At 65.9% G+C, this 57671-nt stretch carries 45 protein-coding genes (2 of these 45 cut by a window edge); 26 read left to right on the top strand and 19 right to left on the bottom strand.

What is annotated here, in order from left to right:
• A protein-coding gene (locus VN706_13190; GenBank protein ID HXT16586.1) for a carboxypeptidase regulatory-like domain-containing protein crosses the window boundary here: on the bottom strand, positions 1–2822 show its 5' portion. It extends 793 nt beyond the left edge of the window; only the first 2822 of its 3615 coding nucleotides appear in the window; it begins with the start codon at positions 2820–2822; the stop codon falls past the left edge of the window.
• Between the two features lie 238 nt (positions 2823–3060).
• Between VN706_13190 and VN706_13185 the strand changes: the two genes are divergently transcribed.
• A complete protein-coding gene (locus tag VN706_13185) occupies positions 3061–5496 on the top strand; it encodes an ABC transporter permease (protein HXT16585.1) in 2436 nt (811 codons plus the stop codon).
• A gap of 9 nt (positions 5497–5505) precedes the next feature.
• On the opposite strand, the gene VN706_13180 is transcribed toward VN706_13185, so the two are convergent.
• Complete coding sequence (locus tag VN706_13180) at positions 5506–6222, bottom strand: DUF3891 family protein (protein HXT16584.1); 717 nt, start codon at positions 6220–6222, stop codon at positions 5506–5508.
• A 46-nt stretch (positions 6223–6268) separates the two neighbouring features.
• On the opposite strand from VN706_13180, the gene VN706_13175 reads away from it, so the two are divergent.
• Positions 6269–6637, top strand: coding sequence for a PadR family transcriptional regulator (locus tag VN706_13175; GenBank protein ID HXT16583.1), 369 nt, complete (start codon positions 6269–6271; stop codon positions 6635–6637).
• A 7-nt stretch (positions 6638–6644) separates the two neighbouring features.
• On the top strand, positions 6645–9293 hold the full coding sequence (locus VN706_13170) for an ABC transporter permease (GenBank protein ID HXT16582.1): 2649 nt from the start codon (positions 6645–6647) through the stop codon (positions 9291–9293).
• A gap of 92 nt (positions 9294–9385) precedes the next feature.
• On the opposite strand, the gene VN706_13165 is transcribed toward VN706_13170, so the two are convergent.
• Positions 9386–9766 (bottom strand): hypothetical protein, encoded by a 381-nt coding sequence (locus VN706_13165; protein ID HXT16581.1) that lies wholly within the window; start codon positions 9764–9766, stop codon positions 9386–9388.
• 29 nt (positions 9767–9795) lie between these two features.
• Positions 9796–12066, bottom strand: coding sequence for a glycoside hydrolase family 3 C-terminal domain-containing protein (locus VN706_13160; protein ID HXT16580.1), 2271 nt, complete (start codon positions 12064–12066; stop codon positions 9796–9798).
• A gap of 34 nt (positions 12067–12100) precedes the next feature.
• Between VN706_13160 and VN706_13155 the strand changes: the two genes are divergently transcribed.
• The 3 genes from VN706_13155 to VN706_13145 are packed head-to-tail and all read left to right on the top strand — an operon-like array spanning position 12101 to position 14419.
• Positions 12101–13405, top strand: a complete 1305-nt coding sequence (locus VN706_13155; protein ID HXT16579.1) for a hypothetical protein — start codon at positions 12101–12103, stop codon at positions 13403–13405.
• Positions 13402–14088 (top strand): ABC transporter ATP-binding protein, encoded by a 687-nt coding sequence (locus VN706_13150; GenBank protein ID HXT16578.1) that lies wholly within the window; start codon positions 13402–13404, stop codon positions 14086–14088. The genes VN706_13155 and VN706_13150 overlap by 4 nt, the downstream gene beginning before the upstream one ends.
• 37 nt (positions 14089–14125) lie before the next feature.
• Positions 14126–14419, top strand: a complete 294-nt coding sequence (locus VN706_13145; protein HXT16577.1) for an antibiotic biosynthesis monooxygenase — start codon at positions 14126–14128, stop codon at positions 14417–14419.
• Positions 14420–14509: 90 nt separating this feature from the next.
• Here VN706_13145 and VN706_13140 read toward each other — a convergent pair whose 3' ends face one another.
• Positions 14510–16966: an ABC transporter permease gene (locus VN706_13140; protein ID HXT16576.1), complete on the bottom strand. Its 2457-nt coding sequence runs from the start codon at positions 16964–16966 to the stop codon at positions 14510–14512.
• A gap of 171 nt (positions 16967–17137) precedes the next feature.
• Between VN706_13140 and VN706_13135 the strand changes: the two genes are divergently transcribed.
• Both VN706_13135 and VN706_13130 read left to right on the top strand, forming a co-directional pair.
• Positions 17138–17491, top strand: coding sequence for a PadR family transcriptional regulator (locus VN706_13135; protein HXT16575.1), 354 nt, complete (start codon positions 17138–17140; stop codon positions 17489–17491).
• A gap of 10 nt (positions 17492–17501) precedes the next feature.
• Complete coding sequence (locus VN706_13130; protein HXT16574.1) at positions 17502–20183, top strand: ABC transporter permease; 2682 nt, start codon at positions 17502–17504, stop codon at positions 20181–20183.
• An 8-nt stretch (positions 20184–20191) separates the two neighbouring features.
• Here the strand turns inward: VN706_13130 and VN706_13125 are convergent, their stop codons facing one another.
• From VN706_13125 to VN706_13115, 3 genes are all read right to left on the bottom strand, one after another.
• Positions 20192–22660, bottom strand: coding sequence for an ABC transporter permease (locus tag VN706_13125; GenBank protein HXT16573.1), 2469 nt, complete (start codon positions 22658–22660; stop codon positions 20192–20194).
• Between the two features lie 121 nt (positions 22661–22781).
• A complete protein-coding gene (locus VN706_13120) occupies positions 22782–23099 on the bottom strand; it encodes a MoaD/ThiS family protein (GenBank protein ID HXT16572.1) in 318 nt (105 codons plus the stop codon).
• Entirely contained in the window at positions 23096–24211 is a 1116-nt protein-coding gene (locus VN706_13115) for a sialidase family protein (protein ID HXT16571.1), read from the bottom strand. The genes VN706_13120 and VN706_13115 overlap by 4 nt, the downstream gene beginning before the upstream one ends.
• Positions 24212–24349: 138 nt before the next feature.
• Here VN706_13115 and VN706_13110 point away from each other — a divergent pair, with 138 nt between their 5' ends.
• From VN706_13110 to VN706_13075, 8 genes are all read left to right on the top strand, one after another.
• Positions 24350–25453 carry a hypothetical protein gene (locus VN706_13110; protein ID HXT16570.1) on the top strand — a complete coding sequence of 368 codons (1104 nt, stop codon included), beginning with the start codon at positions 24350–24352 and terminating at the stop codon, positions 25451–25453.
• Between the two features lie 105 nt (positions 25454–25558).
• On the top strand, positions 25559–25906 hold the full coding sequence (locus VN706_13105; GenBank protein ID HXT16569.1) for a PadR family transcriptional regulator: 348 nt from the start codon (positions 25559–25561) through the stop codon (positions 25904–25906).
• A 15-nt stretch (positions 25907–25921) separates the two neighbouring features.
• Positions 25922–28579 carry an ADOP family duplicated permease gene (locus VN706_13100; GenBank protein HXT16568.1) on the top strand — a complete coding sequence of 886 codons (2658 nt, stop codon included), beginning with the start codon at positions 25922–25924 and terminating at the stop codon, positions 28577–28579.
• 76 nt (positions 28580–28655) lie between these two features.
• Positions 28656–30068, top strand: a complete 1413-nt coding sequence (locus tag VN706_13095; GenBank protein HXT16567.1) for a serine hydrolase domain-containing protein — start codon at positions 28656–28658, stop codon at positions 30066–30068.
• On the top strand, positions 30065–30703 hold the full coding sequence (locus VN706_13090; protein HXT16566.1) for a hypothetical protein: 639 nt from the start codon (positions 30065–30067) through the stop codon (positions 30701–30703). Before VN706_13095 ends, VN706_13090 begins: the two co-directional genes overlap by 4 nt.
• Complete coding sequence (locus VN706_13085; protein ID HXT16565.1) at positions 30700–31191, top strand: SET domain-containing protein-lysine N-methyltransferase; 492 nt, start codon at positions 30700–30702, stop codon at positions 31189–31191. Before VN706_13090 ends, VN706_13085 begins: the two co-directional genes overlap by 4 nt.
• Positions 31192–31214: 23 nt before the next feature.
• On the top strand, positions 31215–31700 hold the full coding sequence (locus VN706_13080; GenBank protein ID HXT16564.1) for a hypothetical protein: 486 nt from the start codon (positions 31215–31217) through the stop codon (positions 31698–31700).
• Between the two features lie 82 nt (positions 31701–31782).
• Positions 31783–32433 carry an Ig-like domain-containing protein gene (locus tag VN706_13075; protein ID HXT16563.1) on the top strand — a complete coding sequence of 217 codons (651 nt, stop codon included), beginning with the start codon at positions 31783–31785 and terminating at the stop codon, positions 32431–32433.
• A 105-nt stretch (positions 32434–32538) separates the two neighbouring features.
• Here VN706_13075 and VN706_13070 read toward each other — a convergent pair whose 3' ends face one another.
• Both VN706_13070 and VN706_13065 read right to left on the bottom strand, forming a co-directional pair.
• Positions 32539–33186, bottom strand: a complete 648-nt coding sequence (locus tag VN706_13070) for a dihydrofolate reductase family protein (GenBank protein ID HXT16562.1) — start codon at positions 33184–33186, stop codon at positions 32539–32541.
• Positions 33187–33272: 86 nt separating this feature from the next.
• Positions 33273–34223 carry a hypothetical protein gene (locus tag VN706_13065; protein HXT16561.1) on the bottom strand — a complete coding sequence of 317 codons (951 nt, stop codon included), beginning with the start codon at positions 34221–34223 and terminating at the stop codon, positions 33273–33275.
• 24 nt (positions 34224–34247) lie between these two features.
• On the opposite strand from VN706_13065, the gene VN706_13060 reads away from it, so the two are divergent.
• Entirely contained in the window at positions 34248–35162 is a 915-nt protein-coding gene (locus tag VN706_13060) for a helix-turn-helix transcriptional regulator (protein HXT16560.1), read from the top strand.
• Positions 35163–35190: 28 nt separating this feature from the next.
• Positions 35191–36036, top strand: coding sequence for a GH25 family lysozyme (locus VN706_13055; protein ID HXT16559.1), 846 nt, complete (start codon positions 35191–35193; stop codon positions 36034–36036).
• Between the two features lie 39 nt (positions 36037–36075).
• On the opposite strand, the gene VN706_13050 is transcribed toward VN706_13055, so the two are convergent.
• The gene (locus VN706_13050; GenBank protein HXT16558.1) at positions 36076–36669 is read right to left on the bottom strand and encodes a DUF4337 domain-containing protein; all 594 of its coding nucleotides are present in this window, start codon (positions 36667–36669) and stop codon (positions 36076–36078) included.
• A gap of 147 nt (positions 36670–36816) precedes the next feature.
• Here VN706_13050 and VN706_13045 point away from each other — a divergent pair, with 147 nt between their 5' ends.
• Positions 36817–38031, top strand: coding sequence for an amidohydrolase family protein (locus VN706_13045; protein HXT16557.1), 1215 nt, complete (start codon positions 36817–36819; stop codon positions 38029–38031).
• 175 nt (positions 38032–38206) lie between these two features.
• Here the strand turns inward: VN706_13045 and VN706_13040 are convergent, their stop codons facing one another.
• The 4 genes from VN706_13040 to VN706_13025 form a co-directional block, all read right to left on the bottom strand.
• Positions 38207–39460, bottom strand: coding sequence for a hypothetical protein (locus tag VN706_13040; protein HXT16556.1), 1254 nt, complete (start codon positions 39458–39460; stop codon positions 38207–38209).
• A gap of 323 nt (positions 39461–39783) precedes the next feature.
• A complete protein-coding gene (locus VN706_13035) occupies positions 39784–40395 on the bottom strand; it encodes a C40 family peptidase (protein HXT16555.1) in 612 nt (203 codons plus the stop codon).
• Positions 40396–40708: 313 nt separating this feature from the next.
• Complete coding sequence (locus VN706_13030) at positions 40709–41503, bottom strand: ABC transporter permease (protein HXT16554.1); 795 nt, start codon at positions 41501–41503, stop codon at positions 40709–40711.
• A 5-nt stretch (positions 41504–41508) separates the two neighbouring features.
• Positions 41509–42399, bottom strand: a complete 891-nt coding sequence (locus tag VN706_13025) for an ABC transporter ATP-binding protein (GenBank protein HXT16553.1) — start codon at positions 42397–42399, stop codon at positions 41509–41511.
• Positions 42400–42640: 241 nt separating this feature from the next.
• Here VN706_13025 and VN706_13020 point away from each other — a divergent pair, with 241 nt between their 5' ends.
• Positions 42641–45178, top strand: coding sequence for a DUF5916 domain-containing protein (locus VN706_13020; protein HXT16552.1), 2538 nt, complete (start codon positions 42641–42643; stop codon positions 45176–45178).
• A gap of 73 nt (positions 45179–45251) precedes the next feature.
• Complete coding sequence (locus VN706_13015) at positions 45252–45563, top strand: hypothetical protein (protein HXT16551.1); 312 nt, start codon at positions 45252–45254, stop codon at positions 45561–45563.
• A gap of 154 nt (positions 45564–45717) precedes the next feature.
• Here the strand turns inward: VN706_13015 and VN706_13010 are convergent, their stop codons facing one another.
• Both VN706_13010 and VN706_13005 read right to left on the bottom strand, forming a co-directional pair.
• Entirely contained in the window at positions 45718–46098 is a 381-nt protein-coding gene (locus VN706_13010; protein HXT16550.1) for a hypothetical protein, read from the bottom strand.
• Between the two features lie 123 nt (positions 46099–46221).
• Entirely contained in the window at positions 46222–47061 is an 840-nt protein-coding gene (locus tag VN706_13005; GenBank protein ID HXT16549.1) for an alpha/beta hydrolase, read from the bottom strand.
• A gap of 95 nt (positions 47062–47156) precedes the next feature.
• Here VN706_13005 and VN706_13000 point away from each other — a divergent pair, with 95 nt between their 5' ends.
• Entirely contained in the window at positions 47157–48008 is an 852-nt protein-coding gene (locus VN706_13000) for a hypothetical protein (protein HXT16548.1), read from the top strand.
• A gap of 68 nt (positions 48009–48076) precedes the next feature.
• Positions 48077–48499, top strand: a complete 423-nt coding sequence (locus tag VN706_12995; GenBank protein HXT16547.1) for a hypothetical protein — start codon at positions 48077–48079, stop codon at positions 48497–48499.
• 40 nt (positions 48500–48539) lie between these two features.
• Here VN706_12995 and VN706_12990 read toward each other — a convergent pair whose 3' ends face one another.
• Positions 48540–49463 carry an MBL fold metallo-hydrolase gene (locus tag VN706_12990; protein HXT16546.1) on the bottom strand — a complete coding sequence of 308 codons (924 nt, stop codon included), beginning with the start codon at positions 49461–49463 and terminating at the stop codon, positions 48540–48542.
• 145 nt (positions 49464–49608) lie between these two features.
• Here VN706_12990 and VN706_12985 point away from each other — a divergent pair, with 145 nt between their 5' ends.
• Both VN706_12985 and VN706_12980 read left to right on the top strand, forming a co-directional pair.
• Entirely contained in the window at positions 49609–49959 is a 351-nt protein-coding gene (locus VN706_12985; protein ID HXT16545.1) for a PadR family transcriptional regulator, read from the top strand.
• 45 nt (positions 49960–50004) lie between these two features.
• Complete coding sequence (locus VN706_12980; protein ID HXT16544.1) at positions 50005–52713, top strand: ABC transporter permease; 2709 nt, start codon at positions 50005–50007, stop codon at positions 52711–52713.
• 82 nt (positions 52714–52795) lie between these two features.
• On the opposite strand, the gene VN706_12975 is transcribed toward VN706_12980, so the two are convergent.
• Positions 52796–56488, bottom strand: a complete 3693-nt coding sequence (locus tag VN706_12975) for a hypothetical protein (GenBank protein HXT16543.1) — start codon at positions 56486–56488, stop codon at positions 52796–52798.
• 202 nt (positions 56489–56690) lie between these two features.
• Here VN706_12975 and VN706_12970 point away from each other — a divergent pair, with 202 nt between their 5' ends.
• On the top strand, positions 56691–57671 hold the 5' portion of the coding sequence (locus VN706_12970) for an FHA domain-containing protein (GenBank protein ID HXT16542.1). It continues 189 nt past the right edge of the window; 981 of the gene's 1170 nt are visible here — the first part of the coding sequence; its start codon is at positions 56691–56693; the stop codon falls past the right edge of the window.

Below are 57671 nucleotides of genomic sequence, written 5' to 3'. Positions count from 1 at the left end.
GGACCTACGCAGCTGTTACGCCCGGCGAGCGTGCCGATTTGCGAGCTGAGGCAATCGCGCGCTGATTGGGATCCGTTGGCCATCAGGTCGCGCAGACCCTGCGTCACCGCCGCGTCGGTGCCCGTTCCCGGATTGAAGATGAACGCGCGATCGTTGAACCACCCGTCGCCGTTCACGTCGCCGGCGACGATCGGCGTGTAGCGAAGCCCCGACGCAAATTTCATGGCCGTCGAGACATAGAAGAACTTGTATAGCGGCCGCGCCGCCTGCACGATGAATTGATGCCGCGGCTGCGTGGCAACGGCCGCCCATTCGATCGCGCGGGGATCGGTCGCGGTGCTCTGATCGAAACCGCGCGCCTGCGACCGCGCGTCCGACCACGTGTAGCCGAACGTGACGAGGCCGAACCGGAACGGAATGTTTGGAATGACGTAGGCCACGATCTGCCGCGTATCACCCTTCAAGTCAGATACCCGGTCGCTCACCTGGCTGAATGACGCCGAGCGTCGCGACTCGACCGCCGACGCCACGCCGGTCGTCGGAACGATGCTCGCCGCCGAGACGAACACCGGACGATTCCCTTCGTTGCTCAGCGCGAACTTCTGCGCCCCGGCGAAGTTGAGATCGACCGTCCCCGGTTGAGCGAGATTCAGCGAATACGTCCCGTCGATCGCGAGATAGTTGCCGAGGATGGTGTTCGTCCACCCGAGCGTGGCGCGCCACGAGCGCATGGGTGAGTACGACGGATCGACGAGCACCGCACTGCGCGCCGTGTCGGCAAAGATCGGCGAGCCGCCGGCACAGGTCGAGGGGACCGCCGACGGATCGTTCAGGAACGATTGCCAATCGGGAATCGGCGCCGCCGGACCGGTACACGTGAGACGCTCGGTGCTGCCCGGCAAACCAGTGGTGCCAATGGCGTCGGACAGCAGATTGCTCCGTAAGAAATTTCTAAATTCGCCGATACCACCGCGGATGGCGGGGCCGCCGCGCCCGATCAGCGACCATGGCGAGACATTGATACTGTTGAACGGCGAGTGGGTCTTGTAGTACCAGTTGAAGCCGACGCGCGGACTCAGCGCCACGGAGTTGGGCGATTGGTCATTGCGAATGCCAAACGCGTTCTGGATGGCGGGATTGAACGTCGGGAGACCGGTGAACGCATTGGCATCGATACGCACACCGCCCGTCAGCACGAACGGCTGCGTGACATAGTTGGTCCCGATGGCCGCCGCACCCATCCACTCGCCGCCCGCGCGGTCCGGCGTGTTGAGCGTTCTCGTAAATCCGCTCGGGCGATTCGCCGCGAGGTCCGCGAGCGACGCATAGCTGAACGACCCGAGCCGGTTGCTGCTCAACGATTGATCGAAATGCTCATACCGGGACTGGAAATACAGCGTCGTCGGCAACGACTGATGGTCCCGCAAGAGGAACGTCGTCTGATTGTTCGCTTCCAGGGCGACCACGCGATTGTCCCGCGCGAACGCGCTGTTCCCGCCAAAACTGAGCGAGCCGATCGTCGGCCCGCCGGTCGCCAGCGACGACGCGATGAGCACGTTCCCGCTCGGCAGCTCGAGATACGGTGTTCCCTTCTGCTCGTTGAACGACACGCCGGCCATCGTCTCGCTCACGTAGTCGCCGAACTTGCCGAAATAGCGCGAATACAATCCCTGCACCTGCGCGCCGCCGTTCTGGACCTTGCCCGTCGTGGCAGGCAGCGCCGTCGGCGCGAGATTCGGCGCGCGCGTCTCCTGATAATTCCCGAGCATCACGACGTTCCACTGCGGAAGCGGCGTCTGTCCCGGCGGCGGATTCGGCCGCGCGAAGTCTATCCGTTCCGCGAAATTGCCGTTGAACGTCGTCCGCTGATCGGGAATGCCGCCCCGCGTGAGCGGCACTCGCTCGGAGCCAAGAATCTGCGTGAGGCGCGCGGCCGAGTCGGGCGAGATGCCGGCGTGAAGCAGTGCGTCGGGATCGAGGTCGAGCAACGACGACACGGGCGCACGAATCAGCGACGCCGAGTAGCCCGCGTTGTAGAAGTATCGATCGAGCGAGAGCGGGCCGCTCCGGCTGCCGCCCAGCTGCAGATTGCTGTACTTCTGCCCAAAGCGCTCGGCGATCGGATCGCCAACCTGAAGCGACGGCGCGTCGAGTGTCACACGCGCGCGACTCTGAAGGATGTTGCTGCCGCGGTTGATCGTTGTCTGCGCGAGCGCACCGCTGAAGCCGCCCCGGGTCGGGTCCCAAGGCGATGCAACGAATCGGGTATTGGTGCTGAGATCCCGCGGCAGTGCGTCGCCGGAGAAGGACATGCCGTTGACCGTCTTCATGTTGGCGTCGGCCCCAAGCCCGAATGCCGAGAACCCTCCGCCCGAAAGCCCGGTGTAGCCCGGCGTCATGGCGGCCATCGCATCGAAGTTCCCCTGAAGGTCTGGGGGGAGCGCGTTGGTGACGCCGTCGAAGCTCTTGTTCGATGGATCGGCGCCGAAGCCGACGTCATTGCCCGCCGTTCGCTGCGGCCGCGGCCGCGCTGCCTGCACGCGCACGCCGGCGACTTGCTGTACGTTCGGCGCGAGATGCGCATTCACGACGGTCAGCGAATCAGCGCGCGGAATGGTCACCCGCTGCCGAAACGCGCGGAAGCCGAGCGCCGAAACGTTGAGGATGTATTCGCCGGTGGGATTGGCGATCGCGATGCGAAACGCACCCGCCGAATCGGTCTTGCCGAGAATGGTCTCGGCCGACGGCGCGACGGTGACGATGACGTCGGCGGCGGGAATCGGCTTTCCGCCGCTGTCGCTCGTGACGCGACCCTGGATCACTTGTTGCCGCGCCTGAGCGTGGGCCAGGACCGGGAGTGCAAATAAAATGCAAAGAGCGAAAGCAGCGCGTTTGATCGGCACGCGGTAGCTCCGACGAGAGGGGGGGAGTTCTGACCAGTATAACTCCGCTGACGCGCCGTGAGACACGTCTTGGCGGCAGAAGGTTGCCCGGATTGGTGCGGGTCTTGACACGCAGATGGAGATAAAATATTATCTCCAAGAGATAAAAAATTATCACATGAACAGCCTGGCATTCGCAATCCGCGGCCTCCGCCGCGCCCCCCAGCTCACCGCGGTCGCCGTCATCACCCTGGCGCTCGCGATCGGCAGCACGACCGCGGTGTTCAGCGTCGTCGATGCCGTCGTGCTCCACGGCCTGCCGTACGGCAACGCGGGCCAATTGCGCAGCATCTACGAGCGCAGCGACGACGGCCAGCTTCGCATCCCTTCGTTCCCGACGTTCACCGACTGGCAGACCGCCGCCGCGAGTGTCCGCGACGCCATCGACGGCTTCGCCTTCGTGCGCGGCGACGGAATCTTCATCGGCGACAATCCCGAACGCGTCATCGCGGCCTACGTCACGCCCGGCTTCTTCAAGTTGATGGAGACGCGTCCGCTGCTCGGCAGGGTGTTCGCGACGGACGAAGAGCGACTCGGAGCATCGCGCGTCGCCGTGGTGTCGTACGACTTCTTCGTGCATCGCTTTGGCGGAGATCCGTCGATCATCGGCAAGGCCGTCGCGTTCGATAGCGTCCCGACGACAATCATCGGCGTGATGCCGCGCGGCTTCGCGTTCCCGAACTTCGGCGCCGGCGGATGGCTGCCACCCGCCGCGTGGCAACCCATCGCCGTGTTTCAGGCGACGCACACCGCGCTCACCAAGCGCGAGCTCCACGTCGACAGCCGATCCATCGTCCGCTTGCGCGCGGGCGCCGACTCCGTGCGCGCGACGACCGCCATGCGCACGATCGCGCAGCGGCTCGCCATGGAGTATCCCGCGCAGCAGGCGCACTGGACGTCGGTCGCGATTCGTCCGCTCTCGCAGGAATTGTTCGGCCAACTCTGGTCGACACTCGCCCTCGTTTCGGGCGCGATCGGACTCGTGCTGCTGCTCGCATGCGCGAACGTGACGAACCTCATGCTGATTCGCGCCAGCGTCCGCGGCCAGGACTTCGCGCTGCGCGCCGCACTCGGCGCGGGTCGCTGGCGCCTCGCGCGACAGCCGCTCGTCGAAGCCGGCGTCATCGCGGTCGCGAGCGGAGTGCTCGGCATCGCGCTCGCGTCGGCGCTGGTCTCCTTCGCTCGGCCGTTCGCGGCGCAGCGCCTGCCGTTCGCCGACCATATTGCGCTCGATCCAGCGGCCGTGGCGTTCGCCGTTGGTGTCACCGCGTTGACGATGCTGCTCGTCGGCGCGCTGCCCGCGTTGCATGCAAGCCGCCAGAATCTCGTCGATCGGCTCCGCGGCGGAGGAGCGTCGCGCGGCGGGAGCGCGGACTTTCGCGTGCGCAATACACTTGTCTCACTCCAATTCGCGCTCGCGATCACGCTCCTGATCGGCGCGGGGCTGCTGGTGCAAAGCGTTCGCCGCCTCACCGCCGTTCCACTCGGCTACGATCCCGACGGCGTGATTCGGTTCGCGATCTCGCCCCCGGCGAAGCGATACGCATCGCCCGACGATGCCGCGGCGCTCTATAAGAGAATCATCGAAGCCGTGCGCGCGGTGCCGTCGGTCCGGACCGTCGGCGCGGCGGGTGGCGCGCTGCTCACGACGAAGATCGGTCTGGAAGGGCATCCCGCGTCCGAGAATCCGCCGACGGCGCTCTACCATCCGATTTCCGCGGAATACCTCGGTGCGTTACACATCCCAATCAAGCGCGGCCGCGGTTTTACGGAAGACGACATGCGATCGCCTGTCGGCCTCTTGGTGACGGACACGCTCGCTCGAAAGCTGTGGCCGAATGGCGATGCCGTCGGACAGCGCATCACGATTTACCGACAATCACAGGCGCGCGCGGACATCGGCCAACCGATCACGCTGCCGATCGTCGGCGTCGTCGCGGATTATCACGAGTTTGGCGCGGCCACGGATCCTCAAGCCGAAGTGTTCTTGCCCTACACGCTCGAGGTGTGGCCGTGGATGACCTTCGTCGCCAGGGGGTCGCAAACACCAGCGGTGCTCGCGAGCGTGAAGAGCGCCATCAAATCGGTCGAGCCCGCGATCACCTTCTTCGGCGAGCCGAGCTTCGACGATGCGGGCCGCGCGCCGAAGTTCTCGGATCCGCGCATGTTCGTGACGAGTCTGTTGACGGGTTTCGCCGGCGTCGCGCTGATCCTCGCCGCGATCGGTTTGTACGGCGTCGTCGCCTATGCCGTCGCGCAGCGTACGCGCGAGATCGGCATTCGGCTCGCGATCGGCGCGACGCCGGTGCACATCACACGGTTGCTCGTGCGCCAGGCGTCGTCCTTCGTGCTGTTCGGCATGATCGGCGGACTGGCGGCGGCGTTCATCGTGACGCGGCTGCTCGCCTCGTTGCTGTTCCAGACCGCGCCGACGGACGTCGCGACCTTCATCGTCGTGCCGTGCGTGTTGACGCTGGTCGCGGGTGTAGCGAGTGCGGTTCCCGCGCTGCGCGCCGCCAAGACCGATCCCTCGATCGTGATACGCGCCGAGTAAACCTGTCAATCAGCTCGCGGCGTCGGCGCGTCCATGCGCCGAGCCGCGGAGTATCACCGTCGGCGACGAGCGGATGGCGTCCCAGAGCGCTTCGTCGGATTCGCGAGGTTCGTCGATCAGCTCGCGCGCCGAGATCTCGAAGGCGACCGTGGCGCCGCCAAAGATGTCGGGTGAGATCGCGACGCCGTCGGGCGTGCGCGACACCTGCCAGTCTCCGTACTGGGCGAGATCCGTTGCGTCGGTGCAGAAGTTCAGCGAGATGATGTCAGCGAGACGCACGAACGTGTAGTCCTCGAGGAGCTGCTCGAGCGGCGCTTCGCATTGCCGCAGCAGCGCGTCGCGCCGTTGCTCCATGTCTCTGAAGAAGTCCTTCCACTCCGGATTGCCGCGCTGGCGATAGTACACGGTGGCCGCGTGCTGCGCGACGAGCGCCGCGGCGTACGCGTTGTCGGTGCCGAGCAGCGCGACGCAGCGTGGCCAGACGCCCTGCCTGACGGAGGTGGGCGCGGTGATGAAATCGAGGACGGCGCCGGTGGTTGGATTGATTCGCGGCGATGCGTCTTCGACCGCCCATCCCGTGTCGTGCTCGGCGATCGCCTCGAGGATCGTCGCGCGGCGCGGATGGCCGGCGAGCGCGGCACAGTGCTCCATGATCGTCGCGGCGAGGCGCGCGTGATCGGGCTGCGTGATGAGCTGCAGACGGCCGTTCGAGTGGCGAACGATCATCCGGGAAGATTCACCCTTGACCAACCCGCCGACACTAGTTTACTCTATGCCTCGAGCAATCCACGGTGGATCGATGCCCGAGGCGGAGTCGCGCGACCTGTTTCCCGGCGCGCTCGAGATGATGGTGCTGCGGCTGTTGAAGGTCGAGCCGATGCACGGCTACGCGCTGGTACAGCGCATTCAACAGGCGTCGGGCAACCTGCTCCAGGTCGAGGAGGGATCGCTCTACCCTGCCCTTCAGCGTTTACTCAAGGACGGGTTGGTGAAGGCCGAGTGGGGGGTGTCGGCGACGAATCGTCGCGTGCGGATCTATCGATTGACGCCGGCGGGGGCGAAGCATCTCGTGCGGGCGGTCTCGAGCTTCGAGCGCATGTTCCAGGGCATCAACCTGGTGCTCGCGCTGGGAGAGGGGTGAGCGACGCATGAGCATTCTCGATCGCGTGTTCCGCCGGCGACGCATCTACGACGATCTGCACGAGGAGATTCGTGCGCACCTCGACGAAAAGACCGAGGCGCTCATCGCGGCGGGCTACACGCGCGCGGAGGCGGAGCGCGAGGCGCGGCGCGCGTTCGGGAACGTCACGGCGTTGCAAGAGCGCGGACGTGAAACGTGGCAGTGGCCGACCATTGAGTCATTGTTGATGGACGTGCGCTTCGCGATGCGGCAGCTCGGGCGCGCACCGGCGGTCGCCGCGATCGTCGTCGTGACGCTCGCGCTGGGCGTCGCCGCGACGTCGACGGTGTTCAGCTGGACGCGCGCCGTGCTGCTCGATCCCCTGCCGGGCGCCGCTGACGCATCGCACGTCATGATGCTCGAGTCGACGACGTCGTCGGGCAGCTGGACTCCCGTCTCGTGGCTCGACTACCGCGACTTTCGAAAATACTTGAAGTCATTCGACGGCCTCGCCGCGGCGTATCCAATGTCGCTGACGCTCGGCGACGTGGAGCGACCCGAGCGTGCACCCGGCGAGCTGGTCTCCACGAATTTCTTCGACGTGCTCCGCGTGCGTCCCGCGCTCGGACATTTCTTTTCGTCGGCCAACGGTGACGTCGAGGGCGCGCAACCGCTCGTCATCATCGGCTACGGCTTGTGGCAGCGTCGCTGGCACGGCGACAGCGCCGTCATTGGAAAGGTCGTCGAGATCAATCGGTTTCCGTTCACGATCGCGGGCGTCGCGCCGAAAGCCTTTCGCGGCTCGATGCCCGGTGAAGAGGTCGAGCTCTGGGTTCCGGCGGCGATGGTCGGCCAGATCATGCCGACGATCGGCTCGATGCTGCACGATCGCGATTGGCGGACGTTTCGCGTGCTCGCTCGCGTAGCTCCGCGCTATTCGGCGGCGGCCGCCGGCGACGAAGTGCGGCGCTTCGGCACGTTCATGAGCACCAGGAACGGCGGGCGCAGCGCCGGCATGAGCGCGAACCTTATGCCGCTCTGGCAATCGCACTGGGGCATTCAGGATGCGTTGCGCGCGCCGCTGCTGGTGCTGCTCGGAGCATGCGGGCTCGTGCTGCTCATCGTCTGCGCGAACATGGCGACGCTGCTCGTCGCGCGCGCAACCGGCCGGCGGCGCGAGCTGGCGTTGCGCACCGCACTCGGCGCGCCGAGGCGGCGTCTCGTGCGTCAGCTGCTGACGGAAGCATCGCTGCTGGCATTCACCGGCTCGGGGCTCGGGTTGTTCGGCAGCCTGTGGCTCGCGCGCTCGATGCATTGGCTCGTGCCGTCGTTCGCCGCGCCGACGCTGCTCGATCCGCGCGTCGACGGCGGGGTGGTGTTATTCACCACCGTGCTCGCGAGCGTCGTCACGTTCGTCGCCGGGATCGCGCCGGCGCTGCACGGGTCGCGCGAACGGTTCCGCGACACGTTGCGCGACGGGGATCGCATGTCGCCGGGCGTGTATGCGACGCGGCTGAGAAGCCTGCTCGTCGTCGCCGAAATGGCGTTGGCGATCGTGGCGCTGGTCGGTGCGGGGTTGTTCTACAACAGTGCGCGCCGCACGCGAGCGGTGTCGCCCGGATTCACCACGACTGGCGTCGGCATGGCGTCGGTGAGCCTGACGCTCGCCGGATATGATTCCGCCGCGGCGGACGACTTCCTTCGGCGCGTCTCGGATCGTATCGCGCGCGAGCCGGGCATCACCAGCGTCAGCTACACCGACTACGTACCGCTCAGCCTGAGCTCCGGCTCATGGGAGGATTTGCGGATCGAGGGTTATGCGCCGCAGACCACCGAGAACATGAAAGTCAACCGCGCCGCGATCGGCCCGGGCTATTTCAAAACGCTAAACATCGCACTGCTCAGCGGCCGCGATTTCACGTTCGACGATGACTCGGCGCACACGCCGGTGATGATCGTCAACGAAGCGTTCGTGCGGCATTTCTTCGCCGGACGGGCGGCCGTTGGCGCGCGGGTGCACGGCTGGGGCAAATGGTTCACGATCGTCGGCGTGGCAAAGGACGTGATGCAGTATCGTTTGACGGAGCCCGCGAAGCCGTACTTCTACGTCGCGATTCGGCAGGTCTATCGCCCGGAATATGGGTACACGTTCCTCGCGCGCGGTGCGGCGCCGGTCGATCAGACGGTGCGAGCGATCGCGCGGGCGGTCGCGTCCGTCGACGCGACTGTGCCGGTGTACAATGCGATGCCCCTGTTCGATTATATCGGCGCACCGATGCGGGGCGCCAAGGTGGCCGTTCGCATGCTCGCGTTGATGGCGATGGTGTCGTTGTTGCTGGCGGCGATGGGATTGTACGGCGTGATCTCGTACGCTGTCGCGCAGCGCGCGAAGGAAATCGGCCTGCGTGTGGCGCTCGGCGCGCGGCCGGTGGATGTGTTGCGTGTAGTCAGCGTGCAGGCGGGCGCGCTGTTGGCGATGGGACTGATCATCGGTCTCGCGACAGCCGCGGCGGTTGGGCGGGTGATCGCGGCGCTGTTGTACTCCGTCGGTTCGGCGGATGTGGTGATCTTCGCGGGCTCGGCGGCGGCGATGACGTTGATCGCGATCGCGGCGGTTGGTGTGCCGGCGCGGCGCGCGATGAATGTCGATCCGGCGGTGGTGTTGCGGGCGGATTAGAGGGGCGCTGAGTTTGAAGGGCGCTGAGTTTGAGGGGCGCTGTTGTCATCCCGAGCGCAGGCGCGCAGCGCCGGAGTCGAGGGACCCCCTTCTCAGCGGAGCGCTGCGTACGACTCCTCCGTCGGGACGGGGGTCCCTCGACTTCCCTTTCCCTTCGCTACGCTCAGGGTCAGGGTCGCTCGGGATGACACACGCGCCGCCGTCAGCTCGATCACGATCGTGTTGTCGGGATCGTGCACGTCGTAGAACACGGCGCCGTCTTTCTGATAGAAAGTGCCTGCCGTAAGCACTCCGGGAATTTGCGAACCGGGCAGCCTGACACCATGCCACCAGCCCCGCGCCGGTTCCGGGTCGGCGCGGACGGAGCGCACATGCTCGAGGGGAATATCGAGGCGGCTCTTGAGCGCCCACACCTTGTCCCATCCCTCGACTTCGAACACCACGCGATCGCCTTCGACGGACACGCGAACCATTGCATCCTCCCTATGGGCGTGTGATGCGCTCAGCGCCGCTCGCGAGCCCGGATCTCAATGGTCCGCTGCGACAGAATGTCCCGCGACGAACGACCGACCAGAACATTGTAATTCCCGCTGCTGGTAACCCACGTCTGCCGATCGGAGAGCCAATGCGCCAGCGGATGATTGGCCGCCCGCGGGTCGATGACGATACGTACGCGCCGCGACTCGCCGGGATTCAGCCACACCTTCTCGAAGCCGACCAATCGTTTCGGTGGTTCGCCAAGCGCGGTGGGCAGCGCGACGTAGACCTGCGGCACCTCGGCGCCCCGCCGATCGCCGGTGTTCGTCACGGTGAGCCAAACGTCGATCGGCTGGATTCCGTCCGCCGCGGACGGTGTAATTTCCACTTGTGATATATCAAAAGTAGTATATGACAATCCATATCCGAACGGGAAGAGCGGCTGCATGTTCCGCGCGTCGAACCAGCGGTAGCCGATGTCGAGGCCTTCGGAGTACGCCACCTTCGTCGGCACATCACTCGGCGTCGCGGCCGACACCGGCCGGCCGCTCGCATCGAGGCCAGGCCACCGGTCCGGCGAAATCGCGGGCAGATCAGCCTCTCGCCGCGGGAACGTGACCGGCAACCGGCCCGACGGCGTCGCCTCGCCGAACAACAGATCCGCGACGATGTTGCCGTCTTCTTCGCCCGGAAACCACGCCTCGAGCACGGCCGGCACGCGATCGATCCAGGGCATGACCGTCGACGCATTGTCCTTCAGCACGACGATCGTGCGCGGATTCGCCGCCGCCACCGCGGCAATGAGCGAGTCCTGTCCGTTCGAGAGCATGATGCTCGGGCGATCGCGCCCTTCGTCGGCGATCGTGCCGGCCAGCACCACGGCGATCTCCGCGCCGCGCGCCGCCGCCACGGCCGAGGTGAGATTCGCGTTGTCGTTCGCGACGATGGTGAGCGTCGTCGCCGCGCGCGAGCCAAGCCGCGCGAGTGTATGCCGCATGCCGTCGAGCGGCGCAACCGAGTACAGCGGAATCACGTCGGAGCTGCCGCCGCAACACCCCGCCACCGCCTTCGAGGCGTATTCGGCTTGACCGATCAGCGCAATCGAGCGCACGCGCTGTGGATCGAGCGGCAAAAAGCGTCCAACGTTCTTGAGCAAGACGGCGGACTGCTCGCCGATCGACCGCGCGATAGCGCCGTCGCGCACGGTGTCGATGACTGACTGCACGATCGGCCGGTCGAAGATGCCGAGCGCGAACATTACCGCATAGCGGCGAAGGAGCGCGGTGTCGATGTCCGTTTCCGAGATCTCGCCGCGGTCGAGCGCGGAACGCAAACTGTCCGGCGCCCACCACGGGCCGAAGCGCGAACCGCTCGGCGTGCTGACGTGAATGCCGGGCATCTCGTGGTCGACGCCGGCGCGCATCGCCGCCGCCGTCGCGTGGAGCGCGGTGAAATCAGTCTGCACGTAGCCGGTAAAGCCCCACTGCGTGCGCAGCACGTTCGTGAGATTGTACTCGTCCTGACACGCGTACGACCCGTCGACCATGTTGTACGAGCACATCACCGAGGCCACGCGGCCGTCTTTCACCGCCATCTCGAACGGCAGAAAGTAGAGCTCGTGCAACACGCGATCGTCCACCGTCTCGTTGACCGTGAAGCGATTCGTCTCCTGCTCGTTCGCCACGAAGTGCTTGGCCACGGCGATCACGCCGTGGCGCTGAATGGCCTGAATCTCGGCGGATGCCATCGTGCCGGTGAGATACGGATCCTCGCCGAAGTACTCGAAGTTGCGGCCGGCCTGCGGGACGCGCGCCAGGTTGAGGCCCGGTCCCTCGACGACGTCGAGCGCCAAGTCGCGGGCTTCAGTACCGATCACGTCGCCGAATTGCCGCGCGACACCGCGGTCGAACGACGCGGCGACGGCCATCGCCGACGGCAGCTGTGTCGCGCGCGCGGACTCCCGGCTCCCTTGTGCGCCGCGCGGAAGGTTCGGCGTGTCCAGCGGAACGCAATCGTTCTGCCCAACGCCGACGGGACCATTGGTGATTCTGAATGTTGGAATGAGCAGCCGTGGAATCCCATTCACGTGCCGAGCGCCGTAGCACTGCGGCAACTCCGGCACGACACCCGGGGAGCCGACGAGCTGCTCGAACTTCTCGGGCAGCGTCATGGCGCGAACGAGGCGCACGGCGCGACGCTCGGGCGCCAGTGCAGGATTCATCCACGGCGCGACCTGGCTTTGCGCGATCGGCGGCAGAGCGAGCAGCACGCTCGCGAGCGACACACGCAGCGGCATTGGAGCCGACCCCCGAATCGACATACCTTAATGTATGCCCGAGGCTTCGCTCCCTCGCCACGCGACGAACGGCCCCACGCGTGATCTCGTCGCGTTTCACTGGCGCGCGGGCGCGAGAGTGGCGTTGCGCGCCAATGCGATCGTCGGGGCGACAGTGGTGTTTTTCTACGGCCTCGAAGATGAAGCGCCGACGCGCATCCACGCCGCCATTCTCGAGCTCGTCGCGAGACGCGGCACGTGGAACACACGAGTGACGCTCGCGGCGATTTGTGTCGCGCTCGCCGGCGTCGCGATGCCGCGCATCACACTCGGCGCCACCGGTTGGATGCGAAGCCTCGCGGTCTCGCGGACGACGAGCCGGCGTGCCGCCATCGCCGCTCTCTGCGGCACGCAGGCATTCGCGATTGTCGTCGCGATCCTCGCGCTGCTCGGGGCGCTGTTCGTGTATCACGCCAGGTTGGACGCGGCGAAGGTCGCGAGCCTTCCGTTGATCATCATCTCGGCGGCCGCCGTGGTTCTTCCCGTCGAGAGACGTGCGGGACCCGCGCTGGCGCTGATTGCGCTCGCGCTCGCGGCGATTGGCGCGTGGATACCGAACATCATTGCCGTCGCCGTGCTGGTGAGCTCGGATCGCTTGTCCGGCGGTATCGTGCGACTGCGGCGCAAGCCGGTCCATACCGCACCGCGGTGGAGCATGGCCGCATCACCCATCGCGCAGTGGATTCGGCTGACGACGCGAACGCTTCCCGTCGCCACGCTCATCGCGATCACGTTCGCGCCGGCGATCTTCGTCGCGTTCGGCTATCTGATCGTGTTGCACAATCCTGATCTCGATCGCGAGGCGCAGATGCGCACGGTGCGCATCTGTGGATCGTTGGCGATCGCGGTACTCTCGACCGCGCTGGCGAGTAGCATCGTGCGCACGCGGCCCGCGTGGCCTTGGGTGCGCTCGCTGCCCTGGTCTTCCCGCCAACGCGTCGCAGGCGACGTGACCCTGCTCGGCGTCACCATGGCGCTTGCCGTCGTCGCGCTGGTGCCGCTCGACTGGCGATCGGCGATCGTCGTCGCGCTCTTGTTGCCGCCGATGGCCGCGGCCTCCGCGGCGTCGATTCGCGTCGGCGCGAAGCGGCAGGCGAGCGCGGGAGGAGACATCATGATCGCTGCCGTCGTGTTCGGCACCGCGATCGCGCTCTGGCCCTGGACCGGCGGCCTCTGCCTTGCGACAACGCCGCTGCTCTTCGCGCTCGCCGCGCGACGCGAGCGACGGCTGGTCAGCACGCGATGGGAGGAGTTGCATCACGACGCGACCGGCGATCCGGCCTGGATGTCCGCGACATGATTGCGCTCCGCGACGTCACCTTCGGTTACGACCCCGCGGTCTCGACGCTCGACGTTCCAGCGCTCGACATCGAGCCCGGTTTGACACTGGTCGTCGGCGCGAATGGCTCGGGCAAGAGCACGCTGCTGCGTTTGATCGCGGGCGTCGAAATGCCGCGCACCGGCACGATCACGATCGGATCGTGCGACGTGTGGCGTGACGAAGTCGGTGCGCGCCAACAATTGGCGTACGTGCCGGAAAGTCCGGAGCTCACACCGTACGCGACGGTGCTCGACATGCTGCAGCTCGTCGCGAGTCTGCGACGCGCGCCGCTTGCGTCGGTGGTCACGGCGCTCGACCGCGTCGGACTGTTCGAGCTCGCCGGACGCACCATTCGAGAACTCTCAATGGGCCAGCGGCGGCGCGCGATGCTGGCAACCGCGCTCGTCGGCGAGCCGCGCGTCATCATTCTCGATGAGCCGCTCGAGACGCTCGACGCGCAGATGCGACAGTTCGTCCGCGAATGGGTCGTGGCGCTTCGGACCACGGGCGTCACCGTGCTCCTCGCCACGCACGACCTTTCGGCCTTCACGGGCCTGGCGGACGGAATCGTCGTCGTTCGAGCGGGACACATCGAACGCCACGAGCGCGATGCCGCCGGAATTCTCGCGGCCCTCACCGGATACGTCGGCGGGGCGTCGTAGCCCGGCAGTGTGACAGGCGTATTCAACGGGAGCGGTCATGGAAAAGCTTGGAATTCTCGCGGTACTCGAGGCGAAGGCGGGCAAAGAGCAGGAAGTCGAACAGTTTCTCACCTCGGCGCTGCCGATGGCGCAACGCGAAGCAGGCACGGTGAGCTGGTACGCGCTCAAGCTCGGGCCCAATCGCTTCGGCATCTTCGACACGTTCGCGGATCAGCAGGGCCGCGACGCGCACCTTTCGGGCGACATTGCCAAAGCGCTCTTCGCCCGGGCTGATGAACTGTTTGCAAAGCCGCCGGCGATCGATCAGCCGGAGATTCTCGCGGTGAAGTGAGATCCACCTCATTTGTCATCCCGAGCGGAGGCGCGCAGCGCAGCGACCGAAGGATGACAACGCCACCCTCACTGCCGTCGCGGTGAGTGCTCAGTTCGCGCGCATCGTGATCGCCGGATCGATGGCCGAGGCGCGCTGCACCGGGATCGCACTCGCGAGCGCCGCGACGGCGGCGAGCGCGACGATCGCGCCCGCGAACACGACGGGATCCAACGCGTGCACGCCATACAGAAGTTGCCGAAGTAACGGCGCGAGTAGAACCGAGAGCACGATCCCAAACGCCGCACCAACCGCGGCGAGCCTTGTCGTATGCGCGAGCACGAGCCGGCGAATCGCCGACGGTTGGGCGCCAAGGGCGAGACGAATGCCCAGCTCGCGGCGGCGGCGCGCGACCGCGTAGCTGATGACGCCATAGATACCGATCGCGGCGAGTGTCGCGCCAACGGCCGCGAAGGCAGCAAGCAGCATGAAGTAGAGGCGTGCGTCGCCCGTGGCGCGATCGATCACCGCGGTCATGGTCTGCACGTCGGAGATCGGCGCATTTCGCTCGACCGAGCGCACGGCACCGCGAATCGACGCCGCGGCTCCGGCGGCGTTGCACCCGGTATGCGCGCACCGCAATCGCACCACGAGCGTCATGTAGCGGCTCGCTCCCGTGCCGGCGACGTACGAATTCTGCTGCGAGAACGGAAGGTAGAGCTCTTCTTCCGGCGTCGCGGTCCATTCCTGTCGGACGACGTTGGCGACGACACCGACCACGGTGATCGCGGTCGAGTCATCGATGAAAAATCTCTTCCCCAGCGCATCCTGGCCGGGCCAGTGCTTGCGTGCCATGAACTCATTGATCACGGCTACCTGCGGCGTGCCGGCGCGATCGCCGTCGTTCACGTCGCGACCGCGCAGCAGACGAATGTGCATCGTCGCGAAGTAGCCGGGCATCACCACTCGATAGGTGGCCCGCGGCCAGTCGCCCGGGCGAGGCACCGGACCAATCTCCGTGCGGAAATGCGTGCCCCATGCATCGCCGGCGATGGGGAGATGATTGATGAAGCTCGCCTGCTCTACTCCCGGCACGGCGCGCAAACGCGAAAGCACATTCGCATAGAAGCCCGCGTGTCGCGACGAATCCGCGGCCGCGGTGCCGGTCGTCGCAACCCGCATCGACACCACGCCGCGCGCGTCGAATCCGGGATCGATCGATCGCAGTGCGACGAAGCTTCGAATCATCAGTCCCGCTCCGATCAACAGCACCAGCGCGAGCGCGAATTCAGAGACGACGAGCGTATCGCGCAGCCGCTGTTGCGACGAACCAACGCTCGAGCCGCCCGCGGCATCCCGAATCGTCTCGGCAGGCCGGACCTGAATCGACTTCACCGCCGGCAGAAGGCCGCAGAGGATCGTCGTGATGCTCACGAGCGCGAGCGCGACAAGCAGTACGCGCCAATCGAGACCGACCTTCGCGACACGCGGCACGAACGCGGGCTCGACCGCCGAGAGATAGCGTACGCCGAGCCAGGCGAGACCGATGCCCGCAATACCGCCGGCGACGGCGAGCGCACTGCTCTCGACGAGCAACTGGCGCATGAGGCGGCCGGGCGTCGCGCCCATCGCGAGTCGCACCGCCATCTCACGGCCGCGCGCACTGCCCCGCGCGAGCAGCATGTGGGCAACGTTCGCGCACGCAATCAAGAGAATGAACACCACGGCGCCGAGCAGAAGGAGCAGCGGGTCGCGCACGGTGCCGATCACTTTGTCCCGCAGCGCAACGACGCGAACGTCGCGATTGGTGCCGGGATACTCGCGTTCCAGGCGGCGCGTGATCGCATCGAGATCGGTTTGCGCGCGCGAGAGGCTCACGCCCGTCGCAAGGCGCGCGAAGATGCGAAGACTCTGCCCGTCGCGACTCGTCGCCCGCGCGCCGAATTCGAGCGGCGCCCACAGTTCGGCGCCCGTCGCCCAGAATGGCGCGAAACGAAACGACGGCGGCATCACACCGACGATCGAGTATGTCGCGGCGTTGAGGGACATCGTGCGGCCGACGATGTGGGGATCGCGCGCGAACTGCGTCTGCCACAGGCGATGGCTGATGAGCACGGGCGTATGCTCGGCTCGGAGATCGGCGTCGGTGAACAGCCGGCCCATCATCGGCTGCACGCGGAGGAGGTGCATCAATGAAGGCGTGACGTGGAGGCCGAGGATTTGTTGCGGGTCGTCGCCACCGGTGAGATCGGGCGACCAGAATTCGGCGGCGCCCATTTCACTGAACGCGCGCGACTCCGCTTTCCAGTCGAGATAGTTGGCCGGCGCGACGGGCGAGCGCCCTTCGTGCAGCACGACCGTGAGCCTGCCGGCGTCGGCGTACGGAAGCGGGCGAAGCAGCACGCCGTTCACGACGCTGAGAATGGCGGTCGTGGCGCCGAGTCCCAGGGCGAGCGCGATGACCGCGATGGCCGTGAATCCCGGCGAGTTGCGCATGCCGCGGGCGGCGAGCGAGACGTCTCGGCGGAGATCGTCGGAGAAGGCGGCGAGTCGGGCGGCTGGGTTCATGACCGTTCGACAATGTTCGCCCTGAAAGGGTTGGGTGCCACGGCCGGCCGGCCCGAACCGTTCCCCTGGCGCGTCTAAGGAACCGACACCATCTTCCCTAGACCCGCATAGTAAACCATTTCGCCGGTCCCGCTGTCTGATCCGGCACGCCTTCTCCGATCCCATCATCCCATGTTCGAGAAAGAATCCGGCCTTCTTCAAGGCACCGTCGAGCTCCTCGTGCTCAAGACGCTCTCGTGGGCGCCGATGCACGGCTACGGCATCGCGAGCTGGATCGAGTCCGCCACCAACGACGTGCTGAGCGTCGAGGAAGGCTCGCTCTATCCCGCGCTCTACCGCATGTCGCGCAAGGGATGGATCAAATCGCAGTGGGGCGTCACCGAAAACAACCGCCGCGCCAAGTACTACCACCTCACCGCCGAAGGGCGGCGGCAGTTCCGGGAACAGACGTCGGGTTGGCAGCGCTTCGCCCGCGCGGTCGATCAAGCCATCAACACCAAGACTGTCCCCACCTGGGCGAAGTGAGAGAGAGACGATGAGCCATCACGACCAGTCCGACCCGCATCGCGCCGACCGCGATCTCCAGTTCGTCGCTCCGAAGCCGGAGGCCGAGGTGGACGACGAGCTGGGCTTCCATCTCGAGGAGCGCATTCGCGGCTGCATCGCCAGCGGCATGACGCCCGATCAGGCGCGACGCGCGGCGTTCGAGCGCTTCGGCGACGTCGCGGCGGTGCGCGAGGTCTGCGCGCGCCTGCTCAGCGACGAACGCAAGGCGGAAGCGCGCCGTGACTGGCTCGACGACCTCCGGCAGGATCTTCGGTTCGCCGGCCGTTCAGCCGTTCGCGCCCCGCTCTTCTCATTGCTCGCGGTCGTGACGCTGGCGCTTGGCATCGGCGCCAATGCCGCGGTGTTCGGCGTGGTGAAGTCGGTGCTGCTCGACGCGCTGCCGTACGCGCAGTCGTCGCGGCTCATGCGCATTTTCTGTCCGTTCCGCGACGGCACGTCGCAGCGCGGCGCGCTGAGCGCCGGTACCGTGAGCGACATTCGCGAACGGCAGCATTCGTTCAGCAGTCTCGGCGCGTTTCTGAATGCGCACGACGCCGTGTATGAGACCAATGGAACGCCGCAGATGGTGAAAGCGATGTTCATCGAGCCGCAGCTGCTGCGCACGCTCGGTGTGTCGCCGCTGCGCGGGCCCGGCTTCCGCGACGACGATGCGTTGCACGACACGACGACGGTTGCGATGATCTCGTACGGCGCGTGGCAGCGTCTCTTCGCCGGCGATGCGGCCGTGATCGGCAAGACGATTCGCCTCAACGGCCTTCCGCGCACCATCGTCGGCGTGCTGCCCCGCGACTTCGTGCCGCCCGACGACCAAACCGACTTTTATCAACCACTCGCCGTTTCGCTCTTCATGGGCAATCCGATCACGGTGCGCGGCTCGCACAACTTTGGCTTCATCGGACGATTGAAACCGGGTGTGTCGTACGACGCCGCCGCGCGCGAGATGAGCTCCATCGGTGCCGAGCTCGAGAAACTGTATGCGAAAGACAATCTCGGCATTGGCCTGACCGCCGTTTCGCTGCGCAACGCCATGGTGGGCGACACACGGGGACCGCTCCTCGTGCTGCTCGCGAGCGCAGGGCTCGTGCTGCTCATCACGTGCGCGAATCTCGCCGGAGCGCTTTTGTCACGCACTATCTCGCGCCGCAAGGAATTCGCGGTGCGCGTCGCGCTCGGCGCCGGCCGCGGACGGCTCGTTCGGCAATTGCTCACCGAGAGCGTGCTGCTGGCCGTCGCCGGCGGCGTCGCGGGCCTGGCGCTGGCGATGGCGGGCCTCAGTCTCCTGCGCGGTCTCGCGCTGAACGTCATTCCGTCATACGCGACGCTGTCACTCGACACGGGTGCGATTCTCGTCACCTTCGCACTCGCGCTGCTGACGGGACTCGCCTTTGGCGTCGGCCCCGCGCTGTCGGTGGGGCGCGCCGATCCACAGCGGACGCTTCGCGACGAAACACGCGGCGCCAGTGAAAGCGTTCGTTCGCGGCGCTTGCGCGGCGTGCTCGTCGCCGGACAGATCGCGCTCTGTGTGAGTTTGCTCGCCGCGGCGGGACTCCTCGTACGAAGCCTGGTCGCAATGACAACGGCGCCCATCGGATTCAAACCGGAGAATCTCCTGACACTGACGGTGCAGCCTCCGAACGCGAAATACTCCACGCTCGCCGCGCGCAACCAGCTTTTCGATGCATTGCAACAAAAGGTGAGCGCTCTGCCGGGCGTGAAAGGCGTCGCAGTCGTGTCCGCGCTACCGACGATGGTTCACAACAGCAACGGATTGTTCATTCAGAATTCGCCGTGGGCGCCGAACGAGCCCGTTCCGTTCATGCTCACGGTCGGCGCGTCGGAGAGCTACTTCCGCACGATGGACATTCCGTTGAAGGAAGGACGGCTGTTCGACGCGTCGATCGATCGCGACAGCATGCCACCGGTCATGATCATCAACGAAGCGATGGCGAGGCGGTACTGGCCGAAGGGCGGCGCCGTCGGCGCGCACGTTCACATCGGCCCGCCGAATCCAACCGCGCCGTGGATTACCATCGTCGGCGTCGTCGGCAGCGTGCGAAACGATCCGACGCATCTCTCTCCCGAACCAATGCTCTACCTTCCGTTCCGCCAGTCGTCGTACGGCAACGTCTTCGTGATCCGCACGTCGGGTGATCCGACGGCGCTCACCGCCAGCGTACGCAAGGCGATCGGATCGGTCGATCCGATGATTCCGATCTACAAAGTACAGGCGATGGACGAGGTGCTCGGCGATACGTTTAGAATCCACCGCTTACCCGTGATACTGATGGCGTCGTTCGGCGGTCTCGCGTTGCTGCTGGCGTCAGTCGGCGTCTACGCGATGTTCGCCAACATGGCCGCCGCCCGCGAACGAGAGTTTGGCGTTCGCGTCGCGCTCGGCGCATCGCGCGGCGCGATCGTGCGGCTGGTGCTGCGCCAAGGGGGCGTCTGGATGGCCGCGGGGCTGGCGATCGGCACGATCGGAGTCGTCACCGCGGCGCGAATGCTGCGCGCGCAACTGTTCGGCGTCGGACAGTTCGATCCCGTCGCGATCGGCCTCGCGGTGTTGACGTTGGCGCTTTGCGCGACCATCGCGCTGCTGCTGCCGGTGCGCCGGGCGAGCCGCGTCGATCCTATTACAGTTCTGAGATAGCGGGCCCGCTATTCCGCGCGGAGTGCGTCCAGAGGATCGGCGCGCGCCGCGCGGCGTGCGGGCAACCAGCTCGCGACGAGACCGATGGCCAGGAGCAGGAACGCCGTCACGGCGAGCGTGACCGGATCCGCCGCGCCGACCTCGAAGAGCAATCGCCGCAGGAGGCGGCCGAGGCCGAGGAATGCGGCAAGGCCCGCGCCGATGCCGATCAGCGCGAGCACGGAGCCCTCGTGCAGGATCATGGCGCGAATGGCGCCGGGCGCGGCGCCCAACGCCATCCGTACGCCGAGCTCGCGCGTACGCAGGCTGACCGAGTACGCGATCACGCCGTACAGACCGACAGCACCGAGTATGAGCGTGATGGCGGCGGCCGCGCCAAGGATGGCGAGGACGAACGTCGTTTGCGCCATCGTCCGGGCGAGGACGTCGCTCATCGACTGAAGATCATACACCGGTATGCTCGCGCGCAGCTCGGAGATGGTGCGGCGCACCGACGGCACGAGCGCCGTGGGATCGCCCGCGGTGCGCATGACGATCGACACGAACCGCGGCATGTTGCGCGTGCTGTCCGGCGTCTCAGGCGATGGAATGACGAGCGGCGTGTAGACCTCGCCGACCCCGTCGGCGGTGAGCGACGAATCGCGTACGCTCTCGACGACGCCGACGATCGTGAACCATGGCTGCTCTACGGTCGCACGCACGTGCTGGCCGAGCGCCCTCGCCCCCGTCGGATCGTGCCAGAAGCGCTCGGCGAAGGCGCGGCTGACGACGACGTCCTTCTCCGCGTTCGGATCGGTCGGCGGGCCGAACAACCGCCCCGCAACGAGCGCGATGCGCATGGCCTGGAAGTACCCCGGCGTGGCCTCCGGAAACGGAAACACCGGCGGCAGCGTGGTGCCCTGCATCGGCTGCGACTCGATGTAGACCGGCGTCAGACTTTCGCCGCCGATGAGCGGGAGCTTGGTCGTGAGGCCAACGCTCCGCACGCCCGGCAGCGCGCCAAGGCGATCTATTAAAGATTCATAATAGAGCGCCGCGTCGCGCGCGTGAGGCATGTCGCCCACCGGCAGCGAGATCGTAAAGGCGAGCGTGTTCGCCGGATCGAACCCCGGGCGCACCGAGCGAAGGTGCGCGACGGTGCGCATCAATAGGCCCGAGCCGGCCACGAGCAGCACGGCAAGCGCCATCTGCACCACGACGAGCGTGTGTTGCGCCCGATGTTGTCCGCGACCGGCCGTTCCCGTGCGGCCGCCCTCGCGCAACATCGCCGACACGTTGGCGCCGCGCAGCCGCAGCGCGGGCAGCACGCTGCAAACGAGCGCCACGACGACGGCGAGCAGCGCGGTGAACGCGAACGTCACGCCGCCCATCCGCACTTCGTTCAGACGCGGGAGATTCTGTGCACCGGCGTTGACAAGCAAATGCACGGCAATGAACGCGAGCGCGAGCCCGCCAATCGCGCCCAGGATCGCGAGGATCAAGCCTTCGGTGAGAAAGCCGGCCAGGATATTTCCACGGCTGGCGCCGAGCGCGGAACGAACCGCGATCTCGCGGCCGCGGCCCTGCGCGCGCACGAGCATCAAGTTCGAGACGTTGGCGCACGTGACCACCAGCACGAGTCCGACGGTCGCGAGGACGATCCACAATATGCGCGCGAAGCCGCCGATCGCTTCGTCCTTCATCGTGAGCACCACGGCGCGAGCGCGTGATTGTTTGAGCAGGCCCGCCGTCGGCAGTCCGGGGTAGACATTCGGATACGCCTCGGGCAAGCGCACGAGGAGATCGTTCAGCTCACGCTGCGCGCCGTCGACCGTGGCGTTCGGAGCCAACCTCCCAAGCGCAGCCACGTTGAATCCGCCCGCGTTCGTCGTCGCGGGGTCGAGTTGCAGGGGTAGCCAGAGATCGGTGTTCACTCCCGGAAAGGTGAAGCCGGCCGGCATGACGCCAATGATCGTGAACGCCGCGGCGTCCACGCGAATGGTGCGACCCACGATGTGCGGATCTGCGCCGTATCGGCGGCGCCACAGCGCATCGCCGATCAGCGCGACGTTACCGCCGTTCGGCCGGTCTTCCTCTTCCGTAAACGAGCGCCCGAGCGCGGGCTTGATGCCGAGCATCGGCAGGAGATTCGCCGTGACCCTCGCGCCCGAAACACGCTCGGGCTCAGTCGTGCCCGAGGCGTCGGACAGATTGACGGACGGCCGTTGATAAGCCGCAACCGCGGACAGCGTGTGGCTCGATCGCCGATAGTGGAAATACGTTCCGAGCGATTGCCCCGCCGTCGGAATGCCGATGCCGAGCAGCGTATGTCGCAGCGCGACGAGCCGGCCCGAATCGCGATACGGCAGCGGCCGCAGCAGTACGGCGTCGACGACGGTGAAGATCGCCGACGTGGCGCCGATGCCCAGCGCTAGCGTGCAAACGACGGTCGTCGTGAAGAGTGGGGCGCGACGGAGCGATCTCAGAATGGCGCGCACGTCCAGAAGGCCGAGGCGGCTGGAGCTCCTACCGTTGTCGCGCATACTCGGAGTGTATCATGATTCCCGTTGCGCTGCTGTCTGCTCGCGGTTGACGAGTTGTCGGGATTCCGGTCGTGACTCAGCCGCCGGCGAGCGCTCCGACGACGAGAAATGGTTCACGACCGTCGGCGACCGCGTCGGGCAGCGGCGCGTCCGGCGTTTCGAGCGAGAGATCTTCCTCACACGCATAGAAGCGGACGTAGGCACGCCGCTTCTTGGTATCGTGATCGCGCATGGTGCCGCGCAACATGGGATAGCGCGCCTCGACGGCGTCGAGCAGCGTGCGCTGCGTGACGCGTCCATCGCTTCCAGGCGCCGCTTCGATCTGCAGCTCGCCCGTGACGCGCGCGAGCTGCCGAAGCGGCGCCGGAATCACAACGCGAACGTGCGCGGTCATGCCAGCGTCTGCACCTCGACCGACAAGACCGCCGGCAAATCGTGGACGATGGCCTGCCAGTTGTCGCCGCTGTCGGGTGAGACGTAGACCTGTCCGCCCGTGGTGCCGAAGTAAACGCCGCATTCATCGAGCGAATCGGTCGCCATCGCATCGCGCAGGACGTTCACGTAGCAATTCTCCTGCGGCAGTCCCTTGTCGAGCGCCTCCCATTCTTCGCCGCCCGTCTTGCTGCGATATACGCGCAGCTTGCCCTCGTGCACGTAGTGCTCGGAGTCGCTCTTGATGGGGACGACGTAGATCGTCTCGGGCTCATGCGCGTGCACGTCGATGACGAAGCCGAAATCGGTGGGCAGATTGCCGCTCACCTCGCGCCACTTTTCGCCCGCATCGTCGGTGCGCATCACGTCCCAGTGCTTTTGCATGTACAGCGTGCCGGGCGTCGACTTGTGTTGCGCCAGCCGGTGCACGCAGTGGCCGATCTCCGCCGTCGGGTCAGGAATGTACTGCGAGCGAAGGCCCTGATTGATCGGCTTCCACGTCACGCCGCCGTCGTCGGTCCGGAACGCGCCCGCCGCGGAGATCGCGATGTACATGCGATCGTGATTGGTCGGATCGATGAGAATTGTGTGAAGACACAGGCCGCCCGCGCCGGGCTGCCACTTCGAGCCCGTCGTGTGCTTGCGCAGACCGGAGAGCTCCTCCCAGTTCTGTCCGCCATCCTTCGAACGAAACAGCGCGGCGTCCTCGACGCCGGCGTACACCGTGTCGGCATCGCTGAGCGACGGCTCGAAGTGCCACACGCGCTTGAATTCCCAGGGATGCGGCGTGCCGTCGTACCATTGATGCGTGCCGGGAACGCCGTCGTAGCCGAACTTGTTGTTGACCGGCGTCCACGTCTTGCCGCCATCGTCCGAGCGCTGCACCTGCTGGCCGAACCACGCGTTGCTCTGCGATGCGTAGATGCGATCCGGATTCACCGGCGACCCCTTCAAGTGGTACATCTCCCAACCCGCGAAGTGCGGGCCGGCGATATCCCACTTCTTGCGCGCGGCGTCGGAGGTGAGAATGAACGCGCCCTTGCGCGTGCCGACGAGGACTCGGACTCCGGACATAAACGATCTCGAGAGGAGGGGTACCGTGCAGGCGGCCAAAAATGGCTCGAGAAACAAGTTTATCACCTCGGCCCGAAGCCGCAACGAGAATATGGCTCGGCTGGTCCCTCATGCGGTGCACAGGTGTAAACTCCAAACATGCCATCGAGACTTTCAACGCTCGCGCTCGGCCTCGTGATTTCGAGCGCCTGTACCCCACGCGACGCCGTTCGCGGCGCCGGGTCCGAGGGCACGGTTCCCGTCGACAGCGCGGGAGGCCGGGTGCCCACGGCGACGTCCGCGCCATCGCGCGGCGATACGGCACGGCCAGCGCCGAGCGAAGCAGCGGACACGTCAGCTCCGCATTTGAGCGCGGGGCGATCGAAGCATGATTCCATCGCGTACGCCTCGACCGTCGCCTTCGGGCGGCGCATGATGGCGAAGTGGCCTGCGCCTCCGACACCACTGCCCGGATCGATCCTGCCGAGCCATCGCATCGTCGCGTTCTACGGCAATCCGCTCTCGAAGCACATGGGCGTGCTCGGCGAATATCCGGTCGATGAAATGCTCGCCAAGCTCGACACGGCGTCTCGCGCGTGGCAAGCGGCCGATCCATCGACGCCCGTGCAGCCCGCGTTGCAGCTCATCGCCGTCGTCGCGCAGGGGAGTGCCGGCAAGGACGGCATGTATCGCGCGCGCATGGACACGGCGCTCATCGAGAAAGTGTACGCGTGGGCGCAGCAGCGGCACGCGCTGCTGTTCCTCGACATTCAGGTCGGCAAGAGCACCATGCAGCGCGAGCTGCCGCGGCTCCTTCCCTTTTTGTCTCGGCCCGACGTGCACCTGGCGATGGACGCCGAGTTTTCGATGCATTACGGCGCGGAGGGTTCGCTGCCCGGGAAACGCATCGGCCAGTTCGACGCGAAGGACATCAACTGGACCGCCGAGCAGTTGCAGCAGCTGGTGACGGAGAAAAAGCTGCCGCCCAAGGTGCTCGTGGTGCACCGGTGGACGAAGGCGATGATCTCGCACGCGCCGCAGATCGCGATCGATCCGCGCGTGCAGATCGTGATGGACATGGACGGGTGGGGCCCGCCGTGGATGAAGTTCGAGTCGTATCGCGACTACATCGATCTCGAGCCGGTGGAGTTCACGGGGTTCAAGCTGTTCTTCCACAACGATACGAAGAAGAACAACGCGCTGCTCTCGCCGCTGGAGCTGCTGCGGCTCAGACCGCGGCCGTTGTACATCCAGTATCAGTAGGCGCCCCGGCCAGAGGCGCCCCGGCCCGATCTTGACGGCGCGCGGGCAATGTCGTATAGGTAGGAGTCCGACATATGTCGGATTTCTACCTATACCAGTGGATTCATGTCCCCTCGCAGCTCGGACAGGGCCGACGCGTCACTGCCCGTCGGTACGCTCGACATGCTCATTCTGCGGACGCTGACGCTCGGCCCGCTGCACGGCTACGCGATCGCGCAGCACATCGCGCAAATCTCGGACGGCGTGTTGAGCGTGGAGCAAGGCTCCCTCTACCCTGCCCTCGAGCGCCTGCTCAACCAGGGATGGGTCACCGCCAAGTGGGCGGAATCGCCGACCAAGCGCCAGGCGCGCTACTACACCATCACGCGCGCGGGCCACAAGCAGCTCCACGATCGCGTCGAGGAATACGATCGCGTCTCGGCAGCTATCGCTCGCATTCTGCGCCACGTCTGAGTCCGGGAGACATCGATGTCGTTCATCCACGGCACCATTCATCGGCTGCGCGTCCTGTGGCGCGGCGAAGCGTACGCATCCGACGTGCAGCGCGAGATGGAGTTCCATCGCGAGCTGCAGGCGCAGGCTGGTCATGCCTCGCCCCGGCAATTCGGCAACGCGAGCTACTACCGCGAGGCGACGCGAGAAACGTCGGCGCTGCGGTGGCTCGATCGCCTGCGGCAGGATCTGACGTACACGGTTCGTGCGCTGCGCCGCACGCCCGCGTTCACGCTGGCGGTGGTCATCACGCTCGCGCTGGGCGTGGGCGTCAACGCGGCGATGTTCTCGATCTTCGACGCGATGTTCCTGCGCACGCCCGCCGGCGTCCCCGCGCCGCGCGCGCTGCGGCGGCTGTATCACCTTGCGCATTCCAGCGATCCTCGTGAAGCGCCGCGGGCATGGCCCACGGTGACCTATCCGGCCTATCGCGCCATCGCGGCCGCGAATCCGGGCGTTCCACTCGCCGCGGCGAGCGGTCCGGACTCCGCCACGATGGAGATCGACGGCGCACGGATGCATGCCGGTGTGACCGAAGTGTCGGGCAACTACTTCGACGTCCTCTCGATGCGCGCGCAAATCGGCCGCTTCTTTGCGGGCGACGAGACCGCGATCGAAACGCCCACGTTCGTCGCGGTCATCAGCGACGCGTTGTGGCATTCGCGCTTCAACGGCGATGTTGGCGTGTTGGGCCGCAAGATCAAGATCGGCCAGCGCGCGTTCACGATCGTCGGCGTCACGCCGCGCCATTTCCGCGGCCTCGATCTGGATGCAGGGGACGTCTGGGTTCCGCTCAACACGCACATCGGACAGTTCATGGGCGCGAGCGGCCCATGGTACACCAACATGAGCTCCATGGTGACCGTCGTCGCGCGATTGAGCCCCCGCGTCGACGAGCGTGCATTCCTGGGTCGCGCGACGAACGCCTATCGCGGCGTCCACCTGCAATACATGGCCGACGACCCGCGAGCCGAAGTGCTTGACGGTTCGATCGTGAGCGCGCTCGGACCGGCGAAGCCTGCCGCCGAGGTGATCGTAGCGAAGCGGGTGTCGTGGATTGCGCTCATCGTGCTCGTCATCGCCTGCGCGAACGTCGTGAATCTCTTGCTGCTCCGCGCATCGCGCCGGCGCCGCGAGCTTGCCGTCCGCCGCGCGCTCGGCGTCTCGCACGGACGATTGTTGATGCAAATGACGACGGAGAGCGTGACGCTCGCACTCGTCGGCGGCGCGGTCGCGACGGTCGTCGCGCAAGTCGCCGGCACCGCGCTGCGCCGCCTGATGTTGCCCGGCATTCACTGGTCCACGCCTGTCGTGGAATGGCGCACCGCGATGTTCATTCTCGCCACGAGCATCGTGGTTGGATTGGCGGTGGGCGTCTTTCCCGCGCTGAATGGGTTGCGCACCAACGTGATCGACGCGCTGCGCGCGGGCAATCGTGATGCGGCGTATCACGCGTCGCGGCTGCGGGGCTTCTCGCTCGTCGTACAGACGGCGCTCTGCATCGTGCTGCTCGTCGGTGCCGGTTTGTTCCTCCGCAGCTTGAACAACGTCGAAACGATTCCACTGGGCTACGACGGTAATGGACTGTTGTTTCTCCAACCGTCCTTTCCGGACGGCGCGTTCGCACACGGCGAGGATCTGAGGCGTGCCATGCCGGCGCTCGTCGATCAGTTACGTCGCGTCCGTGGCGTGACGAACGTGTCGCTCTCCTCGAACGCGCCGATGGAGGGCATCACCTTTCAGGAGGTCTTCGTGCCCGGCCGCGATTCGCTGCCGCGCATTGGGCCGTTCGGCACGCCGGCTGGGAATTCCATCGGTCCATCATTCTTCGCGGCGACTGGAATGTCGCTCGTCGCGGGGCGCGGCATCGGCGCTGGCGATCGCGAGGGAGCACCGCTGGTGGTGGTCATCAACGAGACGATGGCGCACGCGGTGTGGCCCGCGGAGTCGCCGCTGGGCAAATGCCTGATGTTCGGCAAGCGCGACGGCCCGTGCGTGACGGTCGTCGGCGTGGCGCGCGACGCGCACGCGAGACGCATCATCGAAGCACGATCGATGATGTATTATCGCCCGCTGCAGCAGCAGAAGAGCGCGCCGATGACGCTCGAGGTGCGCGTGAGCGGGAACAGTGCCGGCGAAGTACGGGCCGCGGCGGAGCGTCTCATCCGCGAGCTGATGCCGGCGTCGGACGGCGTCGAGGTTCGCGCGCTCAGCGACCTCATGGCGCGCGAGCTGAGGCCGTGGCGCCTGGGTGCGTCGCTGTTCACGGCGTTCGGAATTCTCTCACTCATCGTCGCGGGATTCGGCATCTACAGCGTCGTGGCATACGGCGCGAGCCAGCGCACGAACGAGATGGGCATTCGCATCGCGCTCGGCGCCAGGACCAGGGACATTCTCGATCTCGTGCTCGCGGACGGCGCGCGCACGGTCGGGATCGGCGCGGCGATCGGAGTCGCGGCGGCGTTGATCGGCGGCAAGCTGGTCGGCGCGTTCCTGTTCGGCGTCACGCCGCGCGATCCAAGCGTGATGATCGGCGCGACCGTGCTGCTCATCGCGCTCGCGATCATCGCGTCGCTCGTGCCCGGATTGCGCGCGGCGCGCGTCGATCCCGCGGGAGCGCTGCGAGCCGAATAGCGGTCGTGTCGGTGGCGGACATTCGATATCTTCCATGGCGGTCGCTGTTCGCCCGCAATCCGCCATGGGAGTTTCAATGTCCGATTCGATTCGCCGCGGTGTCCTCCTCGCGGCCGCGCTGATCGCCGGCCCGGCATGGGTCGTCCACGCGCAGGCAACGGCCACGCTGCCCGCCGCCATGCGCGCCCGCATCGACAGCATCGTCAAGCAGGAGATGACCGCGCGCGGTGCGCCGAGTGTGTCGATCGCCGTCGTGAAGGATGGGGAGATTGCGTACACGAACGCGTACGGGATGGCGCGGCTCTCACCGCCGCTGCCCGCGACGCCCTCCATGCGCTACAGCATCGGGTCGGTGAGCAAGCAGATCACGGCGACGGCGGTCCTGCTGCTTGCCGAACAGGGAAAGCTGTCGCTCGACGACAAGGTGGCGAAGTTTCTGCCGAATTTGACGCGCGCGAACGAAGTCTCGATTCGCCAGATCCTGTCGATGACGTCGGGCTATCAGGACTACTGGCCGCAGGACTACGTCATGCCGCCGATGCTCAAGCCCGTGACGGCGCAGGCGATTCTCGACGAGTGGGCGAAGAAGCCGCTCGACTTCGACCCCGGCAGCAAGTGGCAGTACAGCAATACGAATTACGTGATCGCGGGTGTCATCGTCGAGAAGGTGACCGGGATGCCGCTCGTCGACTTCCTGCGCCAGCACGTCTTCACGCCGCTGCATATGAGTTCTGTCATGATCACCGACGAAGGCGCCCTCGGCCCCGGCGATCCGGAGCGCTACGAGCGTTTTGGTCTCGGTCCGCCGCGCGTCGCGCCGAAGGAAGGCCGAGGCTGGATGTTCGCCGCCGGCGAGCTGGCGATGAGCTCGAGCGATCTGGCGCGCTGGGACATCTCGGTGATCAAGCAGTCGATTCTCAAGCCCGCGTCGTATCGCGCACAGCAGACCAGCATGATCCTCACCGACGGCCGCGCGACCGGTTACGGGCTCGGGGTCTACACTGGATCGTTCAACGGGCACCGCATGATCTCGCATGGCGGCGAGGTGTCCGGCTTCTCGACGCAGAACGCGATCTTTCCCGACGATCGCATGGCGGTGGTGGTGTTCGCGAATCTGTTCGCGACGGACGTGCAGTCGGTGATCGCGTCGCGCATCGAGGATGTGCTCTTCTCGACGACCGATCCGGCCACCGAGAAGGCGATCGCACAAACGAAGTCGGTCTTCGCGGGACTGATGCACGGCCAGGTCGATCGTTCGCTTTTCACCTCGAATGCCAATGCGTACTTCAGCGACGTCGCGATCAAGGACTTTGCGTCGAGCCTGGCGTCGTGCGGTGCGATCAAGGGCGTGCAGCAGACGTCGTACTCGCTGCGCGGTGGAATGACGTATCGCGGATACCGGGTGCAATGCGGCGCGAAGAACTACGGCGTGTCGACGTTCGTGATGCCGGACGGCAAGATCGAGCAGTACATCGTGACGCCGGAGTGACGCGCGTACGGCATCGTCGCCGTCCTCCGGCGGGCATCGCCGCGCTGCCCGAGCTGCGGCCGCTCAGGGCGCTCTCGAGCCCGAGGCGGGTCCAGGATTATCTCGATACGATTCCGATCAACCACGAGCGCGGGCGCGAGACCTGTTCGTCGGCGCTGACGACGCTGCGCCGCAAGTCGGCGCATTGCATGGAAGGCGCGCTCGTGGCGGCGCTGGCCTTCTGGCTCCACGGCCAGCCGCCGCTCGTGATGGATCTCAAGACCAACCGCCACGACGTCGATCACGTGGTGGCGCTGTTTCGCCGCGGGCGGTTCTGGGGCGGCGTCACGAAGACGAATCACGCGGTGTTGCGGTATCGCGAGCCGATCTATCGCGACATTAGAGAATTGGCAGTATCATTCTTTCATGAGTATTTTCTGAACGACGGCCGCAAGACGCTGCGCTGGTATTCCGAGCCGTACGACCTCCGCCGCCACGGGACGGAGTGGATCACCCGCGAGGACGAGCTTTGGGACATTCAGGACGCGCTCGACCGCTCGCGGCACGTGAAGCTGCTCGGGCGCGCGCAGATCGCCGGTTTGCGCCGAGCCGACGACATCGAGATCCGCGCCGGCAAGCTGGTCGAATGGCCGTGAGCACCTCGACCGGCGGCGTCGAGGTGCGGCCGAGCCGGATTGGGCTGGGCCTCTTCGCCACGGAGCGCTTCGTCGCCGGCGACACGATTCTGCGGATCGATGGCCGCCTCGTGAATTGGCGCGAGCTCCTGAAGCGGCGCGGCAGCTTCATGGACAACTGCTACCGCTTTGGGCCCGAGACGTATCTCGACCCCGGCGATCGCCCCGCGCGATACGTCAATCACTCGTGCGTGCCCAATGCCGCGGTGCACAAGGCGCGAAATCGCCTGTATCTCGTCGCGGTCGCGGCGATTTCCGCCGGCCGCGAGATCACCTTCGACTACTCGACGACCATCGCCGACGACGACATCTGGACCATGCGCTGCCGCTGTGGCTCGCCACAGTGCCGGCGCATCATCCGGAACTTCGGCTCTCTCCCTCAGGGCCTGCGCAAAAAATACGTGAATCGCGGCATGGTCCCTGGGTTCATCCTCCGCGTCTTCGTATAATTTGAGAGACATGCGAGGCTGACATGCCGGGCGACGGACTGGAAGGGTTCGAGGCACTGATGGGCGCGTTCGCGAACCTCGGGGGAGAAAAGCCCGAGGGGCTGGGCGACGCGCGTTGTCCCAAGTGCAACGCGGCCGATTTCGTCAAAGTCGATGATCTGTTCTACGAGGCGGTGCGGCATGCCGAGAACGCGGGCGCTGCGTCGTCGGAGCCGGGGATCGGCGGACTGAGCGAGCAACAGATCATCGCCAGGTTCGCGCCGCCGCGCCGTCGCTCGGCGCGACTGCGCACGATCCTCGTCGCCATTCCGCTCGCGGGCGCCGCCTATTTCGTCTACGCGCGCGTGAATCCCACCGCCGGGCAGTTCGCCGTCGTCGCCGCGATCGTCATCACGCTCATGGTCTTTCTCACGACGGTGCGCAAGCAGAGCGATGACTATTACGATCAGAAAGCACAGTGGAACAAGCTGTACATGTGCACCAAGTGTGGTCAGCTCGTGAAGGGCTGAGGCCCGCGTCAGCCTCACGACATTCAGAAATCTTCATGTTGTGGAACGTGGGGGCGGTCGGACGATTGCGTGTCGGTGCCGCATGAAGCCGATTCTTTTGGGCGTACTCGTGTTCGCCGCGGCGTGCGGCTCGTCCGACGCCAGCGGCGTTGCCCCAATTCTGCGGTTCGCGACGGTGACGACCGAGCTTCGCGACTCGACGACCTTTCCCGCCGGCAGCGCCGTTCTCGTTCGCGCGCATGTGACGTCATCCGGCCTGGGACTGGACAGTGTTCCCGTCACGTGGGCGGTGGGTACGGGGCACGGCGGCCTCTCCGCGACGATGACGAACACCGATTCGACCGGAGTGGCGTCGGTCCTCTGGACGTTGGGCGACGCCGCGGGCGTCAACTCGCTCGTGATCACGTCGGGCGACGCCGTCGATACGCTGCGGCTCGTCGGGACCATCGGCGTCCCGTCGTCGATCGTGATCGTGAGCCCGGAATCGAGCTCGATTGCCGTCGGCGACTCACTGTCGCTTCAGGTGCGCGTCATCGACCGTCCGGGAAATCCCGTCCCGAACTCGGCGGTGAATTGGTCGACGACCGGCGGCACGCTCTCCGGTTTGACGACAACGAGCGATGCGACCGGCATCGCGCGCACGACGTTCCGCGCGTCGCAGGCGGGAACGTATCTCGTCACCGCGAATTTGCCCGAGCGGGCGAGCGTGATCTTTCAGGTCGTGGTACGATAATTCGTCATCCCGAGCGACGCGAGGGATCTAGCATCCTGGTAGAGGGCTCGGCCGCTCTACCAAAAGGCAGGATTCCTCGCCTCCGGCTCGGAATGACAGAAACGTTTAGTCGTGGCGCCGGATGAACACATGCGTCGCCCGCTCGCCCGCGACGTGTCGCTCGACCTGGTAGCCGAGTGCGCGGAGGTCGATCCCGTGAAACAGCTCTTCGCCGGAGCCGAGCAGCGTGGGGCTCACCACGAGATGCAGATCGTCGATCTGACCCGCGCGCAAATACTGGCGAACGGTCGAGGCTCCGCCGCCGATGCGTACGTCGCGATCGCCCGCCGCCGCCTTCGCCTGTTTCAGCGCGGACTCGATTCCGTCAGTCACGAAGTGAAAGACGGTGCCGCCCTGCATCTCGAGTGGCGGCCGCGCGTGGTGCGTGAGCACGAACACCGGAACGTGGTACGGCGGCTCGTCGCCCCACCATCCGCGCCAGCTTTCGTCCGGCCACGGCCCGCGCACCGGCCCGAACATGTTTCGGCCCATGATCCACGCGCCAAGATTTTCGAACGCGTCGCGCGCCATGCGATTGTCGACGCCTGTCTCTCCCTCTCCGAGGTTTTGCATCCGGCGCCACACGTCCGTGTGGGTGAACCACTGCATGACGTCGAAGCCGTTGACGCCGAGTGGATGCTCGAGGTCCTGAGCGGGACCAGCGGCGAACCCGTCGAGTGAGACGCCGTAGCAAAGTACGCGAAGTTTGGACAAGAGATTGTTGGGCGAGAGAGGAGCGCGGCTACAAAACCCAAACGTGCCGCGCTCTCATTATAACCGATCTCGAACAGCCTGACAGCTTACTTTCGGCGAACGTACATGAGATCGTACGCTGTCTGCCACGTACGGCCGCTATCGGGCGACGTCTCGGAGAACTGGCGCACGGAGTCGCGGCCGAGGTTGAAGAAGGTGAGCCGCGTCGGCACGCGGCCGAGCTTTCCGCCCGGAAGCGGCGTCGTGCCGGTGAAAACCATGTTTCCATTCACGAGACGACCGCGATAGTCGTGCTGGCCACCGAGGTTGTCGACCCACGTCTGCCGCCATTCCCCATATGAGCGATCGTAGATGTTGAAGCTGCGCCCCGTCGATCCACTCGGCGCACTCCAGTGTTCGGTGACGACGCAATCACCGTCGTCGAGCGTGACGGTGTTGCGGGCCGCCGGACCATTCGCGGGCTGGCCGGTCGGGCGCACGTCCCAATCGCCGACCCAGAAGTCGAATTCGCGAAATCGTGGATCGTGCTTGCATGGTTGGACGACGGCGTCGAACGCATCGAGCACGGCGGGCCAGCGCGGATCGGCGAGGAGCGATGCGAGATGCGCGTCGCTCTTAAGTGCTGGAACCGGAACGAACATGCCGTTATCTGCCGAACGATGCAGCTCGGCAATCGCGGAGTCCGGTTGGCCGCGATCGGCGAACAATTGCCCCAGGCGGTATGCGGCCTGCGCGGCGGGGATGCCGAGCGATTCGCCGCGGCGCAAATTGATCTCCGCGTTTTTCAGGTCGCCGAGCTGGAGCTGGGCGACGCCGACGCGAAAGCGCGACAGGGCGTGTTGTGGATATGCCGCGGCCAGGGCCTCGTATGCGGAGCGGACCGTGCTCCAGTCCGAGGCATTGAAGGCCTGGGCGGCTCGTTGGAGGTCGGCGGCTGGAGGTGCCGCGGCCGGCGCGGCTGGCGTCGAGGATTGCGCGTGCAACAGCGCGGGAGCGACGACGAACACGATGGCGCGAGCGACGGTGATTCTGCGCATGGGGAATGGCTGCGGGTTATGGTCATGACGAATCTCGCATCGAGCACGCGAGATGCGCTTGCACGTCGTTGCTCGATTGGCGCTCGTAAGGACTTTGTCGACACGACGGTGTTCGACACATCGCGCGCGGCGATCGGCGTGTTTCGATGTCCGGCGACGTATCCGTCGTTTCGCGACACGGGCCCGATCGAGCGAAGCATCGTCGTGTTTCCGCGCACCGGCGTGTGGATTCGTCACGCGGGATCGCGCGCCTTTCTCGCGGATCCGTCGGTCGTCACGATCTACAATGCCTCTCAGGAATACGAGCGCTTCGCGGAATCGCCGGACGGCGACCGTTGCGACTGGTTTGGTGTGTCGGCGGATGTGGCGCGCGAGATCGTGCGCGGGCTCGACCCCGAGGCCGCGGACTCCAATCGACCATTCACGTTCCAACGGGCGCCCAGCTCGACCACGCTGTACATGCGGCAGCGTGCGTTGCTCCGCCGCGCGCTGCGCGGAGAGCTCGACGCGTTGGAAGGTGAAGAGGCGGTGATCGGGATTGTCGAGTCGGCGATCGGCCGCGCGTACGCCGATGCGCCGCGGTCGCGCGCGCGCCGCCGCTCGTCGGCGGTACGCCACGGCGATCTCGCCGATGCCGCGCGTGTCGAGCTCATACGGAGCGTGCGCGAGACTCGTTCGGTGAGTGAGATTGCATCCGCGCTGGGAACCTCGGCATACCATCTATGCCGCGTGTTCCGGGCGTGCACCGGGCGAACGATGCACGAGTATCGCAATGAGCTCAGGGTGCGGACGGCGATGGAGCATCTCGAGAACAACGCCACGCGCGCGAACTTGTCGGCCGTTGCGCACGAGCTCGGATTCTCGAGCCACTCGCACTTCGTGCGGGCGATGCGCCGGTACGCTGGATGGACGCCGAGCGCGGTACGCGCGATGCTCTAGTTAGGGCCGGCAATCATGGGAGTCTGCCGTGGCCGAGCTCGAAGGCGTCGACGTTTCGCACCGCAACCTCACGATCGATTGGACGAAGGTGAAGCGCGCGGGCATCTCGTTCGCGATGGTGAAGGCGACCGAGGGCACGGATTGGATCGATCCCACATTCACGATCAACGTGAGCGGCGCGCGCGACGCCGGAATCGTGGTCGGCGTCTATCACTTTTATCGGCACGACGCCGATCCGGCACTGCAGGCGACGTCGTTCCTCAAAGCGACGGGACATCCGCAGCCGGGCGACCTGCTCCCGGCCCTCGACGTCGAAGCACCCGGCGACGGCGCCGGACCGATCACGTATTCGACGGCGAACGTCGTGCGACGCATCGGCGAGTTCGTGGATGCCGTCGAAGCCGCGCTGAGCGTCGCGCCGATGATCTACACCTATCCCTCGGCGTGGAAGGAGATTACCGGCAACGCGGACGCGTTCGCGTCGAAGTGCCCGCTGTGGATCGCCAGCTACGCGGACGCGCCGACGATTCCGGGCGGCTGGCACCAACAGGCCTTATGGCAGTATACAGATAAAGGAACTGTGAACGGCATTTCGACGATCGTCGATCGCGATCGCACGGCCGGCGACCTTGCCGCGCTCGAGAGCTTGCGCACGCGTGCGCTCGCCGTCGGAGAAATGGCCGTGTTCACCCAGGACGGCAACGTACGCGCCGCAGCGAGCCTTGCCGCGCGGGTGGTCGGAACGCTGCCGCGCGGAACTGGCGTAGTGGTGGTCGACGGGCCCGAGCTCGCGAAGGATCGCGAGTGGTGGAAAGTCGACGACGGCGAGGGCGTCGTTGGGTGGAGCAGTGGGAAAGTGCTGAGCGCCGGCTAGCGCCGGGTGGCGCCGGGTGGCGCCGGTTGACGTTTCGGCCTATGCGCTCAGCGCGGTGAATAGCGCCAGTCCCGCACCGGCGACGCCGGCAACGATCGAGATGCCGAATGCGGCTTTCTGCCGGGTAAGCGCGGCGACGGCGCCGAGTGCGATGGAGACCTGCAGGAGCGCGACGGCGAATGCGTAATGGTGATGGTGCTCCAAGAGCGAGTCGGCTTCGTGCGAACGCGCATCCCGCTCGGCCTCGAGCTTGCGCGCCTCGGTTTGAATTTCGCCCTGCTCTTTCGTATATCGGGCGGCCTGCGCGGCAAGCGAGTCGGGTGCTGCACGACCCGCCGCGGCATAGCTCTGCGCGGCGCTTAAGGCGATCGCGCCCTTGATGCCCTTGGCCTGATAGAAGGCCCATTGATCGGACGCCTGCGCCTGAAACGACGTCGCCTCGCTCTTGAGTACGAGGGCCTCGTTGATGGTCGATCCCGCGTGCAGCGACACGACGGCGGTGACGGCGGCGAGCACCGCGGTGTAGAGCGCGACCCAGCGCAGCATCGCGGCGCCGGCCTTTTCAACTTTCTCAATTTCGTCGTCGATGGTTTCGCGCAGCTTGTCGGTGTCGAGCTCGATTTCTTCGGGCATGGGCGATGGGCGATGGGCGATGGGCGATGGACGTGGAGGCTTCCGCACAGACGATGGCGGGTCTCCGCGCGTCATAATAGTTAAGGAATCTTTCGAGGGGCGACACAGCGGGATTGCGCGGCGGCCCATCGATTTGTACATCCCACGATGCGCCTCGTCCTTGCTCTCGCTCTCGCTCTCCCTCTCTCGCTCGCCGCCGCGTCGCTCGGCGCGCAGACTGTCATCCTCACCGACCATGCGCTCGACGGCCGCGGCGGCGTTGTTCGCAACGCAACCATCACGGTCGATCGAGGCAAGATCACGTCGACGACCGCCGCGCCCGCGCGCGGCGCAACCATCATCGACTTGCGCGGCTACACCGTGCTCCCCGGCTGGATCGACACGCACGTCCATCTCGACTCGCACTTCGATCGCAACGGCAATGTCGCGGGACGCGGCGAGTCGCCCGCCGAGGCGGCACTGGGCATCGCCAACAACGCGTGGATGTCGCTCATGGCTGGGTTCACCACCGTGCAATCCGTCGGCGCGTTTTCCGAGGGGCCGATTCGCGACATGATTCGCGATCGCGGCTTCCCCGGCCCGCGCGTGCTCACGTCGCTCGCGCCCATTCAGGGTGATTCATCGCTTTCCGCCGACTCACTGCGAGCGCTCGTGCGCCGGCGAACGGAACAAGGCGCGGATCTCATCAAGATCTTCGCCTCGAAGAGCCAGCGCGTCGGCGCGGGGCCGACGTTCACCGAAGAACAACTGCGTGTCTTATGCAGCGAAGCGGCGTCCCTCGGGCTGCGCACGATGGTGCATGCGTATCGCTCGCAGGCGGGCGCGGCGGCGCGCGCGGGCTGCCGGCAGATCGAGCACGTGACGTACGGCACGCAGGCGGACATCGACGCGATCGTGCACGCCGGCGCGTTCATGGGGCCGCAGGTTGGACTCGTCGTGCAGAATTACCTGGCGAATGCGCCGCGTTATCGGGCGAGCGGTATGACGCAGGAGGGTTTGGACATCATGCAGCGCGATCTCCCACTCGATTTCGCGATCTGCTCGACGGCCGTCAAATCAGGCGCGAAGGTGGTGTTCTCGACCGACGCCACCGCGGGCGCGCACGGCCGCAACGCGGAAGAATTCATCGGGCGCGTAGAGCATTGCGGCCAGCAGCCCATGGCGGCGCTCGTCTCGGCGAACTCCCTCGCCGCGGATGCAATCGGCATGGGCGATCGCCTGGGCAGTCTTCGCGAAGGCTACGATGCCGATATTATCGCGGTGGATGGAGATCCCGTCGCGGACATCGCCGCGGTTCGTCGCGTCGTGTTCGTGATGCGGGGTGGCGTGGTGTACAAGTTCAGCGGGGCGAAGAAGAACTAGCGCACGCTATCGCGGAAACGCGCAGCGCGGTATGGTCATCCCGAGCGGAGGCGCGCAGCGCCGAAGTCGAGGGACCCCCGTCCCGGAGGAGGAGTTGTGTGCAGTGCTCCGCTGAGAAGGGGGTCCCTCGACTCGCTTCGCTCGCTCGGGATGACAACGGCGCCGCGTGCGCAACTCACGCAATCGCGCGCCGCTCTCCCAGCGTCTCACGCGCGAGCGCCGCGCACTCGGCAACGATGGTCGTGACGCCAAAGCGCTTGGCGCCCATCCCCTCGCCGGTGAGCGGATTGAAATACTCGCGGAAGCCGGAGCGTGCGACGAGATCGGTCGTGCGATCGACGAGATCCGCGGCCTCCGCATCGCAACCGAGACGAACGAGCCCGTTCACGATGAACCACGTCGTGAACATCCAGGTCGGACCGCGCCAATAGCGTTCGATCCACAGATAGCGCGAGTCGCCGGGCACGAAGCTCGGCTCCGAGGCCGCGGTGCTGGGGATTGGATATCGCAGCCAGAAGCGCTCGGGATTTAGCAAATGCTCATGAACGAGGCGCTGCGAGACTTCCATCGGCAGATTCGCGAGCGCCAGCGGCGCGAGGCCGGCCCACGTGCTCACGTCGATCTGCTTGCCGTCGGGTCCTTCGGCGAAGAAGAATCCCTTCTTCGGATTGTACAGCCGCTTCACCAGTGCCTGGGTCAACTGCTCGGCGCGGCGCGACGCCGATGCTAGTCCAAGTCTCGCCAGCCCTTCCCACGCGAGAATCCAGGCCGTGTTCACGAGAACGTCCGTGGCGTGGAATCCACCGTCGGCAACGACGCGACGATAGTTGTATCCGCGACGGCGGTTGAAGTGCTGCAGCGCGAGAAAGCCAACCTTCGGATGGCTGCGCCAGCCAAGCGGAATGTCGTACGTCGGCGATGCGTCGAGGCCGGTTTCGTCCGGCTGCAATATGCCGAGCAGGCCGTCGGCGTCGGCGCGCTCGCGATCGAGATACTCGTGGAATCGCGACAGCGTTGCGCGGCCTTCCTCGGCGAACGCCGCATCGCCCGCACGTTCCGCCACCTCGGCCCACACGTAGGCGAGGAGCGGCGGTTGAATCGTCGCGGTTTGAAACGCGGTGCGCTCGATCATGTTGTACGTGAACGCGCGCGCCGGCCGGCAGGGTCCAAGCCAGAACGTCGTATGACCGATCAGTCCAGATGACTGCTGCGATGCGGCCAACGTGCGCAGCTCGCGCATCGCGCGCGCGGGATCGATGCGACTCCACGCCAGCGCGTGAAAGCACGAGTCCCAGAAGAATTGGTCGGGATATTTGGCGGAGTCGGGGCAGGTATAACCGAACTCGACTCCACAGTCGTTACGACCTTCACGCCAGTTGGACTCGAGCACACCCTTGGCGCCCGCAACGATGTCGGAGTATTGGTTCACGGCGTCTGCGTCTACGGAGTCGATGGAATGCGCGGCCTCGCCCGACGTGTGATGTCGGACACGCGCGCCTTGTCGTTCGCCTCGTACGGTTGAGGTAAACGCATACCCCGGGCCGTCGGACCAGTTGGGGTCGCCAGGTCATCCTGAGCGAGCGTCAGCGTCCCCTGTCATCCTGAGCGAGCGTCAGGATCCCGTGTCATCCTGAGCGAGCGTCAGCATCCCGTGTCATCCTGAGCGAGCGTCAGCGAGTCGAAGGACCCCCGTCCCGACGGCGGAGCTCTCCTCGGCGGCTGAGGGGTCCTTCGCTCCGCTCAGGATGACAATTACTCCACGCGCCGCGCCGCCACGAAGTACTGCACGAACCACTCGCCGCCGGTGTTCAAATCCGTGTAGCCCACGCCGCCTGTCGCGGTCGATGAATGGATGATTCGTCCATCGCCCGCATAGATCGCCACGTGCGAGATCGCCTGCCCCGGCTCGGCGAACAACATCAAGTCGCCGGGACGCAACGCGCGGAAATCAGCAGCGACCGGCGAGCCCGCGCGCACCTGCTCGCGCGACGTGCGCGGCAGCGTGATGCCTTGCTTCGCGAAGACATACTTGGTGAATCCCGAGCAGTCGAATCCTTCGCGCGGCGAGTTGCCGCCCCACGTGTACTTCACGCCGACGAACGAATCGGCGAAGTGAAGCAGATTCGCCACGCGCGCCGACGCGGCGGGCGATGCGGGAATTCGCGAACGTGCGGGAGCGGAGCCGCCGTTCGAAGAGCCGCTGGAAGAGCCGTTCGAACTACTGCTCCGCGGCAGATTCGCGATCACAGTCGCGAGGATGGTTCCGGGCGGTACGCCGAGTGTCCCCGACGACGCACAGCCGGTGACCAACGAGGTGAGTACTACGGCGACCGCGACGACTCGGGGGAGAGTGCGCGTGGTCATGCCGGCGAGCAAGGCAGATTTGGCGCCGCGCAGGAGCACGCTGGCAACAGCATGCGGTGCAGCGAGTTATCGAATCACGAGTCGAGGGCGCGGCGCGGCGTTGTCCGCCGAGGGGTACAGTGAAATGCGTTCTGCGGAGGACAGCTCCTCCGTCGGGACGGGGGTCCCTCGACTTCGGCGCTACGCGCCTTCGCTCGGGATGACAAGAGGCGGAGCGCTACGCGCCTTCGCTCGGGATGACAATGACAAGAGGCGGAGCGCTGTGCGCCTTCGCTCGGGATGACAATGACAAGCGGCGGAGCGCTGCGCGCGCTCACACCCGCGCCGTGTCGCGCCGGAACAACGCCGCCGCGCCGAGCGCGAAGACGACCGTCCACGCGACAATGCCGGCGATCCCCGTGGCCGTCAGTCCGCCGATCAGCGGCGCACGCGCGAGCTGACCGACGCCATACACCGGGCTGAACTTCGCCATCGTTTGAACGAGCGGCGGCATGAGTTGCAGCGGGATGAACAAGCCGCCGAACATCGCGAGCACGGCGAGCAGCGGACCGACGAACTGCATCACGTTCTCGGACGGCAGGAGAAAGCCCATGAACAAGCCGAACGCCGCGAACACCAGCGACGAGGCCCACGCGCCCAATCCCGACAGGAGCCACACGCGAGGGCTCATGTGCACGCCGGAAATCGCGCCGATGGTGTACGCCGCGACCACGGCCACGAGGCCGAGCACCATCGCGGTGAGGACTTTCATCGCGATGTAGGCCGTCGGCGAGAGCGGCGTCAGGCGCAACTGGCGGCTCCAGCCGACGCTGCGCTCGACTGCGACCGCCGCGCCGCCGGCCGTTGTACCCACCATCGCGCCGTATACCGACATGCTAATGAGCAAATACGCAAGCGCGACGTCGCTGCCGGCGGCGCTCCGCGACACCGAGCCGCGGAACATGAAGAAGAACATGCTCGGGAACACGAGCACGAACATCAACGTCCGGCGATTGCGCAGCACCCGCCGCACCTCCAGCCGGAGCGCGGTCAGATTGAAACCGCCCAGCGCGGGCGCGCGATGCGCCGTATCGTCGTACGCGGCCGGCAGTGCGATGTCAGCAGTCATGGGATTCAAGTCGCCGGGTCGGCGGTGGCGGTGAGCGTGAGAAAGGCCTCCTCGAGATTGCTCGATGAGATCTCGAGGTCCCGCGCCGGCGTGGTGGTCAACAGATGCCGCGCGACGGCGTCGGAGTCGGCGCACTGCACGAGCAGGGTGTCGCCGCGCGTCTCGACGTTCATCACGCCGGACATCGTGCGAAGGCCAGCGACGTCCGCGTTCGGCAGCGTCGCGCGCACGGTGCGCCCCGATGCGAGATTCTTGATCTCCGCCGTGGTGCCGTCGGCGACGATGCGTCCGCGGCGAATGAGCACGATGCGGTCGGCGTACGCGTCCGCTTCGTCGAGATAATGTGTGGCGAACATCACGGTACGCCCGCGCGCCGCGTCGTCGCGGATGGTCGACCAGAACCCGCGGCGCGATTCGACGTCCATGCCGGTCGTCGGCTCGTCGAGAATGAGCAGACGCGGATCGGACAACAGCGCGAGCGCGAAGCGAAGGCGCTGTTGCTCGCCACCCGAGCACTTTCCGACGGCGCGATCACCAATCTCTGAAATCCCGGCGCGGTCGAGCACCTCGCCAACGGGTTGCGACTTGGCGAACAGCGACGACATGTACGTCACCGTTTCGCGCACGGTGTAGTCCTTGAGCAATCCGCTGTTCTGCATCACGGCGGCGACGTGCCCACGCTCGATCGCGGCAGCCGGTGTATCGCCGTAGACGCTGACGCGGCCCGCATCGGGCCGCGCGAGCCCCAGGAGCATGTCGATCGTCGTCGTCTTTCCCGCACCGTTGGGGCCGAGAAAGGCGACGATCTCGCCGGATTCGATTTGGAGGGAGACGTCGTCGACGGCGGTCACGGCGCCGAAGCGCTTGGTGACGCCGGCAAGCTCGACTGCGAGCAATGGGCCCTCGTTGTCAGGTAGGAAAGTTCGTTCGGACAACGTACGGACCGGTTGACGGCGAGTTTCGGCCCCTTGAGGACGCGTTGAGGGCCTTTTCGAGCTCGTATGCTGAAATTTCAACCTTTCCGCCCGTCGTGGTGTCTCATCTCGTTGGCGGATTCCCTCCCCAACGAACCGCGGCTCGGCGCTGTCGAATGTGCGCCGTTCGCTCCACCTGCACTCATTCGCTCGCGAGACGTCCATGTTCGCATTGCTGTTCGTCGCTACTCTTGGGCTCGGTCCTCAGCTCCGCGATACGACGCACGTCGTCGAGGTTTCGCGCGGCACGACCGCCATTCGCGCCGCGGTGCCGCCGGTCATCGACGGCAAGGACGACGACGCGATCTGGCGCAAGGCGCCGACGATCGATCAGTTCACGCAGTGGCAGCCGACCGAAGGCAAAGCGCCGCGCTTCCGCACCGAAGCGAAGGTCGCCTACGACGCGGCGAATCTCTACGTGTTCGTGCGGGCGTTCGACGCGCATCCCGACAGCATCATTCGCCTGCTCGAGCGGCGCGATACGTTCACGCCGTCAGACATGATCTGGCTCTTCGTGGACTCGTATCACGACCGGCGCACGGGCTACGAGTTCGGCGTGAACGCGGCGGGCGTCAAGATTGACCAGGCGGTGTACAACGGCGGCAACGAAGACGGCGCCTGGGACGCCGTCTGGGACGTCGCGACGACGATCGATTCGCTCGGCTGGACGGCCGAGTTTCGCATTCCGCTATCGCAGATGCGATACAGCAGCGATCGCACGCACACGTTTGGCTTCACCATCGATCGCGACATCTATCGATACAACGAACGCGTGAGCTGGCCGAGCTTCAGCCAGGCGAAGCCGGATCTCATCTCGCAGCTCGGCGACCTCGATGGGTTGAACGATCTCGAGGCGCCGCGACGGCTCGAGGCCCTGCCCTACGCCGTGACGAAGCGCGCGGCGGCGATCACGAACAACCGGTTCACCAACCAGTCGAACGTCTCGGTCGGCGGCGATCTTCGCTATCGGGTAGCGTCGAATCTCACGCTCGACGCGACGGTGAATCCCGATTTCGGCCAGGTCGAGTCCGACCCCGCGGTGCTCAACCTATCGGCCTACGAATCCTTCTTCGACGAGCGGCGGCCGTTCTTCGTCGCCGGACGCGGTCTGTTTCGGTTCGACGTCAATTGCAGCCAGGTGAATTGCTCGAGCGAGGGACTGTATTACAGCCGGCGCATCGGGCGCACGCCGGAGCTCGCGGGATTCTACGGCGACACCGTGCCGCTCACGCCGACAACGATTCTTGGCGCGGCCAAGCTCACCGGCCGTTCGGCGAATGGCTTCACGCTCGGCGCGTTGGACGCGGTGACGCAGGAGGCGACCGGCCCCGGCGACACGACGTACGAGCCGCGGACGAACTTCTCGGTGGTGCGCGCCACGCAGGATCTTCGCGGCGGCCTCACCACGTTCGGCGGCATCGTCACGGCCGTCAACCGCCAGATGGATACGTGGTCGTCGCCGTTCCTGCCGTCCTCGGCGTATGCGGCGGCGGTGGACTTTAGACATCGATTCTTCAAGAATACATATGAATTTTCAGGGTCGCTCGACGAGAGCCGCGTCCAGGGCTCGAGCGCGGCGATCAATCGGTTACAGACCAATTCCGTCCACGACTACCAGCGCCCCGACGCCGGGCTGCCGTACGATTCCACTCGCACGGCGCTGGGCGGCGATGCCGAGGAGCTCAAGTTCGACAAGGTCGGCGGGCAGCATTTCCTGTTCGAGAGCGCGTATCAGCGCCGCTCGCCGGGATTCGAGATCAACGACCTCGGGTTTCTTCGCCGCGCCGACCAGCAATCGTGGAACACCTGGGTCGGCTATTTCGACCGCCGCGAGCATCTCTTCTATCAGCGCTTTCAGTGGAACAACAACTGGTGGCAGTACTGGTCGGCGAACGGCCTGGCGCAGGAAGCCGCGTACAACACGAACACGCACATCACGCTCAAGAACAACTGGGGCGTGCATACCGGCGGGACTCTCGGGCAGCTCGGTACCACGTTCGACGATCGTGCCGCGCGCGGCGGTCCCGCGGTGCGGCAGGACACGTATCTCGCGCCGTGGTTGTCGATCAACGGCAACGATCGACGGTCGCTGGTGCCATTTCTCAGCTTCAATTGGTTCCGCGGCGCGAACGGTCGAAACTGGTCGAATAACGTGAGCCCCGAGCTCGACTACAAAATGCTCGGCCGTTTCAGCTCGGCGCTCTCGCTGAACTACACGCACAACGTGACCGACAACCAGTGGTACGGGCTGTTCACCGACACGGTCGGCTCGCACTACACGTTCGCGCATCTCGATCAGACGACCACGTCGTTGACGATGCGTCTCAACTACACCTTCACGCCGACGTTGTCATTGCAGGCGTATCTCCAGCCGTTCGTGTCGAAGGGCACCTACTCGAACGTTCGACAGCTTTCGGCGACGCCGCGCGCCGATGCGTACGACGCGCGGTACGCGGCGTTCAACGACGCGGCGGTCACGAGCAATCCCGGCGGCTTCGACTTCAAGGAGCTGCAGTCGAATCTCGTGCTGCGCTGGGAGTATCGGCCGGGCTCGACGTTGTTCGTCGTCTGGAACGAGGGCCGCCAGGGGACGGGCGATGTGGCGACCCGCGATGACTTCCGGGGCGACGTGCGCAGTCTGTTTGCGCTGCATCCCGCGAACACCTTCCTGGTGAAGATGTCGTACTGGCTGAACCGCTGAAACCGCCGGCGGGCCGGCTCGTACGGACTCTGGGCAGCACGAGCATCAGGACCGCGAGGGACGGGGAGGATCGATGCGTATTCTGTGGACACTGGTCAAGGTCGTGGTCGGGCTCGCCATCGCGATCCCGCTTGGGATCATTGTTTTGGCGACGACGTTGGGTCTCGTCGGCGCGCTGATCGGTCTCGCCGTCATGGCGCTCAAGCTCGCGTGTGTCGGCGTGGCGGCGTACGTGGTGTTTCGCGTCGCGCGTGGGGTTTTCTTCTCGGGGTCGTCGCGCAGGAAAGCGCCGCCGCCGTTGCCGCGTGAGCTCGCGCCGCGCGATCCGTACTACGACGCGGCGTTGCGGGAGCTGGATTCAGAGCTGGGGCACGGGGCGCGGTGAGATAAGAGCTTTCGTCGCGCGCAACGCAGCCGGGTGCGCTCTGGGCGCATGCGGGACCCGTCCCGGCGGAGGAGCGATATGCAGCGCTCCGCTGAGACGGGGGTCCCTCGACTTCGGCGCTTCGCGCCTCCGCTCGGGATGACGAACGAAGGTATTACATCTTCTGATACACTTCCGTCGGCCCGTTCGGGAAGAACTCCGTGAGCACCGATCCGCTCAGTGATCCCGAGAACGTCTGGCCCGTCTGCGCATCCTGGAATTGAATGGCCCCGTTGGACGCGCTGAAAAATCCCTGCTCGATCGATACGGTCCCGTCGCTGAACTGCGCATCGTCGCTGAACGTGCCGTCGTCATTGAGCGACAGCACGTCGCTGGTCAGCACACGGCCGTCCGAGACCTGCACCGGCAGGTTCTGCCCGTTGATCGATCGCAGCGAGTAGCTACCGGTGAGCGAGACCGTCGGCGACACCGAATCGGTCGAGCTGCATCCCGCGACAACCGCGGCGAGCGCGGCAATGATGAGCTTCTTGTGCATGTCCTGTTTCCCTCTCCGTCATACGACGTCATCGTCACGTGTCGGAAAGGCAAGGCATGGGCCGCTGAAGCCGATTACTCCGTGAGCTCGAGGAGCCGGGTGAGCGCGGTGACCCAGGTCACGTCATTTCGCTCGCACGCGGTCGAGCACGAAGCGAATCGCCATCGCCACCAGCTCGGGTTCGTCGTCCTGAATTCCGTGTCCGCTGTGCGTCGTCTCGAGATGCATCCCGTTGCGCGAGCGCTGAAACCATTCGTCGTGCAGCGCGCGCCACACGACATGTCCGCGCGCCGTTCCGTTCACGTACGGCGCCGACTCGTCGGATTTCATGCTGGTGAGCACGGCGATCGGGATGTCGGGCAGCGGCGTCAGCCCCGGCACCGCGCCGTCGGCCTGAATCTTCACCGTTTCACGCGTCTCGGCCGCGGCCGGGACCGACCGTATGGTAGGGATTAGAGAATCGTAATACTGCCGGAACTTTTCCGGATACGTACTGTCGAGCGTCCCAAACCGGCGAACTTGCTGCTCGTGCGTGCCGTCGACCAGCACGATACCCGCGACATCCTCGGGATACAGTGACGTGTAGAGACGCGCGATCAAACTGCCGTACGATCGCGCCACGAGCACGACCGGCAGCGCGACGCCGCCGCGGTGCAACAGCTCGTGCAGGTCGCGCGCGGATTGCGGTACCGAGTGGTCGCTCGAGCCCGACTCTGACCGGCCGAACCCGGCGCGCGAGTAGGCGATGGTCGTCGTGTACTGTGCCATTGCGTGCGCGAGCGGCAGCCAGGTATCGAGCGAGTCGGACAGTCCGACCTCGAAGACGAGCGCGGGCACGCCGGCGCCTTCTCGAACGAAGTCGAGCCGATGGTCGCCGACCGATACGAGGCTGTGCGTTTGCGCCGGCAACCGAGTCGCGGCGAGCGCGACGACGAGGAGCATCGATAGCGATGTTCGTGGCATGGCTGGGGTCATGATTGGACGATAGCGCCTACGGTCGAGCGCGCTAGTAAATCTTTATGCAGAGCGCGGCATGGACGGTGCACACCCGCGCAGCAATGACGACCGCGACCACCATCTCCACCACGATCTCCGACGAACCGATTCGCGTTCCCGAGATCACCTTCTACTTCTGGCTGGTCAAGATCCTCACGACCGGCGCCGGCGAGAGCATCTCGGATTTCCTCGGTCACGTGAGCCCGGCGCTCGCCGGCGCGGTTGGCGGGATCGGCTTCCTCATCGCGATCACGCTGCAGTTTCGCATGAAGCGGTACGTCGCGTGGACGTACTGGTTCGCGGTGTTGATGGTGGCGATCTTCGGCACCATGGCCGCCGACATCGTGCACGATGGCTTGCACGTCGGTTATCTCGAGTCGAGCATCGGCTTCGCGATCGCGCTCGCCGTCATTTTTGCCTGGTGGTATCGCAGCGAGCAGACGTTGTCGATTCACAGCATCAAGACGCGCCGCCGCGAATGGTTTTACTGGTCCACCGTGATCGCCACCTTCGCGCTGGGCACCGCGGTCGGCGACATGACCGCGACGACATTCGATTGGGGCTACCTCGATTCGGGGATCGTGTTCGGCATCGCGATTCTCGCCATCGGCGCGATCTACTACGTCGCGCGGAATGCGCTGCCCGCGAGTCATCGGCATCGCTCGACGCTCGCCGTCTTCAGCTTCTGGTTCGCCTACATTCTCACGCGGCCGCTCGGCGCCTCGTTCGCGGATTGGATGGGCAAGTCCCGCGATCGCAGCGGGCTCGGATACGGCGACGGGACGGTAGGTCTCGTGCTGCTCGTCGCGATCCTGCTCGTCGTCGCGTATCTCGCGGTCACCAAGCGCGATGTGCCCAGTCTCACCGACGAGCAGGAGTGGGCGGACCCGCCGATGGCGCGCGCGTCGTCGTAGCGCGGCTCCGCGTTACGAACCGGGCACGGCCGTCGTTAGAATTGAGACCTGCCCGCCCCGAGACATTCTTGCCTTACTCGTACGTCATCGATCCCCGCCGCCGGCTGATGATCCTTCGCGCCTTCGGCCGGTTGACCCACGCCGAAGTGCGCGAGGCCCGCACGCGCGGCGTGGCGGACCCCAGGTTTCATCGCGCGTATTCGACCGTGGTCGATTTTCGCGACGTCACCGAGTTCGAGCGCAGCCCGAAGTTCGTTCGTGAATTGACGGAGCGTCCGATCGTGGCGCGGAAAGCGAAGATCGCGATCCTGCCGAAAAGAGGTCAGCCGTCCGGGATGGCGCGCCTCTTCGCGACCTACGCGCAGCTCATGGGGCGGCCGGTGCAGTTGTTCACGAGCGTCGATGCGGCGGCGCGCTGGCTGGACATTCCTCTGCCGGAGTTGTCCGACACGGACGCGGACCCACAACCGTTGCGGCGACAACAGCCGTAGCCTGCTTCGGCGGAATTTCGGAGCGAAGGATCTCGATCGCCTACCAGCGATCGAGATCCTTCGCGACGATCACTCGCCCGCGATACCCCTGCGCGCGAATCGTTGCGGTGACCGCGAAATCGGCGACGCCGTGCGCGCCGAAGTGGTAGAGGATGAGCGTCTTCGGCTGCGCCGCGGCGGCGAGCTTGCCCAGCTCCACGTCGCTCGTGTGAAACTCGCGCAAGTATTTCGCCCAGTCCGGATTGTTCGCGGGCGGCGGCGTACTGCCCGCCGACTCGGGATGCACCTCGTGAATGAGCACGTCGGCGCCGCGCGCCGCCGTCTCGATGCTTTGTGCCGGGCGCGTATCGCCCGAGATCACGATCGAGCGGTCCGGCGTGTCGATGCGATAGCCGAATGCCTCGTTCCACGATCCATGCAGCACCGGAATGGCCGTGATTCGCACGCCGCCGCTGTCGTAGACGACACCCGGTTGAATCTCGTGCACGTTCACGCGATACCCGTTCGGATAAGCATGTTCTAAACCCGTGGTGCGCACTTCGATGTCGGCCTTCCACGCCTCGTAGATCGCGTTGGTCATCGCCGACAGCCCGTGCGGCCCGTACACCTGCAGCGGCGTACGACGTCCAAACGTCCACGTCGTGAAGATGAGATCCGGATAGCCCAGCGTGTGATCGCTGTGCAGGTGCGTGAAGAACACGGCAGCGATGCTCGCCGGCGGCAACTTCGCGGCGGTGAACTGTCGTGTCACGCCGACGCCGGCATCGAAGAGAAAGGTGCGCCGGCCGACGACGACCGCGGTCGCGGGGCCCATCGCCGTTGGATCCGGGCGTGGCGTGCCGGTTCCGAGAAACACGATGGTCGTGCTGTCCGCGGCTTGTGAGATTGTCCGGGCCGAGTGCACGTCGGCGGGGCTCGAAGCCGCGAGCGTGCTGCACACGGCGAATGTAAGGAAAGTGCGCATGAGCATTCCCTAGTTGTAACTCGGCTTGGGCGTCGGCGCCATGCCGACGATCGATGCGTCCTCGACGCAGTCCCACCCGCCCCCGACCCCTTGCAAATCAAGGGAAAGAAGAGCATGCTATCCCTAGATCTGAACAGGGAGTGGCGTGCCGGCGATCACCGTCGATCTCGAATTCAAGCGCGGGGCCATCGAGCTGCTCGTCCTCAAGGCGGTGTCGTGGGGGCCGATGCACGGCTACGGCATCGCGAAATGGATTCAGCAGACCACCGACGACGCGCTGCGCGTCGAGGAAGGCTCGCTCTACCCCGCCCTGCATCGTCTCGAGGACAAGGGACTCGTGGAACCCGAGTGGGGACTCTCCGAATCCAACCGCCGCGCGAAGTACTACTCCATCACCGCGCATGGCCGCAAAGCGCTGCGCGTCGAAGTAGAGAGCTGGACGCTCTTTTCGGCGGCGATCGCGAAAGTCATCGTCGCCCCACGACCCGGCATGTGAGCCGATCTGACCCGAGCTGACCCGAGCTGACCCGAGGAAATTTCGATGAAGCGCGAACAATTGTTCCGCCGCTATCTCCGCTTCTGGCGCGCCGATCCGGCGCGCGATGTACACGAGGAGCTGGACTTCCACGTCAACATGCGCGTGACCGAGTTCCAGCGAATGGGCATGAGTCGCGAAGAAGCCGAGCGCGCCGCGCGCGAACGGTTCGGTGACGTGAACGGCGTGCGCTCCGAGGTGGAGCATCTCGCCGTCAATCGCGAAGTCCGGCGGCAGCGCGCCGAGACGTTCGACGGCATCGCGCAGGACATTCGCTACACGCTGCGCACGCTCCGCGCTCGACGCGGTTTCGCTGCCGCGATCATCATCACGCTCGCGTTGGGCATCGGCGCGAACCTCGCCATCTTCACGGTGGTCGATAGCGTGCTGCTTCGACCGCTGCCCCTGCACGACCCCGACCGACTCGTTCGCTTGTACGATGATTTGCCGGGCGCCGGCGCGACGGACGTCGGCGTGTCGGTACCCGAGCTTCAGGACCTGAGCTCGCGCGCCGGCATCTTCGACGCGGTCAGCGGCATCTATCCGGCGAGCGCGGCACTCGCCGGCGGCGAACACGTCGAGCGCATCGAGTTGCTGGGCACGAGTGCGAATTACTTCGAGCTGCTGCAGGCGAAGGCGGCGCTCGGGCGCGTGTATGGGCAAGCCGAATGGCAACCCGGTTTCCTGGGCACGGTGGTGATCAGCGACGCGCTGTGGCGCCGCCAGTTCGGCGCGGATCGCGCGATCATCGGCAAGACGATTCGCCTCGACGAAGATCCGTACACCATCATCGGCGTCATGCCGCCGGAGTTTCGGCATCCGGGCAACACGCTCGCCGGCGACGTGGACGCGTGGGCGGGCGCCGGCTTCAGTGCCGATCCATTCCCCTCGCCGCCGCCGCGTGCCTCGCGGCTCGTGCCCGGAGCGATCGCGCGGCTCAAACCCGGCGTGACGATCGAGCAGGCGCAGGCTCGGCTCGATCAATTCGTGACGCAGCTCGGGCACGAATACCCTGCCGACTACCGCGAGAATTTTCGCTGGAGCATCCGACTCGAGTCGGTGCAGTCGACGCTCACCGGCAACGTGCGCACGACGCTGGCCGTGCTGCTCGGCGCTGTGAGTTTTCTCTTATTGATCGTGTGCGTGAACGTCGCGAGCCTCATGCTCGCACGTTCGTCGTCGCGCATGCGCGAGTTCGCGCTGCGTCAGGCGCTCGGCGCGTCACGCGCGCGCATCGCGCGGCAGATGATGCTCGAGAGTCTCACACTCGCGCTCGCCGGCGGCATCGCCGCGATGCTCGTGCTTCACCTTTCACTCGGCGCGTTGACGGCGGTGCTTCCGCCGAATCTCCCGCGGCTCAACGAGATTCACGCCGATTGGCGCGTGGTCGTCGCGGCAATCGTCTTGTCGCTCGGCGCGGCGTTGTTGATCGGCCTCGCGCCCGCCGTTCAAGCGACTGGCGCGGACGCGAATCGCGCATTGAACGAAGGTGGCCGCAGCGGCAGCGGCTCGACCGTCCGCCGCAATCGCGCGCGAACCGCGCTCGTCGTCGCCGAGATCGCGTTGTCGGTGGTGCTGTTGATCGGCGCGGGTCTGCTGGTGCGAAGCTTTTCCGCCGTGCTGCACGTCGAGCCAGGGATCGATCCAACGAACGTCGTCACCGGCGAGGTATGGGTGCCGGTTCCGAATAATCCGGCCGCGAACAAGTATCTCAAGCCGCCGGAGCAGGCGGCGTTGGCGGAACGACTCCTTGGCGGCCTGCGACAGATTCCGGGCGTCGAAGTCGCGGCGCTCGCCACCCCGGGCGACGTGCCGTTCCTGGGCTCGCAGAATAGTCCGCGACCGTTCCAACTGCCCGACGAGCCGGCAACGAAGGAGAACGATCACGCGGCGCGGTACGGACAGGTGAGTGCCGACTATTTCGCCGCGCTGCGAATCGCGACGCGCAGCGGGCGCGTGTTCACGTCGCACGACGACTTGAACGCGCCGAACGTGGTGGTCGTCAACGAAGCCTTCGCGCGGCGATTCTCTCCGCAGCGCAACCTCGTCGGCCAGCGCCTGCGCGCCGGCCGCAACACCGACTTCACGATCATTGGAGTCGTGGCCGACGTGCGTGCCGACGGCCTCGATGCCGAGCCGACGCCGCGCATCTACTTGTCGCTGACGCAGCGGCCGACGGTGGCGCTGTCGGTGTTCGTGCGATCGCGCGGCGACTTGCCGTCGATCGAGCGCGCGATCACGAAGACGGTGCATGACGTCGATACCGATTTGCCGGTGTTCGGTGTACGAACGATGAACGACGTGATGTCGTCGTCGATGGAACGGCGGCGGTTCTCGCTCGCGCTCATCGCCGCATTTGCGGTCGTTGCCGTGCTCATGGCGGCGCTCGGCATCTATGGCGTGATGGCGTTCGTCGTGAGCCAGCGCGAACAGGAATTCGGCGTTCGCCAGGCGCTCGGCGCCACCGGCCGCGATATCCTGGTGCTCGCCGTGCGGCCCGGCATTCAGATGGCGGTGGCCGGCACGGTGCTCGGTGCCGCGATCGCGTTCGTCGTCACGCGGCTGATCTCATCGCTGTTGTACGGGGTCTCGGCGCGCGATCCGGTGACGTTCCTGGGCGTGGCGATCGTGCTCGGACTCGTCGCGATTGCGGCCTCGCTCGTTCCCGCGCGCCGGGCGACAAAGGCGGATCCGGCGGTGGCGTTACGGAATTAGTCGAAACTGTGTCATCTCGAGCGAGCGACGCCGGGTCCTCGAGATGAGCCATGATTGCTAATATGGATGGGCCGGATCCAGGTCAATACGCCGGGAAAAACCCTTTCGTCGGCCGCCGCGTCTTGAGCGACTCGATGTCGAACGAGGACCTCAGCGCCGGCGGGAAATCCTCGATCTGCTCCGGCGTCAAAATCTTCGACGCTTCGATCATGGCGTCGACCATCGCATCGTACGCCGCCATGCGCGCGGGGCGCACGAGCTCCACCGCTTCGTCGAGATCGTAGTTCGCCGGCAGCGTCTCCATGTACTTGACCGTCGGCGCCCAGATCGAATCCTGCTTCGCGATCAGTCGCCGCTGCAACTGCGTCAGCCGGTCGATTTGCGCCTGGCTCAAAATGCTCATCGAATCCTTCACCTGCAGAATGCTCTGAATGGGGCTGAAGATCGATTGCAGCAGGAGCGCGCGAATCTGCTGCGTGGTGCGCTTGTCGCCGCGCCGCGTGCGTCCCGGGCCGATGATGTTCGCCAGCCCCTGGTGGTCGACGTCGCCGCCCAGGCGTACGCGCGCCTCGAGGCTGACGATGAACGGCAGGCGAATCGTCGAGCTCGCGAAGCGCGTATCGCCGAAACGCGGATTCACGTCGTACTTGAACGCGTTCGTCGCCGGATCGTAGCCGCGTACGCGCAAGAGCGTCGGATCGGGCGCGGCCGGCTGTCCCCAACCCTGCATGTGTGCCGAGCCGTGCAACAGCTCATCGACGCCCGCGAGCGGATTCGACACGTCGAGCGACAGCGTCGTGCGGTTGTCCCAGCCAAGCTTCTCCGGGTTGATCGTGAGCGATGCCGCTGCCGTTGCCATCCACGGTCCCTCGCACGAGTTTCGTGCGGCGACGGCGCCGAATTGTCTCGTCAGACAACTCTTGACGCGCGACGAGGCGCCGGAGAGCAACTGGCTCATGCCCGACGAAAGCGCGGCGTCTCCGGTGCCCGGCGCGAACACGAACGCGCGATCGTTCGACAAGCCGTCTCCATTCACGTCACCCGCCACCACCGGCGTGAACGGAAAGCCCGACGCCGCGCGGCCCGTAATCGCAACCGAGAACAGGTTGGCGACGCGCGTATACAGGTTGATGTTGATCGCGTGCGTGCTGCCAAGTGAGCCGCGCGACCATTCGACCGAGCGAGGATCACCCGCGGTCGTCGCGCCGAAGCCGCGCGTCTGCTCGCGCAGGTCCGAGTAGACGTAGCTCACCGTCCACCGCCAGTTGATGCTGCTCAAGCCCACCGGATTGAGCGTGAACGTGTACTGCGCCGCGCGCGACTGAAGATCGGAGCGCAGGTCGTTCACGCTTCCGTAGAGGGTCGACACACGCGAATCGACGTTCGTCACGGCGCCCGTCGCGGGTACGATGCTCGTTGGCTGCACGTAGATCGGGCGGCCGCCTTCGCCGCTCAGTGACGCGCGCTGCGTGCCGCTGAAGTTCACGTCGAAGGGCGCCTGCTGATGCAGGTTGAGGGAATACGTCGCGTCGGCGGAGAAGCGGAACAGCTTCGTGATGAACGGTCCGCGCAAGGCGAGATTGCCGCGCCAACTGCGCTGCGACTCGAAGTTCGGATCGATCGTGAACACGTTTGGCCGGCTCGACACGAACGCGGATGGCGCACCAGCCGCGCAGGTCGTCGGGATTGCGCCTTCATTCGTCATGTACGACGTGAAGTCCGGCACCGGCACGGCCGAACCAACGCAGACCAATTGGCCAAGCGCATCGGGCAATCCGGTATTCGTGATCGCCGGCGCGACGAGACCGGGCCGGAAATCGTTGCGGAACTCACCAATGCCGCCGCTCAGGAATCCCCACGGCGCGCCAAAATTCGGAATGCCGGTCGTGCCATTGTGCCCGAAGCCCCACCCGAAACTCGCGCGCGGGCTCACCACCAACTCACGGGGCGCATGATCGGTGCGGAGATGGAAGATGCTGTCGACCGACGGATTGTACTCGAGCGCGCTGCCCGTGGAATTGCCGTCGACACGTACACCGTACGAAATGTTCAACGTTTGCGTCGCGCGCCACTGATCGCCGAGCGCGAGCGATCCGGTGCGCATGTCGGCGAGGACGTCGTTGTGCGCGAACGAGCGCGAGAACGACGCCGGCCGGTTCGCCTGCACGTCCGCGATCGAATTGTACGTGAACGAGCCGAGCGCGTTCGCGCCCTGCGTCTGGCGAAGCTGATCGTCGCGCGCGTCAGCCGTGAGGCGCCAGTGATGCGCGTTCGTCGACGAGTTCCACGAGGTCTGATTGTAGAGCTCGACGCCCGACGTGCGCGTATATCGCGGCAGCCCGGAGTTGCCGCCGAAGATCAGCGACGACAGGCCCGTCGACCCATCGTTGAGCTGCGACGTCACGAGCACGCGCGCATCGGGAATGCGCATGTACGGTGTCGCGTCGTTGATGTCCGTATGCGCGCCAAGTCGCGTGACGTTGAGGAAGAACGAATCGGGAAAGAACGAGAACTCGCCGGTGACGTCGCCGCCGTTGCGCGAGAGATCGCCACCGTGTCCGGGCAGCGCGGTCGTCGACACGAACGACGCCAGGGACTTCGAATGGCGCAGCGACGTGGTGATGTTGCCCTGCGCCTTCTGCGTCGGCGTCCAGTCGAAGCGCGCGAGCAGCGATCCGTTGTCGGTCTGCCGTCGGTTCGGAATTCCGGCGGCGGCCAGCGGAATGCCGCGTGAGGCCGCGGCGGCGGTGAGCGCGGTGACCGAATCGCGCGAGATCCCGAGATCGGCGAGCGTCGCGGGATCGCCGGTGAGCAGCGATGAGAGATCACTAAAACGCCGCCCGCCCTGCACCGAGACGTTGTAGAACACGCGGTCGAACACGATCGGTCCCGCGAATCCGCCGCTCAACTGCGTGTTCGCGTACCGCTGCCCAAGCTGGCGACCGATCCGGTCCGTCGCCTGAAGACTCGGCGCATCGAGTGTGGCGTGCAGGATCTGATTCACGAAGTTGCTGCCCGACACCTGTGTCACCGACAGTTGCGCGCCGCTGAATCCGCCGCGCGAGACGTCGTACGTCGACGAGCTCACGCGCACCGCGCCGATGATGTCGCGCGGAACGTCGGTGGCGCCGGTCTGCATGCCGTTCAACGTGATGTTGTTCTGCGACCCGGAGAGCCCGAGCACCGAGAACTGCGGCAGTCCGTTCGTGGGATCGGACGTGATCGTGATTCCGGGCACCTGCGCGATCATGCCCATCAAGTCACCCTGGTCCGCAACGGCGAACACCTCGGAGGCGGCGATGATGCCCTTCTCCGTTTGCGCGACGTCGGGTCCGATGACGTCGCGTTGCGGAGGTTGCCGCCGCACGGCGTTGACCTGAACCGTGTTGAGTCGCACGGGCGCTCGCTTCATCACAACGTCGACGGTTGTCGGCGTCGACGCATTGGCGCCAACAGACTTCACTGTCGTTCGCGCCTGAATCCACCCGATCGCGCTTACGGTCACGTAATACTCGGCCGCGCGATTTGGGATCGTCGCAATCCAGCGGCCGGCGGTGTTCGACCGCACGGTGACGGCGAGGCTGAATCCCGCGCCGGCCGGCGTCACGGTGATCGATGCACCAGGAATCGCGACACCGCTGTCGCTCTTGACGGAACCGACGACGCTCTCTGGCTGCGCAGTTTGCGCGCGCGCCGAACGGGTAGGAACGAGTGGCGCAGCAAACGACCACAGGGCGACGACGACGATCCGGAACACGGCGGCGCGCGGGATCATGGTGCCTCGAGAGGTAGGGATTCGGTGGAGCGACTGCGGATACTACGTGTTCGATGCGCGATCGGCGGTTATGGTTGCGTTAAGGAATGGTGAGGGTCACGCCGCGCCGGCGGCCCGTGTACGCGCGGCACGCGTGTCAGCTTGCGACGCTCGCAGTGAGCCACGTCACCGCTCGTCCAATTCCCCACCGGCATCGTGTTGCATGCCGCTACTCGATTCAGGCGCCGAACGCTGCGCCATGCCAACGGGCACGTACGTCGTCGGTGGAAATGGACCCGACGCGCTGCCTATCACCGCCCTCGAATGCTGTCCCGCCGTGGCGACGATCGTCGTGCCGTCGTCGGGCGAATCGACGATTCAGCGCCTCACCGCGTCCGTCGTGGTTCGGCTCGATCGCGTTCCACTCGGTGTGGCTCCGAAGGAGCTGCACGACGGCGCGCAGATCGAATTCGGCGACTGCTGCCTGACGTTCAAGACCGCCAACGCGGGCGAAGCGACCATCACGGCGGGATCTGACCTCGCGACCTCCGGTGAGTGGATGCTTCACGGCCGATACACCGCTCCCGCGGCGGCACCGGCGAAGCCGGCCACGCGCGCCCGCATCGTCAACGCGCGCACGGGTGACACGATCGATCTCGAGCATCATCGCGTCGTCGTGGGTCGCGATGAGACGTGTGATTTCGTCGTGCCGGGGATGCGCGTCTCACGCCGGCATTTCTCCGTCTCACCGGTGCAAGACGGATATCTGCTGCGCGACGAGAGCGCGAACGGAACGATCGTCAACGGCGTACGCGTCGCCGGCACATACTTGCTCGGGCACGGCGACGTGGTGCATCTCGACGAAGAACATCTGCGTTTCGAATTGGATGGCGCCGCGGTCCCGACACCAGGCGCGGACGCGGCACCGACGGCGTTGCTCGATCTCTCGTACCTGAGACGCGAGTATGCGGCAGACGGCAAGCGCGATCACTCTCACGCTCCGCGCACCGCGAGTCTCGAGATCGTGCGTGGACGGTATGCGGGCGCATCGTTCTCGATCGACCGTCCGGTCTGCGCGATCGGGCGCAGTCCGCAGAGCGACGTACGCATTCGCGATGAAAGCGTCTCCTCCGATCACGCGACGTTGCTGCGCAAAGGCTCGAGCTGGTTCGTCGTCGATCTTCGCTCGGCGAACGGCACGTTT

It is taken from the genome of Gemmatimonadaceae bacterium (genome assembly GCA_035606695.1).
In the GTDB taxonomy this organism is placed as follows: Bacteria; Gemmatimonadota; Gemmatimonadetes; order Gemmatimonadales; family Gemmatimonadaceae; genus JAQBQB01.
Note: the sequence above shows the minus strand (reverse complement) of the source record. Positions and strands in the feature narration are given on the sequence as shown.

Coding starts and splice junctions, on each gene's coding strand:
- VN706_13185 (HXT16585.1), top strand. CDS start 3,061: ATGAACAGCCTGGCATTCGCAATCCGCGGCCTCCGCCGCGCCCCCCAG.
- VN706_13180 (HXT16584.1), bottom strand. CDS start 6,222: ATGATCGTTCGCCACTCGAACGGCCGTCTGCAGCTCATCACGCAGCCC.
- VN706_13175 (HXT16583.1), top strand. CDS start 6,269: ATGCCTCGAGCAATCCACGGTGGATCGATGCCCGAGGCGGAGTCGCGC.
- VN706_13170 (HXT16582.1), top strand. CDS start 6,645: ATGAGCATTCTCGATCGCGTGTTCCGCCGGCGACGCATCTACGACGAT.
- VN706_13165 (HXT16581.1), bottom strand. CDS start 9,766: ATGGTTCGCGTGTCCGTCGAAGGCGATCGCGTGGTGTTCGAAGTCGAG.
- VN706_13160 (HXT16580.1), bottom strand. CDS start 12,066: ATGCCGCTGCGTGTGTCGCTCGCGAGCGTGCTGCTCGCTCTGCCGCCG.
- VN706_13155 (HXT16579.1), top strand. CDS start 12,101: ATGCCCGAGGCTTCGCTCCCTCGCCACGCGACGAACGGCCCCACGCGT.
- VN706_13150 (HXT16578.1), top strand. CDS start 13,402: ATGATTGCGCTCCGCGACGTCACCTTCGGTTACGACCCCGCGGTCTCG.
- VN706_13145 (HXT16577.1), top strand. CDS start 14,126: ATGGAAAAGCTTGGAATTCTCGCGGTACTCGAGGCGAAGGCGGGCAAA.
- VN706_13140 (HXT16576.1), bottom strand. CDS start 16,966: ATGAACCCAGCCGCCCGACTCGCCGCCTTCTCCGACGATCTCCGCCGA.
- VN706_13135 (HXT16575.1), top strand. CDS start 17,138: ATGTTCGAGAAAGAATCCGGCCTTCTTCAAGGCACCGTCGAGCTCCTC.
- VN706_13130 (HXT16574.1), top strand. CDS start 17,502: ATGAGCCATCACGACCAGTCCGACCCGCATCGCGCCGACCGCGATCTC.
- VN706_13120 (HXT16572.1), bottom strand. CDS start 23,099: ATGACCGCGCACGTTCGCGTTGTGATTCCGGCGCCGCTTCGGCAGCTC.
- VN706_13115 (HXT16571.1), bottom strand. CDS start 24,211: ATGTCCGGAGTCCGAGTCCTCGTCGGCACGCGCAAGGGCGCGTTCATT.
- VN706_13110 (HXT16570.1), top strand. CDS start 24,350: ATGCCATCGAGACTTTCAACGCTCGCGCTCGGCCTCGTGATTTCGAGC.
- VN706_13105 (HXT16569.1), top strand. CDS start 25,559: ATGTCCCCTCGCAGCTCGGACAGGGCCGACGCGTCACTGCCCGTCGGT.
- VN706_13100 (HXT16568.1), top strand. CDS start 25,922: ATGTCGTTCATCCACGGCACCATTCATCGGCTGCGCGTCCTGTGGCGC.
- VN706_13095 (HXT16567.1), top strand. CDS start 28,656: ATGTCCGATTCGATTCGCCGCGGTGTCCTCCTCGCGGCCGCGCTGATC.
- VN706_13080 (HXT16564.1), top strand. CDS start 31,215: ATGCCGGGCGACGGACTGGAAGGGTTCGAGGCACTGATGGGCGCGTTC.
- VN706_13075 (HXT16563.1), top strand. CDS start 31,783: ATGAAGCCGATTCTTTTGGGCGTACTCGTGTTCGCCGCGGCGTGCGGC.
- VN706_13065 (HXT16561.1), bottom strand. CDS start 34,223: ATGCGCAGAATCACCGTCGCTCGCGCCATCGTGTTCGTCGTCGCTCCC.
- VN706_13060 (HXT16560.1), top strand. CDS start 34,248: ATGACGAATCTCGCATCGAGCACGCGAGATGCGCTTGCACGTCGTTGC.
- VN706_13050 (HXT16558.1), bottom strand. CDS start 36,669: ATGCCCGAAGAAATCGAGCTCGACACCGACAAGCTGCGCGAAACCATC.
- VN706_13045 (HXT16557.1), top strand. CDS start 36,817: ATGCGCCTCGTCCTTGCTCTCGCTCTCGCTCTCCCTCTCTCGCTCGCC.
- VN706_13035 (HXT16555.1), bottom strand. CDS start 40,395: ATGACCACGCGCACTCTCCCCCGAGTCGTCGCGGTCGCCGTAGTACTC.
- VN706_13030 (HXT16554.1), bottom strand. CDS start 41,503: ATGACTGCTGACATCGCACTGCCGGCCGCGTACGACGATACGGCGCAT.
- VN706_13020 (HXT16552.1), top strand. CDS start 42,641: ATGTTCGCATTGCTGTTCGTCGCTACTCTTGGGCTCGGTCCTCAGCTC.
- VN706_13015 (HXT16551.1), top strand. CDS start 45,252: ATGCGTATTCTGTGGACACTGGTCAAGGTCGTGGTCGGGCTCGCCATC.
- VN706_13010 (HXT16550.1), bottom strand. CDS start 46,098: ATGCACAAGAAGCTCATCATTGCCGCGCTCGCCGCGGTTGTCGCGGGA.
- VN706_13005 (HXT16549.1), bottom strand. CDS start 47,061: ATGCCACGAACATCGCTATCGATGCTCCTCGTCGTCGCGCTCGCCGCG.
- VN706_13000 (HXT16548.1), top strand. CDS start 47,157: ATGACGACCGCGACCACCATCTCCACCACGATCTCCGACGAACCGATT.
- VN706_12990 (HXT16546.1), bottom strand. CDS start 49,463: ATGCGCACTTTCCTTACATTCGCCGTGTGCAGCACGCTCGCGGCTTCG.
- VN706_12980 (HXT16544.1), top strand. CDS start 50,005: ATGAAGCGCGAACAATTGTTCCGCCGCTATCTCCGCTTCTGGCGCGCC.
- VN706_12975 (HXT16543.1), bottom strand. CDS start 56,488: ATGATCCCGCGCGCCGCCGTGTTCCGGATCGTCGTCGTCGCCCTGTGG.